This window comes from Curtobacterium pusillum, assembly GCF_007680845.1.
Taxonomy (GTDB): domain Bacteria; phylum Actinomycetota; class Actinomycetes; order Actinomycetales; family Microbacteriaceae; genus Curtobacterium; species Curtobacterium pusillum_B.
This window is the reverse complement of the sequence record NZ_VEIY01000005.1, coordinates 1-55,594: the sequence shown is the minus strand read 5'-3', so window position 1 is coordinate 55,594 and position 55,594 is coordinate 1. Positions and strand designations below refer to the sequence as shown.

Here is a 55,594-nt window from a genome sequence, read left to right as displayed (position 1 = left end):
ACTCGCCGTCCGGGTCGTAGAAGCGCTCCCGGAACGTGCCGACGTCGGCCGTCGCGGGCAGGAGCCCCAGGGGGACACGGTCCCGGGGCGAACCGCGGTCCATCCAGGCCGCGAGCCCGCGGTTGATCGAGCGGAGGACGGCGTCGAGCTCGCGGTCGTGTACGACGTCGTGCGCCACGATCTGGTCGCGGAGCGTCGCCGTGAGCTGCCGCCGCTGGGCGAGGACGTCCTCGATGCCCTGGCGGAGGATGACGACGGTGTTCCGGAACGTCCGGCGTTCACCGGCGCCGAGGGACTCCGCGAACGGGTGGGCGAGGATCGTCTGGATGTCGTCCCGGAGCCGGAGGAGCAGGGCGTCGTCACGGAGGAGCTCGAACGCCCCCTCGAAGGCGCGCCCCTCGGGGGTGGCCTCCATGAGGGCGTCGGTGCGGGCGAGGTAGTCGTCGAGGATCTCGCCGATCGGGCGGACCTCCTGCCGGAAGTCCTCGACGATCGAGCGGTGCATCGTGGCCACCGCTTCCTCGACCCGCTTGAAGTCGCTCGGGAGCTGGCGGATGAGGTCGGAGATGTTCGTGTAGCCGTCGCGCATCCGGGCGTCGTCCACCGTGGCCAGCTCGCCGTGCTCGAGGCGCTCCCGCTCGGCCTGCAGCTCGGCGATCTGCGCGTCGATGCGGCGGATCTGCACGTCGGGGTCCGGTTCGGCGCGAGCCGCCCACCGGTGCACGGCGTCGACGATCATCGCGAGCCGGCTCTCGCTGATCAGTGCCCGGTCGGAGGAGAGGGCGTCGACGAGGGACAGCGCTTCGAGGGCGTGGCTCGTCAGCGAGTACTGCTCGTCGCCGTCGGCGGAGTTCGAACGGACGAGCCACTGGGCGGCGACCCACTCGCGGCAGAGGGCACGCCCGTTCGGGCGGGCGTCCTGGTCCGGTTGGTCGACCCCGATCTGCTCGCTCGCGGGGACCCGGGCGCCGGTGGCCTGCAGCCGGGTGACGTGCTCCTCGACCTGGAGGTGCATCCGGTCCGCGGGGACGTACTGGACATCGCGGTCGAAGACCGTCCGGAACACCGCGAGCACGGTGGCGCTCGTCGGGCGGGACATGAGGCGCAGGGTCGGACGGTCGAGCACCGCCCGGACGCGGGCGAACTCGAGGTCGACGTCGGTCATGTGCCCCTTCGTCCTCGCTGGCTCGTACTCCGTCAGATGACAAGAGCCCGACGCTGTTGCGTCGGGCTCTTGTGCGGGTGGGCGATACCAGACTCGAACTGATGACCTCTTCGGTGTGAACGAAGCGCGCTACCAACTGCGCCAATCGCCCGCTGCACTGTGCGTGCCAGTCGATAGTAGCGGAAGTCTCGGGGTCCGCCGAACGCGGGCGGCAGCCCGGGTGTGGCGGGGCGGCCTGATGTGCCCCGATCCGCATGAACACGGGGGACACGCCCGGTGAACGAGGATGATTTTGGTGGAAGCGCCCGGGTTCGTATAGAGTTTACGTCGTCGCCGCGACAGCGGGCAGACGAATGCGGATGTGGCGCAGTGGTAGCGCATCACCTTGCCAAGGTGAGGGTCGCGAGTTCGAATCTCGTCATCCGCTCGAGTGTGGGTCTCCTCGGAGCCCCATGACTCACCAGAGGGTATCCCACCGTTCGGGACTCACGTCAGACGTGGACCTCGATGGTGGGGTGGCCGAGAGGCTAGGCAGCGGCCTGCAAAGCCGTCCACGCGGGTTCGAATCCCGTCCCCACCTCAAGTTCCTGCGCGAGCAGGCACTCTCTGGGCGATTGGCGCAGCGGTAGCGCGCTTCCCTGACACGGAAGAGGTCACTGGTTCGATCCCAGTATCGCCCACAAGGCGAAAGCCCCCGAATTTTCGGGGGTTTTCGTGTTTCATCAGGTCGTGTTTCGGAGTCAGATCAGACCACGTGGCACGGTCTTGGCACGATGCTCGCACGGCCCGCGCGCTGTCGCCGACGCCAACCTGGTCGCCTCCTCGGTGAAGGTCGTGATCGTCGCGTCCGAACTGATCAGGCTGAGCCGTGCACGAGCGACCGTCAGGGTGTGCCCGCGATGCGAGGTTGGCGCGTGCAGTGATCGAGTCGACGCATGCGTCGGAAGAGCACGACCGCCGACGTCGGTGCTCGAATCGTCGTGTCCAACGCGCGAGTCGTTCTCGCGTGCTCCGCTCCGATACTCCTCGGCCGAATGCAGTGCTGCTCGCGGCGCGAGTCTCGAATGAGCGTCGAACGCCGAAAGCCGACCTGTCGACGAATCGAACAGGCCGGCTTTGGGCGGGAAAGCGGGGATGGGGGTCAGAGTCGGTCCGCGATGCCCGATCCCGAGGCGAGGTCCTCGAGCTTCGCGACCAGCGGGTCGAAGTCAGCGGGGAAGAGCCCGGTGTAGACGTCGAGCGTGATGCTCGGCTTCGCGTGCCCGAGCATGCTCTGCACGAGTGGCACGGTCGCACCCGCGGACACCCCGAGGCTCGCGGCGGTGTGCCGCAAGTCGTGCGGGGTGAGCTTCGGGAAGTGCTGCACGACCGTCCCACGCGCGAAGTCGCTCGCGGGCCAGCTTGCGATCGCCCGCTGAACGGCTGGAGCGAAGACGCGACGCCGCCAGGTCGAGAGCCTGAGCATGCCGCCCTCCGGTGCGGTGAAGACGAGGTCGTGTGCGGTACGTCCTCCCGAGCGTCGTCGGAGCGGCTCCATGACCTGCGGCACGCCGGGAACCTGTCGCGCTTTGCCGTTCTTGGGCGGACCGAGCACGAGCTCGCCCCTGACTTCGGTCGCCGACCTCCGGACGTGCACGACGTTGTTCGCGAAGTCGAGGTCGGCATACGTGAGGGCAGCGGCTTCGCCGAACCGGAGGCCAGAGAACGCCAGGAAGGCGATGAGCATCCGGTCGCGCTCCTGCGCTTCGTCGAGGAGGTGTGCGACCTGCGGGGCGCTGAGGTAGCCGTGCTCGCGCGTAACCACGGTGGGCAGCTTGACTCCTCGCGCTGGGTTCCCGGTCAGCAGGCCCTGCTCGACACACTCCTCGAGGACGCCCCCGAGGATCTGGTGCGCCTTCTGGATCGTCTGCGCTCCGGCGCCGTCGGCGTGCATGGACTCCACCCAGGCGCGCACCGACTTCTTCGTGAGGGCCTCGAGCGACTTCTCGCTCCAGTAGGGCGTGATCCACTTGCCCGCGACGGCCGCGCGGTTCGCGACTGTGGTCGCGGCGAGCGTCGCGCGCCTCGCAAGGAACTCGTCGATGAACGGGCCGAGCTTCTGCGACAGGTCGGACTGCGTACGGTAGGTCGGCTTGCTCATCGCGACGATGTTCGCTGCGGACCAGGCGTTCGCGTCACGCTTGGTCCGGAACCCACGCTTCCGCGTCGTTCCCCCGTCCGGCTTCGTGTACCCGACCTCGAACCGCTTGCCCTTTGCCGTCTCGTACTCGCGGATCGTGGCCATCAGGCAGCCACTCCGTTGTGCGAAACGCGCGTCTGCTCGACGTAGTCGAGCAAGTCACCCAGACGGTAGGCCACGGAACGGCCGACCTTGATGTACGCGGGGCCGCGGCGGAGGTAACGCCACTGGGCGAGCGTGCCGACGGACGTGAGGAGGAACGATGCGGCTTCAGCCGGCTTGAGGAGAGCAGCGTACCTGGGGGTGAGCTCGGGAGTCTCCGTTTCCGCGCTCAGGCGGCTCAATGACTTGGACATGGTGTTTCGCTTTCGGTGCTGGACGTGGCGAGCTCGGTGAGCCCGTTGTCTCCCGGAACGGGCGACACACCGTCTATGCGCGACACACTCGATCAGCCGTGGTGAAACACGATCAGCCCAGGTCACGTCGGCGAGTCGAAGTCTGCTGAAGGCCCTGGCTCGGTTGGATCGGAGGAGCTTCGGAGCTGGTTCTGGCATCAGGCGAGGCTCGACTTCTGTGCGCATGGTGTTCTCTGGAGCGGCCGGACGCGGTCACGCCTTTGAGCTCCGGAACGCCGTCCTAGCCGAAGTTGCGACGGTCTTGCCCGATCTCCTCCTCCGTCACGGGCTTGTCTGCGCTGAATGGCGTCGCCCGGACGTCTTCGTGACCACAACGGGTGAGATGACAGCCACAGTGCCAGATGGTGTGCGGTCGGCCGGGCGGAGGATGTGGTGACCAGTCCGTATGGCGCGCCCTCTTTGAGGACGCCAGCGGACGGGCTTTCTGCGACAGGGCACAACGCTCGAGCTGTCCGGAATCAGCCGACCTCCACCGGGGGAGTGGCCCACCGGATGGCGCCGGGGCGCCTGCCCCGGCGGAGGTAAAGCAGCGGAGCAGTTCGCGCCGCCGACTGAATGATCAGCGCATTGAGACATCATCGACGTATCGGGGGCTCGAGGCCGACTCTCGTCCGACTTCGTGAAGTGAATCGGGTCTTTGGTAGTGCGTTGCCTGGGGGAGCCAGCCAAATCATGCGCCAGCGGTACCGACTGTTCCTTGCGGGGTTGCATCCACGGGCCGTTCGACATCCTCGCTCTTCGCGCAACGACAAGGGTGGATCCGGATGACGATCGTGTATTGGAAATGGTCAGTGGTGGTTGGGGACCCGGCGTGCCGGAGGCGGTCAGGGGAGAGTCAGCTCCGCCGACATCTGCTGTCCGGTGTCTGCTTCGAACCAGCTCACCGCGATCCGGCGAAGTGACAGCGTCAGTCGCGGTGACGTGTGAAAGACGCCGGCCTGGCCGGCGTCGAGGTTGCCGAGGCTACCTCCGACGAGGAGGGCTGCATGCTCGGAGGGAACTGCGCTGATCTGCACGTCCTCAGCGTTATCGTTTCCGGCGTTTCGCAGCCGGTACGAGTGCGCGTCTGTGCGTTCCTCGATTGCCCACTCCACCTTCGCGTTCAGGGCATCTTCGTACACGCGGACGAGGTCGACGTCTGGCTCAGAAGCGACCGCAGCCATCTTCTCGACGGCCTCCGCAATCCGCTCACCCGAATCTGCGCTGCGCGAGAGGGCTGCTGCTGCGTCCGCTCGAGCGTCGTTGGCAACACTCTCTGACTCGTCCGCCTTCTTGCGTGCCGCGAGAGCGACGAAGAAGCCGATTACGCCTCCGGCCAGCCCGAGGGCCGCCAAGATGTCTGAAAGTGCCATGGCCCGATCCTTGCAGCTCGCGCCGTCCGGTAGCGGATCGGCTATCGAGACGCAACCAGCCGTTGCATGATCTATAATCTGCGTGTGCACGTAGATAAGCAACCATGCGGCCTCAGTCCGGAGTCCGAGTACGTCGAGCTCGCGGTGGAGGTGTTCGCGATGCTCGCAGACGCCACGCGGGTGAAGATCATCCTCGCGCTGCGGAGCGCGGAGGAGATGTCGGTGAACCACCTCGCCGACGTCGTGGACAAGAGCCCGGCAGCAGTGTCGCAGCACCTAGCGAAGCTGCGGCTGGCGCGGATGGTGTCGACCAGGCGCGAGGGTACGACGGTGTTCTACCGGCTGACGGACGAGCACGCCTCGGAGCTGGTCATCGACGCCGTGAAGCAGGCTGAACACGTCGTCGGTGCTGCACCGCACCACCGCGGGGAGCGGGAAAGCGCATGACCGGTCACGACCACGCGCCGGGCCTCGCTGACCACGACCACGACCACGACCACGACCACGACCACGGTGAGCATGGGCATTCGCATCCGCACGGCGGGGTGAAGGGCTTCCTGTACGACCTGTTCGTGCCGCACACGCACGACTCAGCGGACTCGATCGACGACGCGATGGAGGCCAGCACCGCCGGTGTCCGCGCGTTGAAGATCAGCCTGTTCATTCTGCTGGCCACGACGGTGTTGCAGGCGGTAATCGTCGCGTTCACCGGGTCGATCGCGCTACTCGCGGACACGATCCACAACTTCGCAGACGCCTTGACTGCGGTGCCGCTGTGGATCGCGTTCGTCCTCGGCCGCAGGGTCGCAAACCGCCGATACACCTACGGGTACGGCCGAGCCGAGGACCTCGCGGGCATGTTCATCGTGTTCGTCGTCGCCCTCTCCGCCGTTGTCGCCGGCTGGCAGGCCATCGACCGGTTCATCAATCCGCGGCCGATCGAGAACCCGTGGCTGCTGGTGCTGGCAGGCCTGATCGGCTTCGCCGGCAACGAGGCGGTGGCGATCTACCGCATCCGTGTTGGGCAGAAGATCGGCTCCGCCGCGCTCGTGGCGGACGGCGTGCACGCCCGCCTCGACGGGTTCACGTCCCTGTCGGTCGTCCTCGGCGCGATCGGCGTCTTGCTCGGGTTCCCGATCGCGGACCCGATCATCGGACTGCTCATCTCGGTCTCAATCATGGTCCTGCTCTGGGGGACGGTGAAGTCCATCGGCGCGCGCCTCATGGACGCCATCGACCCCGCCCTCCTGGGCAAGGCCGAGCACGCCCTCGAACACACCGCCGGCGTCGAGACTGTCCGGGACCTCCGGCTCCGCTGGGTCGGCCACCGCCTCACCGGGTCCGCCACGGTCGAGGTCACCGCAGCGTCCCTGCATGACGCCGAGCACATCGCCGAGCACGCCGCCGAGCACGTGCACGAGGCGATGGGCAACGTCGACGATTTCACCGTCACCCCCGCCGCCCGCGCACACCAGCACTGACCACCATCGAGAGGAACACCATGTCCGTCGTGAAGATCAACGCCATCACCGTCCCCGAGGGCAAGGGCGCCGACCTCGAAGCACGCTTCGTCGGCCGGAACCACGACGTCGAGCAGCAGCCCGGCTTCGAGAGCTTCCAGCTCCTCCGTCCCACCGCAGGCGGCACCCGCTACTTCGTCGTCTCCACCTGGGCCGACGAGGACTCCTACCAGGCGTGGCGCGGCGGCCAGGCCGGCGCACACCACGGCAGCAGCAACCCCGTCGCCACCGGCGCGGAACTCCTCGAGTTCGAGACCGTCACCCTTTAAGCCTCGAGCGATAGCGCCCGCGGAGCACGGGCCTCGGCGGGCGCGGCTGAGGCTCTATGGCCCACCGGCTACTGAGACGGGTCGTCGCCAGGCTCAGCGAGGCCGCTCTCTCGTATCGTTGAGGGGTGTTCATGACGCCGTTGATGCTGCTTGCCGCCGGGGTTGTTCATGCGACGACGTCACCAGCTCCGGTCTCAGGTGCCCAGGCGACCGCGACCCTTGTCGCAGCGATCATCGCTGGCGTGGGTGCCCTCATCGCAGCCGGTGTCGGTCTGATCAACGCGTCTCGGAGCCTCGCCCAAGTTCGCCGTGAGCAGTGGTGGCAACAGTTCCAGTGGGGTATCGAGAAGGCGCTCAGCCATGACAGCGACGAGTCGGACGTGGGGTTCGCAGTCCTGAACAAACTCGTTCAGCGGAAAGAGGCGCGCGAGGAAGACAATGAGATCCCGCTGGTAGTCGCGGACCTGGTCACAGACCGCACCAGCCGACAACATCGATGGAGGAGGAAGCCTGAGCGACCCATCGGACAACTCCGCCCAGCTCGCCGACCAGCTGCGTGAGACCGCCCTGAAGAATCTTGGCAGGTCGAGCAAGCAGTACCGCTCTGCAATCTCGGGACGATTCGTCACTCCAAGCGCGGCTGCCAGTCACCCGCGCACGTCCGTCACCGAAGCACCCAGTAGTGGCAGCACGTCGACATCGCGCAGCTCCATCTCGGGCCGATTCCTCGGGAGGAAGCGGAAGGGCTGACCTCCCGAGCTGCTCTGAGCCGTTGCGAGCACCGGCGAGGGCCGGATGTCCGAACCCTCGCCGGTGAGTCACCGCATGGCGGCGCTTGCTACTTGCTCTTCTTGTGAGAGGTCTGCGTCGTGTTCGGGTGCGACTTCGCGTAGCTGTGCTTCACGAACTTCCCCGTGATCGAGCTCCGCGACTGGCCGTTTCCCTTGCTGCCCTTCGTCAAGATCTCCGCGCTCCTTTCTGGCTCCCACAGCGCGACCCGTTCACACTGACGTCCTCATCCAGGATCACTCGCGGAACCACATGTAGTGGTCCGACACGCCAGCAGCCACTATATGTTGCTGTCGCCATAGGTTTTCGTCCAGACCGGGACGGAACGGTGTGCGGACTAGCTCCGCTCAGTTGGCGGGCTGTGTGCTCGCGAGTTGTGCGTACACGTCGTCGGTCACTGGCTCCAGCCACTCGTTGCGCACATCTGTGCCGGGTGTGATGAACGCGAGGTGGGAAAACCAGGAGTCGGCCGTCGCGCCGTGCCAGTGCTTGGTGCCCGCGGGGACGCGGATGGTGGTCCCGGGTGTCATGTTGATGGGGTCGGCGCCTTCGGCCTGGTACCAGCCGGAGCCGGCGGTGCAGAGCAGGATCTGGTCGCCGCCGCCATCTGAGCCGTGGTGGATGTGCCAGTTGTTCCGGCAGGCGGGCTCGAAGGTGACGTTGCTGACGGTGACGGTGCCGCCGTCGATGAGGGGTGCGAGGTAGCTCTGCCCGGTGAAGTACTGCGCGAACGCGTCGTTCTTCTCACCGAGGGGGAAGGGCTGGTCGAAGCTGGTGTCGGTCATGCGGTGAGCTCCTTCGTGGTGTCTGCGGGGGCGGCGTCGTTGACGACGGTGAGGCCGTTGAGGGTCCGGGGATATCCGATGAACGGGACGAGGACGGTGAGGACGTCGAGGAGGTCCTTGCGGGTATTGCCGACGGTGAGGTTGCCGGCGACGTGGCCCCGGACCTGCGCGTCGGCGCCGCCGAGGGCGACGAGCATCGCGAAGGTCAGGAGTTCGCGGGTTCGGAGGCCGAGCCCGTCGCGGGCGACGGTGTCGCCGAAGCAGTTGCCGGAGAGGAACCGTTGGAAGTGGGCGGTGTCGGCGGGCGCGTTGTCGTTCATGCTGTTGACCCGGTCAGCGCCGACGATCTGCCCCTGCACGTCGCGGCCGTGCTCCATCCGCGTCGCCGGCGACGTGGTGCTCTGCTCGGGCAGGGGCAGCGCGACACCGCGCTCGAGGAGCACGCCGTTGGTGATGGTGAGGAAGTCGATGGTACGGGCGACGCCGACGTAGGCGACGGCCTGGTAGACGACCTCCTTGACCTCGACGGGGGTGACGTCGTTGTCGAGCGCTGCGCCGAGGAGGACCCGGAACTCGGTCGTCGCGCCAACCGCGATCGTCGCGCCGAGCTGGACGAGGAGCCGGTCCTGCCGGGTGATTGCGACGTCGCGGAGGGTCTCGTCGAAGGCGAAGTCGTCGAAGTACGCGACGAACCCGGGGTCGGTCTGCGCGAAGGTCGACGTGTGGTTCGGGAAGAGCTGGTCGTGCTCACGCTGAGCGGCTGAGTTCGCTGGCATGGCTTCGACGGTACGAGCGGGCCGGGTGCGGTGACAGGGGATGTTCTTACCTCCTCCGCTGGCACGTCCGTCCGTAGCGTGAAGAGCATCGACCGCCGTGTGGCGGTCGCGGAGAGGAAAGCATGGAGTACCGCCAGCTCGGACGCACCGGCGTCCAGGTCAGCCCCCTCGCGCTCGGCACGATGATGTTCGGACCGTGGGGCAACGAAGACGTCGACGACTCGATCCGGATCATCCACCGGGCGCTCGACGCCGGCATCAACTTCGTCGACACCGCCGACGTGTACTCGTCGGGTGCGTCCGAGGAGATCGTCGGCAAGGCGCTCCAGGGCCGCCGCGACGACGTCGTCCTCGCCACGAAGTTCATCATGCCGATGGACGACGCACCGAACCACTCGGGTGGGTCGCGGAAGTGGATCATGCAGGAGGTGGAGAACTCCCTCCGCCGTCTCGGGACGGACTACATCGACCTGTACCAGGTGCACCGTCCCTCGCCGACGATGGACGTCGAGGAGACCCTCAGCGCGCTGACCGATCTCGTCCGTCAGGGCAAGGTCCGCACCATCGGGTCGTCGTCGTACTCAGGCAGCGAGATCGTCGAGGCGCAGGTCGTGTCCGAGCGGCGCGGCTACGAGCGGTTCCGCACCGAGCAGCCGCCGTACTCGATCCTCGTCCGCGGCATCGAGGAGGACGTCCTTCCCACCGTGCAGCGCTACGGGATGGGCACCCTGGTCTACAGCCCGCTCGCCGGCGGCTGGCTGACCGGACGGTGGCGGAAGGATCAGCCGGGCAAGCCGACCTCCGCGGCGCGTCCGTCGGCACGGTTCGACATGTCGACGCCGGCGAACCAGCGCAAGCTCGACGTCGTCGAGGATCTCGCGCAGCTCGCCGAGGCGAACGACCTGACCCTGATCGACATGTCGATCGCGTGGGCGATCAACCACCCGGGCGTCACGTCCGCGATCATCGGACCGCGCACCATGGAGCAGCTCGAGTCGCAGATCACCGCCGCGGACGTGACCTTGTCGGCGGAGATCCTCGACGCCATCGACGCGATCGTCGCCCCGGGCGTCACCATCAACCCGGACGACAACAGCTACGGGCAGCACACCCTCACCGCGACGGCGCGCCGCCGATGAGCGAGCAGCTAAGCGTCCTCGTTGTCGGCGCCACCGGGAGCGTCGGCCGTCACGTCGTCGCCGAAGCCGTCCGCCAGGGGCACACGGTGCGGGCGCTGGTACGGAACCAGGCCCGCGCGGGCCGGCTCGACCCGGCCGCGGAACTCGTCGTCGGTGACCTCACCCGCGCCGAAACGCTCGTCGAAGCCGTCGTCGGGATCGACGCGGTCGTCTTCACGCAGGGCGCCGCGTACGGCAGCAGCGACGCAGAAGCGGTCGACTACGGTGCCGTTCGGAACATCCTGCAGGTCCTCGACGGACGGCCGGTGCGGATCGCGCTGATGACCAGCATCGGTGTCACCGTCCGCGGGACCACGCACGACTGGAAGCGCCGCAGCGAACGGCTCGTCCGTGCCAGCGGCAACCGGTACACGATCGTCCGGCCGGGCTGGTTCGACTACAACGACGCCGACCAGCTGCAGATCACGTTCCTGCAGGGCGACACCCGGCACGCCGGCAGCCCCGCCGACGGCGTCATCGCCCGCCACCAGATCGCCCGCGTCCTCGTCGACGCGTTGACCATCCCGTCCGCGGACCACAAGACCCTCGAGCTCGTCGCCGAGCGTGGCCCCGAACAGGCCGACCTCGGCCCGGTGTTCGCCGCGCTCGACGCAGACAACGGACTGGACGGTGTCCGCGACCAGGACAACCAGCCGGTCGACCGGGAACCCCGGCACGTCCAGCGCGAGCTCGACGCGGTCTGAGGGCACGTGAGCACCCCGACGACCGCCGCCGCCGTGTGGGATGTGATCCGCGCCGCGATGGTCTCCGCTGACACGGACGCGCTGAGCGACGTCCTGTCGGAGTCGTTCACGTTGACGCACATGACCGGCTTCGTGCAGTCCCGCGCGGACTGGCTCGCCGCGATCGACACCGCCGACATGCAGTACCACAGCATCGTCGACGTCGATCTCGTTGCCAGCCCGGACGGTGACGCTGTGACGGTCCGCACCCGGACCGACGCCACGATCTGGGGCGGGCGCGGGCAGTGGCCGCTGCAACTGTGCATCGACGTCGACGTCCGGCGGCAGGTGGTGACGCGGATGATCGCAACGACCTGGTGAAGGTGCACGTGAACGAGAGGAGGGCCGGTGCGCTGCACCGGCCCTCCTGTCGTTGTCTACGCGTCCTGCCGCTCGGCGGCTTCCGTGGTGGCCGCGAGGCTCGCGAGCAGTTGCAGCCGTTCCTCGGACGGGGAGCCCGGTTCGGCGCCGTACACGATGAGTGTGAGGCCGACGTCGGTGGAGAGTTCCATCGCCTCGTAGGTGAGGTCGAGTTCACCGACCTCGGGGTGGTGCATCCTTTTGGCGCCGTTGAGGTGCCGCATCACGCTGTGCGCAGCCCACAGCTGTCGGAACACGTCGCTGCGGGTGGAGAGCTCACCGATCAGGTCGGTCAGGCCCTTGTCGTACGGGCTGCGGGCGGCCTCGGCGCGGAGGACGGCGACCATGTCCGCGGCGACGCTGTCCCAGTCGACCCAGAAGTCCTTACCGCGCGGGTCGAGGAACGCGAACCGGGCCGTGTTCGGCGTCCCCGCGGGCTCGAGGAACAGCGGCGCGTACAGAGCACGGGCGAGGGTGTTGCCGGCGAGGAAGTCGGAGCGGCCGTTCCGGACCCATGCGGGCACGGTCATGCTGTCGAGCATCCGCTGCACGTTGGGTCGGACCCGTGAGGTCGGCGTCTTCCGCCGCGTCGTCGCGGAGGCGTTCTGTGCCCGGGCGAGGTCGAACAGGTGCGCGTGCTCGGCGTCATCCAGTCGGAGCGCGCGAGACAGCGACTCCAGAACGCTCTCGGAGACGCCGGTGAGGTTCCCGCGCTCGAGGCGGATGTAGTAGTCGACGCTCATCCCGCTGATCAACGCCAGCTCCTCACGCCGCAGGCCCTTCACCCGGCGGGAACCGCCGAAGTCCGGCAGGCCGGCCTGCTGCGGCGTGATGCGTTCGCGGCGGGTCCGGAGGAAGTCGCGGACCTCGGATGTGCTGTCCATGGGACCACGCTACGACGCAGCACTGGGCTGGAGCAGGGGTTGCTAGTACCCGGAAGAGCAGCACCTCCCGCGCCCGCGCGTGAGGACGTTGGCTGGGAGCATCCACGAAAGGAGCTCCACGTGCGAGCCACACTGATGTACGGCGCGGGCGACGTCCGCGTCGAGACCGTCCCGAACCCCACCATCACCGAACCCACCGACGCGATCGTCAAGATCGTCGCCGGCTGCATCTGCGGCTCCGACCTCTGGCCCTACGGGTCGATGGAGCAGTCCGACGAGGGCGCCCGGATGGGCCACGAGTTCGTCGGCACCGTCACCGAGGTCGGCGCGGACGTCACCGACGTCAAGGTCGGCGACTTCGTCATCGCACCGTTCGTCGCTTCCGACGGCACGTGCGAGTTCTGCCAGGAGGGCCTGCAGACCTCCTGCCGGCACGGCGCCCACTGGGGCTCCGACGGTGTCGACGGCGGCCAGGGTGAGCAGGTTCGCGTCCCGCAGGCCGACGGCACCCTCGTCGTCGTCCCCGCCGGGTTCGACGACGCCCTCATCCCGTCGCTGCTGAGCCTGTCCGACGTCATGTCGACCGGCTACCACGCCGCGAAGGCCGGCGGCGTCGCGCCGGGTAAGACCGTCACCGTCATCGGTGATGGCGCTGTGGGCCTGTCCGCGGTGCTGTCGGCGAAGATCCTCGGCGCCGACCGGATCATCCTGATGGGCCGCCACCAGTCCCGCACCGACCTCGGCCGCGAGTTCGGTGCCACCGACGTCGTCGCCGAACGCGGCGACGAGGGCGTTGCGAAGGTCAAGGAGCTCACCGGCGGCGACGGCACGCACGTCGTCCTCGAAGCCGTCGGCCTCAAGCCGGCGCTCGAGACCGCATTTGCTGTCGTCCGCGACGGCGGCGTCATCAGCCGCGTCGGCGCCCCGCAGTTCGAGGACGTCCCGTTCGGCTTCGGCGAGTTCATGCGCAACGTCACCCTCGCCGGCGGCGTCGCACCGGCCCGGGCGTACATCCCCGAGCTGCTGCCGCAGGTCCTCGACGGCTCGATCGAGCCCGGCAAGGTCTTCGACCGCACCGTCGACCTCGACGGTGTGCCCGCCGGCTACCAGGCAATGGCCGACCGTAAGGCCCTCAAGGTCCTCGTCCGCCCGTAGACCGCCACGATCGGCCTCGGTGCCGACGGATTCGCCGTCGGCGCCGAGGGCGTCTCATGGGGAGGACAAGCATGCATCCGCCACTGAGTCGCCCGGCGCTGACGCGTCGAGCGCTGGTCCGCGCGGCGTCCCTCACCGCAGCCTCAGCAACGCTGACCATGCTCGCTGCCTGCAGCAGCGCGAACACGGAAGACGACACGATGCCCACAGCCAACCCGAGTCCTGACGGGAGGACACTGCTGGTGTTCTTCTCCCGAGCGGGGGAGTACTACTGGAACGGCGGCCGTCGGGTGCTCGACACCGGCAACACGCACCGCCTCGCACGCATCATCGGAGACCGCACCGCCGTCGACACGTTCCGATTCGAAGCGGCGGAGGCATACCCCAACGCATACGACCCGACCGTGAGCCGAAACAGTGACGAGCAGGAACGTGACGCACGCCCGGCGATCGCTGGCGAGCTACCGGATCTGTCCGGCTACGGGACGGTGTTGCTCGGTAGCCCCATCTGGAACGTCCGGCCGCCGATGATCATGTCGACGTTCCTGGAATCAGTGGACCTCACCGGCGTGCGGGTACTGCCCTTCGTCACGTACGCCGTCAGCAGTGCCGGAGACACCGCCGGCGTGTATCGGCCGCTGACCCGGTCAGCGTCGTCAGTGTCGGCACCGTTCGCGGTCCGAGGAGAGGACGTCGACGGCGCCGCAGCGGAGGTCGACCGGTGGCTGCGACGCCACCGCCTCGTGGCGTGATCCCGCTGCTCGAATGAGAAGGGCCCAGGTGCTGACCAGCGCCTGGGCCCTTCGTCAATGACAGCGTGGGTCAGTCTTCGGGGATGGTGCGCTCACGGAAGCGGGAAGAGTCCCCATCGGGGTCAGGCCCGTTCCGGACGCCCCGGTCCAATCCGTCCAGGGTCGAGAGCTCGTCGTCGGAGAGGTCGAAGTCGAAGACGTCGAAGTTCTCGGCAATGCGGGTCGGGTTGGTCGACTTCGGGATCGCGGAGCGGCCCTGCTGGAGGTGCCAGCGCAGCATCACTTGCGCGGGCGTCTTGCCGTGCGCCTCGGCGATGGTCTTGATGGCGTCGTCGTCCATGACGCTGACGCGCTGGTCACCCCAGCCCGGGTAGAACGTGATGCCACCGATCGGTGACCACGCTTGGGTGAGGATCCCGTGCTGGGCGTCGGCGCGCTGGACGTCGGGCTGGGTGAAGTACGGGTGCAGTTCCACCTGGTTCAGCGCCGGGATGATGTCGGTCTGCTCGAGGAGCGACGCCAGGTGGTGCGGCATGAAGTTGCTGACCCCGATCGCGCGGACGCGGCCGTCGGCGTACAGCTGCTCGAGCGCCTTGTACGCCTGCACGGTCGTGTCGAACTGATCCGGAGTGGGCTGGTGCAGGATGAAGATGTCGATCGTGTCGAACCCGAGCTTGCGGGTCGACTTCTCGAACGCATGCAGGGTCTCGTCGTAGCCGTAGTCAGACGGGAACACCTTCGTCTCGAGGACGATCTCGTCCCGATCGATACCGGAAGCGCGCATACCCTCGCCGACCTGGCGTTCATTGCCGTACGCGGCGGCGGTGTCGACATGGCGGTAGCCGACGTCGAGGGCGGAGCGGACCGCGTCGACGGTGTCCTCGGGGGAGCTTTGGAAGACGCCGAACCCGATCGGGGGAAGCTGGACGCCGTTGTTGAGCGTGATGTTGTCCATGCGCCCGACGGTAGGGCGGCGATGACTGCTGTGGCGGGGGCTGTCAGTACCTCCTAGCCGCGCCCGTGCAGTGATCGCAGCGATCGGGAGGCAGTAGTACTGGAACAGGGGATGACAGCCCCTGTCAGAGGGGACCGTCCCGCGCTTCCATCGACATGTGAGCACCGACACCCTGCAGCCGAGCACCGGCACGAACCGGACCGCCGTCCACAAGACCGCGATCCTCGCGATCATCCTGGTCAGCTACTTCATGCTGATCCTCGACAACTCGATCATCTTCACCGGGTTGCCCACGATCCAGCGGAGCATGCACTTCACCCAGACCGGGCTGACGTGGGTGCAGGACGCCTACACACTCACCTTCGGCGGGGCGCTCCTGCTCGGCGCCCGCGCCGGCGACATCATCGGCCGGCGCCGCATGTTCATCATCGGCCTGGTGCTCTTCACGCTCGCCTCCGGCCTGGTTGGTGCGTCTCCCGCCGGCTGGTGGATGATCGCCGCGCGTGCCCTGCAGGGCATCGGCTCCGCGATCGTCGCGCCCACCGCGCTGTCGCTGATCACGAGCACCTTCGAAGCCGGCCGGGAGCGTGCCCGCGCCGTGGCGCTGTACTCGGCCGTCGCGGGCATCGGTGCAAGCCTCGGCATGGTCGTCGGTGGGGTCCTCGCCGACCTCGTGTCCTGGCGTGCCGGCTTCTACCTCAACCTCCCAATCGGTGTGCTCATGCTGATCCTCGGCAGCCGCTACCTGGTGGAGACCAAGCGCGCGCCCGGCCGGTTCGACATCGTCGGCGCCGTGACCGCGACCGCCGGCATGGGGGCGCTGATCTTCGGCGTCATCGAGTCCTCCACCCGCGGGTGGGGCTCCCCGGTGACCATCACCGCGATCGCGCTCGGCGTGGTCCTGCTGGCCGTCCTCGTCATGAACGAGTGGAAGGCGGAGCAGCCGATCATGCCGCTGCGGCTGTTCCGCAGCCGCACCCGGTCCAGCGCGTACGCGATCCGGTTCCTTTACCTCGGCGCGATGATGGGGTTCTTCTTCTTCACCACCCAGTTCCTGCAGGAAGTGTTCGGCTGGTCGCCGCTGCAGGCGGGACTGGGATTCCTGCCGATGAGTGTCGTCAACTTCGCCGTCGCGATCGCGGTGCCGCGCCTGCTGCGCCGGGTGCCGGCCGCGTGGGTGCTCCTCGCCGGCGTCGTCCTCACCGGAATCGGCATGTGGTGGCTGGCTCAAGTGCAGGCCGAGTCCACCTACCTCGCCAGCGTGGCCCTGCCGATGATCATCATCGGTGCCGGGCAGGGCTTGGCGTTCGCTCCGCTGACCAGCTTCGGCATCCACGGCGCAACCAGCACCGACGCCGGCGCCGCGTCTGGGCTGGTGAACACGGCGCACCAGCTCGGCAGCTCCCTCGGCCTGGCGGTCCTCGTCGCGATCAGCACCGCCACCGCAGCCGGCACCGGGGCCGCAGCCGTCGTCGCACGGACCGGTTCAGCGCTCACCGCAGCGACCTGCCTCCTCGTTCTCGGCGCCATCAGCAGCGCCCTGCTCACCATCCGACAGTCCGCAACCGACGAGCGCTGACCGCCGCTGCCCCCATCCGCGCCGCGGGTACGGGGCACGGCGATCACCATCGCGAGAGGAACTCCATGCACGGCCTCGAGGTCACAGTGCTCATCGGCGTAGCCGTGTTGACCGGCATCCTGCTCGCCCCCCCCCCCCCGGCTCCGCACTCAAGCGCCGCTCGTTCTGCTCGTCATCGGTCTCGCGCTCGGGTTCGTCCCGCAGCTGCGCCAGATCGAGCTGCCCCCTGAGACGGTCCTGCTGCTCTTCCTCCCTGCGATGCTGTTCTGGGAGAGCCTGACGACGTCCCTCCGAGCCATCCGCCGAGATCTGCGCGGCATCGTGATCCTCAGCACCCTGCTGGTGGTCGCGTCCGCGTTCGCCGTCGCCGCGGTGGCCCGCCTCTTCGGGCTGCCGTGGCCTGCTAGTCTGATCCTCGGCGCGGCACTCGCTCCGCCGGACGCCACCGCTGTTGCTGCGCTCGGCCGGGCCCTGCCTCGCCGCAACTTCATGCTGCTGAAAGCCGAAAGCCTCACCAACGACGGCACCGCACTCGTCGTCTCCGCGATCGCGATTGGCCTCGCCACCGGCGAAGCGTCCTACACACCGCTCTCGATCACCGGCGCTGTGCTGCTGTCCTACCTCGGCGGCGGCGCAGCCGGCATCGCCGTCGCCGCCCTCACGATTCTCGTGCTGCGCCGCGTGCGGGACGCACTGACGATCAACATCGCGCTCCTCGTCGCACCCTTCACGGCGTACCTGTGCGCCGAGCTCATCGGAGCGTCCGGCGTCACCGCGGGACTCGTGCTCGCGTACTGGTCGCCCACGATCACCACCGCCGCATCGCGTCGCCAAACCGAATCAGCATGGCCGCTCGGCTCAGCGCTCCTCAACGGGGCGCTGTTCGTCCTGATCGGACTGCAGGTGCAATCCGTCGCACGCTGCGTGAACGTCGGAGAGATCCCCGCGCTGCTGGCGACGATCGTCACTGTCTGGCTGGCGCTCCTGCTCGTCCGGTTCGTCTTTCAAGTAACCAGCGTCACCGTGATCCGACTCCTCGACCGTCGGCCAGGGCAGCAAGCACGCCGGATGAGTCACCGAGCTCGCGTCGTCAGCGCCGTCGCCGGCTTCCGAGGAGCCGTCTCCCTCGCAATCGCGCTCTCTGTCCCGGTCACGACAGCCAGCGGTGCCCCGCTTCCCGGACGTGACACCGTCATCGTCGTCACCGCCGGGGTCATCGTCCTCACGCTGCTCGTGCAGGGGCCCCTGCTGCCTGTCGTCGTTCGGTGGGCACGACTCCCGGACGGCACTGCCCCGAACGCCGAGTTTGCCCTCGCAGAGCGGACGATCACGGAGGATGCGATCGAGCAGCTACCCACCATTGCTGCGTCCACGAATGCTGCCCCCGACGTCGTGGATCGGCTGACTCGCGAGTACCGGAAGAGCCTCGCGAGGACGGGTGCTGCGTCGGCTTCGCAAGCGGATGACGAGTCGGGGAGCGCCGCCATCGATGCGGAGGATCAGCTCCGACTCGCGGTCCTCGCGCGCAAACGAGACGTGCTCCTTCAGCTGCGCCGTGACGGCACCATCGACGATCCCGTCGCCCGCCAACTCCAGACACGACTCGACGTCGAAGAACTCCCACTCACCGGCATCGACGACATCGACGGGTGAGCCGCCTGATGCCTTCGGCCGGCACTGTCCGCTAGCCGATCGGCCATCGAGACGGTCGGCGTCGACCAGAGTCACTTGTGAACAGCGGTGCTCGGGTTGCGTCCACCGTCGCAATGGATATCGTGGTCGCGCTCCTCATGTGGTCGGCCGTCGTTCGCGTGGGCATTCCCGACAGATCTCCTAAGCGACGCCTCGTCGCAAGGGGTGTCCCGTCAGGGCATCCCGCCGTTGCGCGGAGACAGCGAGCATCAGACTGTGACTACCTCGACGACCGCCACGGTCCACCCTGCACGTCCCGACTCGCCACGAGCACCTCGGGTGGCGCTGCTCCTGGGTTCGCTCGGTTTCTTCTTGATCACCCTCGACATCCTGATCGTCAACGTCGCACTCACGACGATCGGCCGTGAGCTCGGTGGCAGCACATCAGGCCTGCAGTGGGTCATCGACGCGTACACGCTGCTGTTCGCTTCCCTGCTGCTGTTTGCCGGCAACCTGTCGGACCGCATCGGCGCGAAGCGCGCCATCGGGTGGGGCATCGCCGGGTTCCTCATCGCCTCGGTCGCCTGCGCGCTCGCACCGACAGTCGGTGCCCTGATCGCCGCGCGCGCCCTCCAGGGTGCGGCGGCGGCGGTCATGCTGCCGGCGTCGATGGCGCTCATCCGCGAGGCGTTCCCCGACGCCCGCGAACGCGCCCACGCGCTCGGCATCTGGGCGGTCGGCGGTGCGGTCGCCGGAGCCGTCGGACCACTTCTCGGCGGCGCGCTGACGACGATCGACTGGCGGCTCGTGTTCGCGATCAACCTCCCCGTGTGCGCCGTCATGCTGAGCCTGCTGGTGAAGGTGGCACCCTCACCACGACGTCCCAGCCGGTTCGACCCCGCCGGTCAGCTGCTAGCGCTGCTCACCCTCGCGGGGCTCGTGTTCGGCCTCATCGAAGGCGGGGCGAACGGCTTCACCACCTGGTACGTCGTCACCGCACTCGTGATCGCCGCGGCATCGCTCGTCGGGTTCGTCGCCGTCCAGGCGCGCGGTCGGCACCCGATGATGCCGCTCGACTTGTTCCGGTCGAGCGGGATGCGGATTGCGCTCGGCGTCGGCTTCGCGTTCATGGTCGGCAACTTCGGCAGCGTCTTCGTGCTGAGTCTGTACCTGCAACAACACCTCGGACTGTCGCCGTTGCTCGCCGGCTTGATGTTCCTTCCGTCGGCCGCGTTCAGCATCGTCGGCAACATCGTCAGCGGCACCCTCGCCAACCGTTTCGGTGCCCGCGTCCCGGTCGTCGCAGGCCTGACGACGATGGTCCTGGGCCTGGTGGTGATGATCGTGCTCGCACCGCTCGACTCGTGGATCGCCGTCGCGGTCTGCACCATCCTGACCGGCGCGGGCGGTTCCGTGGCGATGCCGCCCGCGACGTCCGTGGTGCTCGCAAGCGTCCCAGCGGAACGCTCCGGCACCGCAAGCGCGGTGTTCAACACGTTCCGTCAAGTCGGCGGTGCGGTCGCGATCGCCGTGTTCGGAGCGCTCCTGGCCGACCGAGCGCAATTCGTCGTCGGCACCCAGGTCAGCTTCGTCGTCGCCAGCGCCGTCATCCTGATGGCCGCGGTCGCGGCCACCCGCATTCGGACCGCATGAAGGACGGGAGGCCTGGTGCCGGCTGGCACCAGGCCTCCCGTGCGATCCGCGACCGTGACCGTCGTCAGAGATTGGTCTGCGCCTCGAGGAAGTCCGGGTACCGGCCGCCGACGATCTCGACGGAGTCGGAGAGCGCCGTGAGGCGGTCGACGTCGGCGTCGGACAGGTCAACGGCAGCAGCCCTGAGGTTCTCGGCGAGCCGGTGCGGCTTCGTCGTGCCGGGGATCGGGACGATCCACGGCTTGCGGGCCAGAAGCCACGCCAGCGCGACCTGTCCCGGCGTTGAGCCGAGTCCCGCGGCGATCTCCCGCACTCCGTCGACCAGCGCGACGTTCGAGGTGAGCGCGTCGCCCTCGAACCGCGGGATGCTGGCGCGCAGGTCGTTGTCGCCGAACGTCACCGAGGCGTCGATCGTTCCGGTCAGGAAGCCCTTGCCGAGCGGGCTGTACGGCACGAAGCCGATGCCGAGCTCGTCGCATGTCGAGAGCACCCCGGTCTCGGGGCGGCGCCACCACAGCGAGTACTCGCTCTGGATCGCGGTCACCGGCTGCACGGCGTGCGCGCGGCGGATGGTCGTCTCGGCGGCCTCGGACATGCCGTAGCGGAGCACCTTGCCATCGGTGATCAGCTCGTGGACGGCGCCGGCGAACTCCTCGATCGGGTGCTCGGGGTTGACGCGGTGCTGGTAGTAGAGGTCGATGTGGTCCGTCCGGAGGCGGCGGAGTGACCCCTCGGCGGCGGCGCGGACCTCGTCGGGGCGCAGCAGCCGTCCGAGCGGTCGGTGCGTGTCGGGGTCGATCGCGTTGGCGAACTTCGTGGCGATCGTCACCTGGTCGCGGACGGGGGCGAGGGCCTCGCCGAGGAGTTCCTCGTTGCGGTGGGGGCCGTACGTCTCGGCGGTGTCGAACAGGGTGACGCCCTGGTCGACGGCACCGTGGAGCAGGGCGATCATCGCGGCCCAGTCGGGGTCGGCGCCGTAGCCGCCGGTCATCGTCATGCAGCCGAGCCCGATCTCGGCGACCTCGAGGTCGGTTCCGAGTGTCCGTGTCTTCACGGGCGTCCTCCTGATCGGTCGGGGTCGGCCGCGGCGCGCACTGCGTCGCGGCGGTCGGTGGCGTCGATCGATCCGAGCAGCCGGAGGGCGTCGGCGGTCGGTGAGCCGGGCTCGGCGGTGTAAAGCAGGAAGCTCAACGCAGGGTCGCTCATCAGGCGCGAGCCCTCGAAGTACAGGTCGAGCGCGCCGACCACCGGGTGGGTGAAGTGCTTCTCCCCGGTCGCGTGCCGGCCTACATCGTGGACACCCCACTTCGCGCGGAACTCCGGACTGCGCGTGGAGAGCTCACCGATCAGGTCCTGCAGGTCCCGGTCGTACGGGTCGTGTCCGGCGGCGGCGCGGAGGATCGCGACGCTCTGGTCGGCGGCGAGGTCCCAGTCCGGGTAGAACGCGTCGGACCACTCTCGGTCGAGGAACGCCGCCCGGGCGAGGTTCGGGCGGTCCGCCTTCCGGAACAGGTCGGCGTAGAGGGCTCGTCCGAGGGCGTTCGCGCCGAGGATGTCGAGGTGGTCGTTGCGGATGAACGCCGGACCGCCGGTGAACGCGTCGAGGGTGTACTGCAGTGCCACGCGGAGCGTCTTCGGTGTCGAGGAGCGGCGGCCGGCGCGCACCGGGGAGGCGTTCGCGGCGCGGGCCAGGTCGAACAGGTGATCGCGTTCGGCGTCGTCGAGCAGCAGCGCCCGGGCCACCGCCTCGAGCACACCGTCGGACACGCCCGCGAGGCTGCCGCGCTCGAGTCGGGAGTAGTACTCCACGCTGACGTCGGCGAGCATCGCGACCTCGCCGCGGCGGAGACCCTCGACCCGTCGGTTCGGGCCCGCCGGGAGGCCGACCTGTTCGGGGCGGACCCGCGCGCGCCGGCTGGCGAGGAAGTCCTTCACGTCATCGCGGTTCGAGCTCATGCAGCGACTCTATGAGTGAGCACGTCCAGGAGGGACGTACTACCAGGGAACCCCTCACGGCAGCGTCCGCGACGACCATCGACCCCGACAGCACGAGAAGGGAACACCATGCAGCACCGCACACTCGGTCGCTCGGGCACCGTCGTTTCGTCGATGGCACTCGGCACGATGGACTTCGGGACGATGACCCCGGAACAGGACGCATTCGCCGTCCTCGACGCCTACGTCGACGCGGGCGGCAACTTCATCGACACCGCCAACGTCTACGGCGGCGGGAAGTCCGAGGAGACCCTCGGCAAATGGTTCGCCGCCCGCCCGGCAGAAGTCACCGACACCATCGTGATCGCGACGAAGGCTCGGTCGCCGCTCGGTCCGGGCATCAACGACCAGGGCAACTCCCGCCGGCACCTCGACCGCCAGCTCAACCAGTCGTTGCGGCGCCTCGGACGCGACAACGTCGACCTCTACCAGCTGCACGCCTGGGACCCGATCACCCCGGTCGAGGAGACGTTCTCGTTCCTGCGGGACGCGATCAGTGCCGGCAAGATCCACCAGGTCGGCATCTCCAACTTCACCGGCTGGCAGCTGCAGCTCATGGTCTCCACCGCGAAGGCGATGGGTGTTGACGCACCCGTCACCATCCAGCAGCAGTACAGCCTGCTGTCCCGAGAAAGCGAGTCCGACGTGTTCGGCGGCGCCGCGTACAACGGCCTCGGCATCCTCGCGTGGTCACCGCTCGCCGACGGCTTCCTGACGGGCAAGTACCGCCGGGACAGCAACCCGAGCTCGGGCACCCGAGCGAGCTCCGACAACCCGGTGTACGAGTACACGGCGTCCTACCGCGCCGCAGATCCGCAGACGTGGGACGTCGTGGACGCGCTCGTCGCCGCAGCCGACGAGACCGGCCAGAGCCCCGCACGCGTCGCGCTGAGCTGGCTCCACGACCGCCCCGGCATGACCGCCCCCATCATCGGAGCTCGGAACACGGACCAGCTCCGCGACAACCTCGCGGCCGCTGACCTGCACCTCGACGACGCGATCCGCGACCGCCTCGACGCCGTCAGCGCACCGAAGGTCGGCCAGTACCCGTACGGCCCGTTCGGCGCCGCCCAGCGCGCCCGGAGCGTCGACGGCGGTGTGCCGCTGATGGACACCATCCAGGCCGCGCAGTGACGCCGACCCGATGACGGACGGGAGGCGCGGTGCCAGCTGGCGCCGCGCCTCCCGTCTCTCAGTAGGGTGCCTCAGTCAGCGCCCCGCGTGCGCAGCGCCAGGAGCGTGAGCGGGACCAGCCCGAGGACCACGAGCCCGACGCCGATCGTCTCCGGGGCGGTGACACCGAGCGGGCCGTCAAGCGCCGCGCTCTCCACGCCGGAGGCGACCGCGATACCGAGGTTGAACGCCGCGACCGCGACCGCTGCAGCAAGAGTCGGCGCGGACGCGGCAAACCTCACCGCGAGGCCGGTCGCGACGGGCGGGACGGCCATCCCGGTGATGCCCAGAGCGACGACGAGCACCAGGGTCGGAACGGCGAACGCCGACAACGGCAGCAGGAGCGCCAGGACGACCCCGACGCCGACCGCAGCGCCGATGAACGTGCTCATCGGTCTCGTGTCGGCGCGTCGACCGGCGACGTTCGTCCCGACGAGCGCTCCGATCCCGAAGCAGACCAGGACGATCGGTACCGCCCACAGCGGCAGGCCGGTGCGGTCCGTGAGCAGCGGGGAGATGTACGCGAAGGCGCCCATATACGAGCCGGTGATCAGGATCGTCGCGATCACCAGCAGCAGGATCCGCCCGGTGAGGAGTGCCCGGATCTCCGCCATCGCGGACTGCTGCGCACGGGGTCCGTCGGCCGGTGCGTACCGGCGGATCACGACCGCGGCGACGGCAGCGAGGACGGCGAGAGCCCAGAACGATCCTCGCCAGCCGATGACCTGGCCGGCGAGGGAGCCGAGCGGGACGCCGGCCACCGTTGCGAGGCCGACGCCGCTCATCATCACGCCGAGCGCGCGGGAGCTCCTGGCGGGGCCGGCGGCGGTCGTGGCGACGACCGAGGCGACGGACCAGAACGCGCCGGTCGCGACCGCTGTGATCACCCGGGCGATGACCACGACGGTGAAGCTGTCGCTGAGGGCGGCGACGACGTGGCCGAGCGCGAACACCACGAGTGCGGCGATGAGCGTGCCCCGGCGCGGCAGCCGGAGAGTGGCGACGGCCATTACGGGGGCGCCGACGATCATCCCGACCGCGAACGCGGTGACGAGCAGACCGACCTGCGCGACCGGGACGTGCAGGTCGGCGGATATCTCCTGCAGGAGCCCGGCGACGATGTTCTCGCTCGTGCTCATCAGGAACGTGCCCACGGCGAGCAGCGGAACCACGAACGGCAGCCGGCCCCCCGTCGTGGAGGCCGTGCCGGTCGCCGGCGTGCTGTCGGTGGGCGTGGTGTCGGTGCTCACGAACGCGGGCTGATCCGGACGGTTGCCGAGGTCGGGCCGTCCTGCAGCATCGGCGGCAGGTACTGGCTGCCTGCGTACTTCGTCTCGTAGGCGGCGTCGATGCGGCTGTTCAGATCCGGGCCGACCGCCTCGAAGGTGACGTCGTGCTCCGTGCCGGCGGCGCTGATCCGTCCGGCGCCCTGTTCGATCGCGGACCGGTACCAGCGGGAGTTCCGCCCGTTGTAGGCGCGGACGTAGAGGTCGCCGTCGACGACGACGGACCAGACCCAGGTCGGCGTGCCGTAGGTCACGCCGTCGGCCCGAAAGGGGCTGACGTGGAGGTCATCGCTGCTGGCGATCGCGGCGATGGTGTCGGGGTTCCAGGTGGGCATGGTGCTCCTGTTCGTGAGGTGGGCCTCCGGCGGCGAGGGGGGACGCCGCCGGAGGCCCGGCTGATGGGACGGACGCCGTCAGAGGCGGACGAGCGCCTTGATCGCGCGCCGCTCGTCCATGGCCTGGTAGCCCTCGGCGATGTCGTCGAGGGACACCTCGAGGTCGAACACGCGGCCGGGGTCGATCGCGTCGGTCCAGATGAGGTCGATGAGCTCCGGCAGGTACTCCCGGACCGGGGCCGGGCCGCCGAGCAGGTGCACGTGGGAGAAGAACAGCTCCTCGCCGGGTAGCTCGACGTCGTGGGAGACACCGACGTAGCCGACGTGCCCGCCGTTCCGGGTCGACCGGATCGCCTGCATCATCGACTCCTGCGTGCCGACCGCCTCGATGACGGAGTGTGCGCCGAGCCCGCCGGTGAGCTCTTTGATCTTCGCGACGCCCTCGTCGCCGCGTTCGGTGACGATGTCGGTGGCGCCAAACTCCCGAGCGAGGGCCTGCCGGGACTCGTGACGAGACATGGCGATGATGCGGTCCGCGCCGAGCTGCTTTGCGGCGAGGACCGCGAGGAGGCCCACGGCGCCGTCGCCGACCACGACGACGATCTTGCCGGGGCCGACCTGGGCGGCCTTCGCGCCGAACCAGCCGGTGCCGAGGACGTCGGACGCTGCGAGCAGGGACGGGATCTTGTCGTCGGCGGGCATCTCCGGCGTCGCGACGAGGGTACCGTCGGCGAGCGGGACGCGCAGGTACTCGGCCTGCGCGCCGCCCGCGCCGACGAACTCAACGTGGACGCAGCCGGACTGGAAGCCGGCCTGGCAGATCTCGCACGTGTTGTCCGAGGCCATGAACGAGCCGATGACGAACTGGCCGACCTCGATGTTCCGGACGTCGTCGCCGACCTCCTCGACGACACCGACGTACTCGTGGCCCATCGGCGTGGGCTGCTCGGTGGGCTCGACACCGCGCCAGGGCCACATGTCGGACCCGCACACGCAGGTGGCGACGACCCTGATGACGGCGTCGGTGGGCTTGACGATGGTGGGCTTGTCGCGCTCGTCGACGCGGACGTCGCCCGGGGCGTACATCACTGCTCCTCGCATGGCGGGAGTCCTTTCGTGAGAGGTGGTGGCGCACACGACGACGGCCGGACCGATGTGGTCCGGCCGCGACGGTGCGGGATGTCGGCGAGGGTGCCGTGCGGCTCAGTGGCCGGCGAGGTCCTCGTCGGTGACGTGCTCGAGCCAGGTCGTGGTGGTCGAGGGGTCATCGGCGTTCTCGAGCATCGCGAAGTGCTCCATGAACGTGCCCTCCGCGGAGGCGTGGAAGTGCTCCTCGCCGGCGGAGACGTACACGGTGTCGCCCGGATGTGCTGTGATCAGCGCGCCGTCGCGGGTTCCGAAGTGCGCGACGCCCTGGGTGACGCGGAGGAACTGGCCGCGGGCGTGGGAGTGCCAGGCGGTGCGGGCTCCGGGGGCGAACTTCACCAGCGCGAGCGTGGCGCGCTGGTCACCATCCTGCGGAGCGACAATCGGGTCGACCCAGACGTCGCCGGCGAACTGCTCCGGCGGGTTCTTGATGGTCGGTTGCTTCGGCAGGATCTCCTGGGACATCGGTTGCTCCTTCATGACGGGCGATGGCAGCTGGTCGACGGACCGATCGGCTGCGTCATGTCCGACGTTATGGCGTTGCGCATATGTGAGGGATGCCCTGACAGGGAAACCCTCATGGCGTCGTCAGCTGTCGGCAGGTGCGGCGGCGTCGACCTGCGCGAGCCCGTTGAGGGTGCGTGGGTAGCCGATTTGGGGCAGGAGCACGGTGAGGACGTCGAGCAGCTGCGCCCGGGTGTTGCCGACGGTGATGTTGGCGACGACGTGCCCCTTGACCTGGCTGTCCGCTCCGCCGAGGGCAACAAGCAGTGCGAAGGTGATGAGTTCGCGCTGTTGCACGTCGAAGCCGGTCCGCGTGTAGTGGTCTCCGAAGCAGTTTGCGGAGAGGAATCGCTGGAACCGCTGAGCGTCCGCAGGCGCGTTCGCGTACATCGAGTCGACGTTGTCGGCGCCGATGATCTCCTTCTGCTTCGCTGTTCCCACCGCCATACGGGTGTCTGGCGTCGTCGTGGACTGCCCTGGGAGCGGGAGCGCGACGCCCCGTTCGGTGAGGGCGTCGTTGGTGATCGCGATGAAGTCGATGACCCGGGCAACACCGACGTAGGCGACGGCCTGGTACGCCAGCTCCTTCACCTGCACCGGCGTGACACCGTTCTCGAGCGCTGCACCGAGCAGCCCACGGAACTCGCTCAGCGCGCCGATCGCGACCGTGGCTGCCAGCTGGTAGATCAGCCGGTCTTCGCGGTCGAGGTCGCAGTTGGCGAGCACCTCGCCGTACGCAAAGTCGGAGTACGCCGCCCAGTACTCCGGATCGGTTTCGGCGAGTCCGATCGTGGCGTCGGGGAACAGCATCGAGAGCTCGTGTTGTGCGTCGTCGTGAAGGGTCACTGGTGGCTCCTGTCGTCGCTCCGCGGCCGGCAACCCGACCATGACACCGACGCTACGAGCTGCGCGCCCTCGGAGGGATGCCCGATCAGGGAACCCCTCAGCCGGTGTCAACTGACGAAGAACGTGCGCCCGATCGGCACGTCGCTGCACTTCCTACCGCCGTCGTGTCCGGCCTCGCTGCCGAAAAACCTGTCCCGTTCCGGCTCTGGGCGCGATACCCGAAAGGGGATCCGGAGGCGGACGTAGGACTTGAAGCACCAGCCTCGACGCGGAACGTCACTCGATGGGTGGTGCCGTGTTGCGGCCGAGATTGGCTTCGGACGCCGCAGATCGGTCGGTCCCGACGGCGTCCGATAGCCGATCGCCTATCGAGACGGCAGTGACCTCTTCGAGGAGTCACCGGTCGCTGTATAGTCAGTATGTGCTGACTCTTGCTTCTCGGTTGGACGTGATGAACCGACTCGGCAGCGCGCTGGCTGATCCGACGCGCGCGCGCATCCTGCTCCGTCTGCTCGACAAGCCCGGGTATCCGGCACGGTTGGCGGAGGAGCTGGACCTGACGCGCACGAACGTGTCGAACCATCTCGCGTGCCTGCGGGGGTGTGGAATCGTCGTCGCTGTCCCGGAGGGGCGTAGCACCCGGTACGAGATTGCGGACCCGCATCTGACCCGCGCGCTGGACGCGCTGGTCGACGTCGTGCTCGCCGTCGACGACGGTGCCGAGTGCGCGGATGAGAACTGCGACGTGCCTCTGTGCTGCGGAGCCGGCGCATGAGCGCCGCCGTGCAGCTCACCGCCCCACTGTCGGCCGCACGTCGAAGCGTGTTGCAGCGGCGCGTACGGTGGATCGTCGCTGCGACGATTACCTACAACGTGATCGAAGCCGTGATCGCGATCGCTGCTGGCACGGTGGCGTCCTCGACAGCGCTGGTCGGGTTTGGGCTCGATTCGATCGTGGAAGTGCTCTCCGCCGCGGCGGTGGCATGGCAGTTCGCCGGACGTGATCCGGAGGCGCGAGAGCGCACCGCGTTGAAGGTGATCGCGGTGTCGCTCTTCGGACTCGCGCTGTACGTCACCGTTGACGCCGTCCTCACCTTCGCGGGGCTCCGCGAGCCGGAGCACAGCACCGTCGGGATCGTCCTCGCTGCGGTCAGCCTCGCGGTCATGCCGTTCCTCAGTCTGCTGGAACGGCGCACCGGGAAAGAACTCGGCTCCGCGTCCGCGATCGCGGACTCGAAGCAGACCCTGGTGTGCAGCTACCTGTCGGCAGCCGTCCTCATCGGCCTGCTACTGAACACCCTGTTCGGCTGGTCTTGGGCTGACCCGGTGGCGGGACTGGTCGTGGTCGTCTTCGCTGTCCGCGAGGGTCTTGAAGCTTGGCGCGGTGATGCCTGCAAGCAGCCTGTGTCGGCGCTGACTGGCGAGCGTGAAGTCAACGCCTGCGACTGCTGCTGACTGCCGTCGAGCCGTTCTGGTACGCCATCGTCAACCGGCCACTCGGGCGCTTGGACGCAACCCGCGGCGGCCTGCGCCGATGAACTCTCTGTGACTGTTCGCGCTGTCTCGCGTGTTCTTGTCCACGCTGTTTTGCTGAGGGGGCGCCGGCGCAGCGGGTCGTGTCGCGATCAAACAACGCCGTTCGGTTCGCCGTTGAACTTCCAAGGGTCGTTCTGGATGTGCATGTTCACGAGACGGGGTTCCGGTAGATCGTCCGGGACGCGATGCTCATCGTCAGGGTGACAGTAGAGCCATTGGCTCGAGTGTCCGATCGTGTGCTCGTTGAAAAAGCGTTCGTACGCGGTGGTCCCGACGGGGATAAGGGTGTCCCACAGCCCCTGGTGCACCTCTTCGACTGGCACCTGACCGTGGAATGGCGTCGGGTCTCCCATGATTAGCCCTAGCTTCCGCGTCAGGGGCATCATGATGCCCCAAGCGGTCATGTACCCGACCCTTCCCGCTCGTTGGCATCAGGTTGTGCGACCAAGCTCACAGGGGAGTCTGAGGTGATGAGCGACCGGCGGTCGAACCGGACCAGCGTCCAAGGCCGTCCGATCAGGTACTTCAGAAGTCCGTCGGCCGTCTTCAACATCTGTTCGGCGAACTCGCCATGGCTGACTTGTACGGGAGGTCCCTCGGGACGCATGGCTTCATCCCACAGCTGCTGCACCCTCTCATCGGGCACGGTCCGACCGTCGCGCTCTAGTCGAGCCTTGAACCGTTCTCGGCCACGAGGTGATCATCGAGGGATGAGCCGCGAACCGCGGGGGACCTGACCCGAGCTCGTCCTCCGCGGCCGCTCCTGACGCGGCGAGGTCAGAACATCGTGTTGGTGTTCGCTGCTTCCTCCGGGACCTCCTGGATGACGTCCCAGTGCTCGACGATCCGGCCGCCGTCGAGCCGCCAGAAGTCCGCCACCGCCATGCCGCGGTCGCCCGGCGCCAGGTGCAGGTTGCTGTGGGTGACGACGAGGTCGCCCTCGGCTATTGTCCGCTTGATGTCCAGGTGCAGTTCGGGGACCTGTCCGCGCAGCCAGTGGACGTACCCGACGAACGCGTCCGGGCCGTCGCCGGTCTGCGGGTTGACTCCGCGGGCGCTGCCGCGTCTCGACGAACCTGCCTTGTCTGGTACTTCGGCAGCAACGCTCCGGCTTGTGCGAAGAATCCTTGGCTATTGAGAGGGCCTCTCACGGTCACCTCGGTGCTGTCGCGCCGCCGCCAAGCGCGCCAGCGGGGGCGGTGTGGCGGGCGAGGTCACGAGCGGACCTCTCGTCGACGGACGAGCACGAGCGCCACTGCGCCGAGCACCGAGGCGACGACCAGCAGCCACCAGGCTCCCGACCAGACGACGTGTTCCGCCGGGACGCCGGGCGTGTGGGTGAACGGGCTCACCTGCCGCGCCCAGTTCGGCACCCGGAGCAGGCCTCCGAATTGCCCGAGGAGCAGTGCAGCACCGAGGGTGCCCCAGCCCGCCCAGGACACCGCGCGCGGCAGTACTGCTCCGATCACCGCGACGACGGCCACGAGCACGAGCGCAGCCGGCAGCTGGACCAGTGCAGCGGCCACGGTGGACCAGAACCGACTGGGATCGGATCCGGTGATTAGGAAGGCCAGCCCGCCGACCAGACCCGTGGCGAACGCGACGACGAGCGCTCCGACTGCCCCCACCGCAAGCCACTCGGCGAGGTGTCGGACCCGTCCGACCCGTGTTGCCAGCAGCAGCTCGGCGCGTCCCGTGCGGTCGTCCTCGGCGGCGCGGAGGACGCTGCCGATGCCCGCGGCTGCGGCGAGGACTGATGAGATGCCCACGACTGCGGCGACGAACTCGTCGAGCAGCGCACCGCGACCGCCTGGCACGAGGGTCCCGAGCAGCCGGACGACCGACGGGTCCCCGCGTACCGCGTCGATCGCCGTGGTGCCGAGGGCGCCAGCGAGCAGCCCCGTCAGCGCACCCCCGACCGCCCACGCCGCGATCGTGCCGCGGTGGAGACGGAACGCCAAGCCGAGCGACGAGTGCAGTCGCCCGGTCGCTCGGCCAGGCCGCTCCGGCAGCAGGGCCGCGCCGAGGTCGCGCCGCGCGTTCGACCCCATCGCGACGACCAGACCCGTGACCGCCACGACGAGGCAGAGGAGGAGCGGGCGTGGGTCCTGCCGCGTGTAGGGGAACACGTGCTGTGCCCAACCGATCGGGCTGAGCCAGCTCGGCCACGCGCTCGTCACGGTGAGGCCGTCGGTGCTCCTGCTGCCCAGGGCGTCACCGACCACGCGGAGCAGGTACGTCCCGGCAACGACCGAGATGCCGAGGGTGTTCGCACCGCGGGCGGTCGGTGCGACCTGCGCGGTCACCAGCGCCACCCCGGCGTACGACAGGCCCACCGCGGCCGTCGCGGCGCCGGTCAGGGCAGAGCCTCCTGCGTCCAGCCCGCCAGCGGTCAGGGCGGCGGCGACGAGCACGCTGACCGCGACGTTCGCGACGAGGGCGGCCGTGGCAGCGGCGACCACCGGCGACCAGCGAGGGACCGGGGTGGAGCGCACGAGCTCCGCGCGCCCGGTCTCCTCGTCGGTTCGGGTGTGTCGGGTCACGAGGAACACGGACATCAGGCCTGTGGTGAGTCCGAGGTACGTGAAGACCTCGAAGAACGCGTAGGCGCCCTCGCCGGTGCCGTCGGGCACACCGCGGAGCGCGAGCAGGCTCGGAGACGCCGTGATGACCTCGACCAGGGACCGGCGCTCGGTGACCGTGCCGTACGCCTGCGGCACCGCCGCTGCCGTCGCGCCGGCGAGGAGCGCTGCGACGACCGCCCAGACCGGGATCCTGACCCGCTCGCGACGGAGCGCGGTCCCGATGACGCTCACCGTGCCTCCCGGCCGTAGTGGCGGAGGAACAGCTCCTCGAGGGACGGGGGCTCGATCGTGAGGGCGTCCACGCGGTGGCCGTCAAGCGCGGCGACGACCGCGGCGACCGCCGCGGGCTCGGCACCGAAGCGGAGCGTGTCGCCGTCGCGGACGAGGTCGTGCACGCCGTCGAGCGCGGCGATGCGGTCGGCTGGAGTGTGGGTCCGGACCGACACCGCGCTGCGCGTCAGGTGCCGCATCTCGGCGATCGTCCCCGTCTCGACGACGCGTCCGGCGCGCACGATCGTGACGCGGTCGCAGAGTGCCTCGACCTCGGCGAGCAGGTGGCTCGACAGCAGGACGGTCGCGCCGTCGGCTCGCACGCGGCGGACCTCGTCCCGGAACACCTCCTCCATCAACGGGTCGAGACCGCTGGTCGGTTCGTCGAGGACGTAGAGCCGCGCCGGTCGGGCGAACGCCGCGATGAGCGCGACCTTCTGCCGGTTGCCCTTCGAGTACGAGCGAGCGCGCTTCCGCGTGTCGAGGTCGAAATCCCGCACCAAGCGGTCCCGGAGTGCCCGGTCGGCGCCGCCCCGAAGGGCGGTGAGGAGGTCGATCGTCTCGCCACCCGAGAGCTCAGGCCAGAGGGCGACGTCGCCCGGTACCGATGCCAGGTCGGCGTGCACTGCCACCGCGTCCCGCCAGGGGTCACGCCCGAGGACGCGCACATCACCTCGCTGAGCGCGGATGAGGCCGAGGAGCACCCGCAGTGTGGTCGACTTGCCGGCGCCGTTCGGGCCGAGGAACCCGTGCACCTCGCCCTCGCTGACCCGCAGGTCGAGCCCGTCGAGGGCCCGGGTCCGGCCGAAGGTCTTCACGAGCGCCCTGACGACGACGATGTCATCCATGAGCGGACGATACGCCTGTTGATGAAGGCGCTGGACCGATGGACCACAGCGCAGGCCCGCTCACCAGAGATGCGGAGCGATCGACGAGGATCGGTTCGCCGTCCATGGTGCTCTCCTGCCCGTCGGGGCGCGTACTTGCCCGGTGCACGGTCACGTTAATCCGCGTTCGACCGGCCGTTGCGGGTCGAACGTCCCGCCGGACGAGACCGTCAGGGCGAAGGACCCTGGTGCAGTTGCGATGCGAACGCTGAGGTGGGGCGACGGGTCAGCATCAGGGCTGGCAACGCTGAGCGCTGGCTGTGTCGATGGCCCGCTCCCGGACGGAAGACGGAGCCAGCCATGGACAGGAACACCGCAGGGACTCTGACGGTGCCGGGTCACTTCGCCGGCCAGACCGTCATCGTCACCGGCGCAGGAGCCGGGATCGGTCGAGGGACGACCGAACGACTGATCGCTGAAGGCGCACTGGTCATCGGTGTCGACGTACTCCCGAAACGACTGGACCGGCTCGTCGTCGCGGCTCAGTCCGATCGGTTGATCACCGTCGCCGGGGACGTCGCTGATCGACGGGTGATCGACCAGGTCGTCGCTGCCGCAGAGGGCAGGATCGACGGGCTCGCCAACGTCGCTGGGATCACGGACGGGTTCGTCCCGACCGCTGAGCTCGAGGACGAGGTCTGGGAGCGTGTCATCGCTGTCAACTTGACCGCGGTGATGCGACTCACGCGGGCCGTCCTGCCGACGATGATCCGGGCAGGCAAGGGGACCATCGTGATGGTGTCGTCCGAAGCCGGCTTGCGGGGCTCTGCGGCCGGGACCGCGTACACGACGTCGAAGCACGCGGTGAACGGCTTCATGCGGAGCACGGCGTTCTTCTACGCACCCGCGGGTGTCCGGTGCAATGCCGTCGCACCGGGAGCCGTCGCGACGAGCATCGAGGCACCGTTCCGGTCGCTGTACGCCGGAGAGCGGCTCGGCCCGTACCTGCACGCGAACGTGCCTCCCATCGCCACGGCCGGACAGCTCGCTGCTGCGATCACGTGGTTGTTGAGCGACGACTCGGCGAACGTCACCGGAGCGGTGCTGCCGTCGGACGGCGGCTGGTGCACGATCTGACCAGGACGGAGCGGTGTGCGGTGGCATCGACAGCGAGGCGAGGATCCTGTTCGGCTCGTGCCTCGAATTCGGGGTCGCGATCAGCCAAGGAATGAGTGATCGTCGAGCAATGACGTCGGAGCAACCTCGAGGCGAGCAGGTCGGGACGGCCCGTCAGATCGCCGTAGGGCTGAACGGCACTCGGACCATGATTGACCGTCAGGTGTTCGAGGACCTCTTCGAGAACTCTGTCGTCAGTGGCCGCGCCCCTTACCGGCAAGCGCTCGATCGTGCCGAGATCACGTTCGGTGACCTCGTCGAGCTGTCGCGGAAGGCAGACATCCCGTACCCGCTGTTCTTCGCTCCCCACGACCACGTCCGTGCGCAGATCGCGACCAAGACGGCCAAGCTCCTCCAGGGTGTGAGCAAGGAGACGTTCGCGCTCAACTCTCGGACGACGATCGATGTGAAGGACGTCGAGCTCATCATCAAGGACCTGATCCGGAAGCAGATGCTGCTCCGGAAGCACGACCCTGGGCTCGAAGACAACCGGATCGTGGGCCTGCTCAAGAGCCCGCGAGGGACGGCGGCGGAAGACGCTCGAGTGCTGCTCGACGCTCTCGGGCTCGAACGCGACATCCTCGCCCAGGCGCGGACGAAGAAGCGCGCGCTCGAGATCATGACCGAGCGACTGGAAGCGCGGCAAGTCCTCGTCTCGCTCAGCGTTCGCGGGTTCATGCCGCAGCTCATCGAGGTGAAGTTCAGCGGGCTGACCGTGAAGGACAAGAAGGTCCCGTACATCTTCCTCGCACGCGGGGACCACGGGGACGACCAGGAGCCCGAGGGGCGGCAGCTCTTCACATTGACGTTGCTCGCCGTTCTCGTCGCACGGGGCATCTTCGCCCCTGTGACGTACGACGGCCGGAGTCCCGCCGTCGGGCCCGGCCGGGAGTACGACATCGTCGGCGAGATCCTCATGCCGGAGGCTGCCGTCCGCGCACTCGACCTGCAGACGCTCGAGGACGTGAAGATTGGGTCGGATCGATTCAAGGTGACCCCGAGCGCCCTGGTCGTCCGAGCACAGCGATTGCGTCTCATGACCCCGGCGACTGCCAGTGCCCACCTCAATGCCCTCGGTCGAGAATTTGCCGCCCGGCCGCCCAGTCGGGCACAGCAGCCCAAACCAGTGAACGGTATCCGTACCTACAACGGCAGGGAGTTCTCGGCCCGTATGGTCAGGGCGCTGGACGCCGGGCGGGTCTCGCCGGGCGATTTCTGCCGGACCGTGTGCGCGAACAAGATCAAGCCACACCAGATTCGCGACTTCCGAGAATCCCTCGGATGATGGGGCACCGGTACCTTCTCGACAACAACGTCCTCTCGCGTCTCACGGCGGAAGAGCGGTCAAGGTCGTTCATCCGCGAGAACTGTCGTATCCCCTCGGAGGTGTTGCACGAAGCTCGGTTCCTCCAGGACGCAGCGGCCCTCGCTGCGCTCGAGTACGGAACGACCGCACGGGTGTTGCGTCAGCTCCAGCGGGTCATGGAACGTGTTCCTGTCGACGATGTCCGTCTGGTCAACCTGTACAGCGGCAAGGGCAACGCAGATCCGATGCTCGTGGCGTGCGCTCTGGACGCCGTCCAAGGAGAGAACGAGGGCCTGTTCGGCGACGAATGGGCGATCGTCTCGAACGACGACGCAGTTCTCGCGATGGCGCGCCTCTTCGGTATCACCGTGCTCACGAGCGGCGAACTCGACCTGCTTCTCCGCGACCGCCGGCACGCGACTCGTTGCGACTGACGGCGCTTCGGCGCAACCGAAGGTTCCCGCGCCCCCTTCAGTCAAGAACTGTTCGGCGGGCCGCGCGTTGCGTCCTGAATCGTCCGCGCGTCGCGCCGATACCCTCGGCGTCAGTCGACGCGACGGACAACAGTTCGCGCTGGACGGCATGCAATGCCTGCACCACCGGGTCGGCCTCATCCGCATCGTGCAGGAGCGGCGCGAGTTCCACCGCCAGCCGCCGCGCGTCTTCGTGCATCTGCAGGAAAGGCGAGGGCAGTTGCGCGGTCGCCTCAGGGTCGAGGCTCACGACCACTGCGATGAAAGACTCGATGGAAGCGACTCCCGATTGCGCGCCGGCTCGGAGAAGCACCAGGGCTCGTTCCAGCGTCAGCTGGGCTGCGGTCATGGCCGGACGAGACTCCGCCTCTGTGGCGATACGTTCGACGCGACGTGAGCGGCGGATCGCTTCGAGCGCGAGTTCCTCGTGGCCGCCGTTCTCCGAGAGCAGCAGCAGCACGAGTCGTTCGACAGCACGGCAGGCTTGCTTCAGGATGACCCGTCGACGAGCGGCTTCTTCTGCGTGCACGGTTCGGAGTATGCGCGGAATGCGCTGCGGCCCGTGCTGGCGTGCCTTAGGCAAGCCTTCTGCGGCTGGTCGCAGAGCGGACTGGGTATCCCGCATCGGTGGCGGAGCGCGATCGGAGCGTGACCGTTCCGCAAGCCCGCACACGGCAGCAGTTGACGCCCGAAATGCGGAAGTAGCAGCGCAGGAACTTCTCGTGGAAAAGGTGACGCAACTGATCGTTCGGGCAGTTCTACGTCGGCCCAGAATCGCCCACCAGGACACGTCAGGGGCGCGCACCCCGTCCCTCGCATCCGCGGCAGCACAGCACCTCGCCGGACTCGCTCATATGCCCACACGACCGGTCTCGCGCCGGCTGAGTCGTCGGATGAGTGCCATTTTCTTGCTCGCGATGCTGTCCGTGTCCGTGTCCGTGTCCGTGTCCCGCGTGCCGTGTCCCGCATCCAATGTCCCGTGTCTGCTGCCTCGAGTCCCAAGACAACCTGGCCGGCTCGAGCCAGTCACTTGACTGTTGTCCCGTCCCGCCAGTCGCGCCGACGGAGGCGCGATCCGTCAGCTCGCTGGCGATCAGGGTCGCGACACTGTCAGTGCCCGGCAGCTCCGAAACTCCCTCGGCGACAGGACACGCTGCCCAGCACGTCCGGCCGTTCGCGCGGCGCGCATGTGCCTCGTTCTCCTGCGGCCGTCACGCGTGGCGGCGCTGCCAGTCAGGCGTGTGCGGGCTGTCGTCTTCGATGACGATGCACCGCGACCGCGGGCTCGATCCAAGAGCTCTGTCCCCCCTCACGGCGTGCAAGCCGTTCGCCCGGCGACGTCACGAGGCGTCGGACGCGAGTGCGACCAAGCCGACGATCGAGCCGCGTACGCAGAGCCGCCGTCGCGCTGCCAGCGAGAGGGCGACGGCGGTTGCCGTGCGCAGAACGACCGGCACGGTCCTCGTAGGTGCGGTGGACGCAGAGGGGGCGGAGCGGAGTCCCGCCGCGGTTGACGTGCTCGCGGCGCCCGATCGGAACGTTCGATCTCCCGTAGGAACACCTCTGAGGAAAGCTGGTTGCCTGGGCTCATGACCACACCTGAGCCCCATCCCGGCGAAGCCCACACCGGTGACCTCGCCGCGCGGTTGAACTGGTTGCGCGCCGGCGTACTGGGCGCGAACGACGGCATCATCTCGACGGCTTCGATCGTCGTCGGCGTCGCCGGCGCCTCCACCTCGGTCCCCGCGATCGCGACCGCCGGTGTCGCCGCGCTGGTCGGCGGCGCCATCTCGATGGCGCTGGGGGAGTACGTATCAGTCAGCAGTCAGAAGGACAGCCAGCGCTCGCTCATCGAGAAGGAGCGCCGCGAGCTCGAGGACGACCCCGTCGCCGAACTCGAGGAACTCACGCAGCTGTGGGAGGCACGTGGTCTGCAGCGCGCCACTGCCGAGGCGGTCGCCGGTGAGTTGACGGAGCGCGACGCTCTCGCGGCGCACCTGACGACGGAACTCGGGATCGACGAGGACGAAGTGGTCAGCCCCCGGCACGCGGCGTTCGCCTCGGCGGCGGCATTCTCGATCGGCGCGGTCCTGCCCCTGGTGGCGATCCTCGTGCCGCCCGGATCGGTCAGGGTGCCGGTCACGTTCGTCGTCGTGCTCCTCGCGCTCGCGCTGACCGGTGCGCTCGGTGCGAGGATCGGCGGCGGGTCCGTGCTACGGGCCACGTTCCGAGTGGTCGTCGGCGGTGCGATCGCCCTGGCGGCGACGTTCGTCATCGGGTCCATCCTCGGTACGAGCGGCGTGGTGTGAGCCGGCGAGCATGCGACCGTGACCGGGGTGACGTCCCACCGTGACGGTGGATCGAGGCGAACACGAACGGTGCGACGACGAGCGCGGCGAGCATCGGCAGCCAGTACTCGACGGCGCGCCATCCGAGGACGCCGAGCAGCGCGACGGACGTCGGGACCCCCGCGACGTGGAGCGTGGTCACCGCGGTTCCCTCGACCAGCCCGAGCGCTCCGGGTGTGATCGGAACGGTGGCGAGGACGTTCGCAAGGCCGTAGGCCAGGACGATGACCGGCCACGGGGCTCGGGCGCCCGCTGCGACCAGCATGAGCCCGAACGCGACGAGATCGGCGGCCCAGTTGCAACCCACCCAGGCGAGCAGAGCCGTGAGCGTCCGCACCGATCGGAGACGCCCCATCCCCATGGCCAGTCCGTCGACGTAGCCGACAATGGTGGCTTCGGTTGGGTGCCCGACGGATCGCCGGACTGGGGCCGTCAACCGCACGGCACACTCTCTGACGCGATCAGGCCGGCGTGCAATTGCTGTGCCGCCGAGTCCTGCGGTGACGGCGAGCAACAGGACCACGCCGACCAGGACTGCGACTCCCGGCGAGGGACCGCCGCGCCAGGCGGTCGTCGCCACCCCGCTGAGGAACACCGCGCCGAGCATGATGTTGGACACGACCACTCCGGTCGTGGCCGCTGAGGCGGCGACCGGGACCGGGACGTCGAACCGTCGCAGGAGCGAGATGCGCAGCCCCGCGGAGGTTGCCGCTCCACCGGGCAGAACACTGCGGACCCCCTGCGCGACGAGGTCGACCTCAAGGACATGCCGGAAGGTCGGCGCGCCGGGGCCCAGGGTTGCTCGAGTGGCACGAGACGCGGCCGTCAGGGACACCGCCTCAGCCAGGACTGCCACACCAGCGAAGATCGAGGCGCTCGGCGGTAGGTCGCGGAGGACGAGCCGTGCCTCCTCGGCGTGCGGGGCAGCGATGACCACCGCCGCGGCGACCAGGAAAGGCGTGCTGAACGCGAGGATCCAGCGCAGTCGTGACGGACGGGAGGCGCGGTGCGGACCCGCTCCGCGCCTCCCGTCGACCCGCCCGTCGCGACCGTGAAGGCTTGTCATGGTGCGGCTTGGTCGAAGAGCCGGCCGGTGACGCTGGTCGGCTCGAGCACGACGGTCGCGTGCTTCGGCGTGGCGAGCATCGAGCGGATCCGTTGCGCTGTGACGTGTCGGGTGTCGGGGATGTGCGCGGTCCCTTTCGCGACGACGCTCCAGGCGGTCCAGCCGTCGTGTTCGTCCACTTCCATGAGGATCTCGCGACCGTGGCGGACGGCGTCGAGGATGACGTTGCTCGACGTCGCGAAGACCAACTGTCGTGTCTCGGCGACGTAGTTCACCGGGATGACCTCCAGCGACTCCTCGGTGCGGAAGGCGACGCGAGCGATCCGCGTGCGGTGCAGTCGTTCCCAACACTGGTCGGCGTCGAGCCGGACGACGAGTTCGTCCAGAGGGCTCGCGTCGGGTCGCTTCGTTCCCTGAGCCTGCGGATCCTTCGCCTCGTCCGATTGTTCGGTGGCCGCTGCGTCCATGGCTTTGCCTCCTGGTGTGCGGGACAGGAGCGAACGTGATCGCTCCGATTTCTACCCGGTCAGACCAGCATGCGTCGCACCGTTGCTCGTGCGCAGGGCCGGAAGTCCCACGGCGCGCGTGGGTTCATCGAGTCCGACCGAACCGGGCTGCGAACCGGCGGACGTGGTGCGTGGCGCGGTGTGCACCGGGATCATTCCGGAACACGTAGCGGAACGCGAACGCCTTGAGACCTTCGACGAGGAGCAGATAGATGACGGCGATCGCGGCGACGATCGCGAGCAGGGACCCGGGCACCGGTGCGAAGTCAACGAGCGTGCCGACCGGGCTCAGCGGCAGCGCGACTCCGAGGGCTGCCGAACCGAGGGCCCCGAGGGTGAGCCACCGGCCTGGCCTACTGCGCCAGGACGGCACCCGGTTCGTCCGCACGACGAACACGACCAACGACTGGGTCAGGAGTGACTCAACGAACCAGACCGTCCGGAACTCCGTCGGGCCGGCGTGCACCACGCCGAGGAGGACTGCGAACGTGACGAAGTCGAACAGTGAGCTCACGGGTCCGAAGACGAGCATGAATCGGCGGACCGCCCCGACGTCCCAACGCGCGGGAGCCGTGAGTCGTTCGGGATCCACTCGGTCAGACGGGATTGCCAGCTGCCCGAGGTCGTAGATCAGGTTGTTCAGGAGGACCTGCGCGGGCAGCAGCGGGAGGAACGGCAGGAAGCTCGCGGCGACGGCTGCGCTCAACATGTTGCCGATGTTCGACGAGGTGCCCATCATCACGTATTTGAGGGTGTTGGCGAACACGCGGCGGCCGGTGCGGACGGCGGTCGCGACCGCGTCGAGGCGTTTGTCGAGCAGGACGACGTCGGCCGCGTCCCGGGCGACGTCGGTCGCCGACAGCACAGAGATCCCGACGTCCGCAGCGTGCAGCGCGAGCGCGTCGTTCACACCGTCACCGAGGAAGGCGACCGTCTTCCCGGCGTCGCGGAGAGCGCGGACGATCACCGCTTTGTCCGCCGGGCGGACCCGGGCGACGACACCGGCCTCGAGAACCCGGGCAGCGAGTGCCCCAGGGGACTCGGGCCCGGCAGCACCAAGCTGGCTCCCGAGCAGCGGGGCACCCACGGGGATGCCGACGTCCCGTGCGAGACCGGCCGCGACCACGGGGTCGTCGCCGGTGACGACGACGACCTGCACGCCGAGTTCGTGCAGTGCGCCGATGGCGTCCGCGACACCCGGGCGAGGTGGGTCCTCGAAGACGAGGAAGCCCTCGAGCGCGAACGGGGCACCGATCCGGAGCGGGTCCGCGGTCGTCGTGGACCCCGGGACGGTCGCAGTGGCGACGGCGAGCACGCGGCGCCCGGCGGTGAGCAACCGGTGCAGGGTGTCGTGACTGGCGGGGTCGACGTCGGTGCACTGCGTCAACACGACGTCCGGAGCCCCCTTGACGACCAGACGACGGCGATGGTCGGGTCCCTGGACCAGCGCCGACGATGTCATCCGCTCGTGGTCGAACGGACGGGTCGCGAGCACGACCGGTGTCTCACCGGGGGGAGCGATCGCCGCCGACGCGTCGAGGATCTCGCGGTCGAGGGCGTCGGCGACGGAACCAGCCGTACCTCCCTCCGGGGCGTCCACCGGGACGGTGGCCCGGGCCGTGCCGAGGAGGGTTGGGGACGGTCGGCCGGAGGGATCCAACGCCTCGTGGAAGCGGAGCCCTCCGGATGTGAGCGTGCCGGTCTTGTCGGTGACGAGGACGTCGACGCCGCCCAGGTCCTCGACGCAGACCAGACGCTTCACGAGGACGTCCGACCGTTTGAGGAGACGGGCCCCCGCAGCGAGTGCCGTACTCACGACCGCGGGGAGCAGCTGGGGCGTCACACCGACGGCGATTGCGAGTGCGAACAGGACGGTGGTGAGCAGCGGCCGGGAGAACGCGATCCCGGTCACGACGATGAGGGCCATCAGCGTGACCGCCACCCAGACGAGCAGCAGCGAGAACCGCGCGAGGCCTGCCTGAAACGCCGTCTCCGGCTCGTGCGACCGCAGACCGGCGGCGATGCCGCCGAACTCGGTCGCCGCACCGGTAGCGGTCACCCGGGCGTCACCGGAGCCGGAGACGACGACCGCGCCCTGCAACACCGGGTCGCCGGTGCTCCGGTCCACCGGTCGTGACTCACCCGTGAGGACGCTCTCGTCGAGCTGCAGGTCCTGCGCGCGGGCCAGGACGGCGTCAGCGGGCACGACGCTGCCGACCCCCAGCCGGACCACGTCGCCGACCACGACGTCCCGCACGTCGATCGTCGTCCAGTGGCCGTCGCGGAGCGTGCGCGCGGTGTGTCGCAGTCGGTCGGCCATCGCCGATGACACCACGGCGGAGCGGTACTCGTTGACCGCGCCGAGTCCGACACTGGTGAGCAGGATCACGGCAATCACGACAGCGTCCTGTACCTGCCCGAGCACCGCCGACACGACCGCGGTGCCGAGCAGGAGGAGGAGCACGACGTTGCGGAACTGCCCGCCGATCGTGCGGACGAGGCTTGGCGCCGACGTGCCCACGGTGTTCGGCCCGTCTTGGGCGAGTCGCGCGCTCGCCTCGGCGGTCGTCAGGCCGTCGCCGGCGGCTGTGGTCGGTGCCACCGCGACCGAGGCCGTCATGCTCGGCTCGGGTCAGGCGAGCGCAGCGGTGCGATGCACACCGGCGTCGGTGACCGTGTGATGAGCTCGTGTGCGGCCGAGCCGAAGAAGCGGCCGCCCAGCATCGAGGTGTGGTGTCGTCCGAGCACGACGATCGAGGCGTTCTCGGCGTATCTGCGGAGGACGTCGGCCGGGTCTCCCTCCTCGACTACGGGGCGGTGCTGCAGTCCGGGGAACCGGGTGTGGAGGAGGCGTTCGGCGTCGTTCAGGATCTCCCGTGCGCGCGCTTCGACGAGTTCGGGGTCGTCGAGGATGCTCACCGTCGTGACGCGGGCCAGGTCGGCGACGTTCCACGCGCGCACCAGGCTGAGCCGTCGGTGCTCACGGACGGCCTGCGCGCCGGCGAAGCGGAGTGCGGTGTCGCCGTTGGCATCGTCGACTCCGAGGACGACGTCTCCGTGGGTCGGCCGCCAGTCCTCCGGGACGATGACGGTTGGACCGTTGGCGAGCGTGGGCACGCGCTCGGGCATCCACCCGTCGAGGGCCGTCCGGACACGGTGCTGGCGCCGGTTGCCGATGACGAGCAGGTCGGCGGTCGATGCAGCGTCCGCGAGCATCCGGTCCGGCGCCCCTGCCAGTCGGAACGTCGCGATGTCCACCCGCGGGTGCGCCGCGCTCAGGCGCTCTGCGGCGCGGGCGAGCCTCCGGTCGAGGGCGGGTCCGTCACCGCCCCACCCGTTGGCGACGGTGACGAGCTCCACCCGGCTCCCGGGTACGACCCGCCGAACGGCGACCCAGTCGACCGCCCGGTCGCTGGCCTCGTGCTCGTCGACACCGACAACGATCCGTTCGGTGCCGACGACGTTGCCGCCACGCATCACCGCACCTCGGCGTGCTGGTGGTCCGGACGGTGCTCGGACTCTCCGCCCGTGCCGCTGTGCACCGGTTCGGGCACGATGCAGACCGGCACGTGCCCGTCATGCATCAGTCGTTCTCCGACCGACCCTGTGAGGAACCCTCCGAGCGCAGTACGGTGCCGACGCCCGACCACGACCAGCGACGCGCCACGGGACGACCGGAGGATCACGTCGCGGGCCTGCCCTTCGACGGCTTCGCCGGTGACGTGCAGACCGGGATGCGCGGCGCCGACCGCCCGGAGCGCGGCCCGAAGTTCGATGTCGGCCTCCTGCGACCAGAGGTCACGGTCCTCCTGAAGGTAGACCGCAGCATAGGCATCGACCGCGCTCGGGACCGCCCAGGCGCGCACCAGGGAGAGCTCGCGACGGCCGCGAGCGGCCCGGTCAGCGGCCCAGGACAGTGCGGCGGACGCGGACCGTCCGTCGATACCGACGACGACCGGACCTTCGGAGCGCTCCCAGCGTTCCGGGACCACCACGACCGGGGTGACGGCATGCGCAACAACGCGTTCGGCGACGCGTCCTCTGACGGCAGCGACGAACGTGTGGACCTGGTTGCCACCGATCACGAGCACGTCACCGCGCGCGGCGTCGGACACGAGTCGGTCTGCGGTCGGGCCTCCGGTTACGTCGTGCGTGACAGAGAGTCCGACATGTGCCGAGCGCAAGCGCTGCTCGGCTGCCGAGAGCCGTTCCTCGGAGCGTGCCAGGGCTTCGCCGTAGAACTCGCTCACGGTGACCAGCCGCACGCTGTCCGTCGCAGGGTCGACGGCGTCCGCGATCCAGTCCACAGTCCTCCAAGCAGCAGTCGTGTCGTCGATGGCGACGGTGTAGGCGGTCATGATCACTCCCTTCGCAGTGGACGGCGATTGCGCCCACCAGCGGCTTCAGCCGCATCCGATCCCCGCACGCTAGGTGCGGACGGACGACGTCGGCAGGGCAGAAGGTCCCGCCGACTAGCGCTCCCTTCCAGCGCCGAGCAAGGACCTCCGACTCTGTCCTTCCGACGGACGGCCCGCGACACTGCCGCCATGATGACCAGACACCGCACCCAGCACCCCACCCGCCGCCATGTCCCGGGCTCAGCGCTCGCTCTCAGCATCGTCGTCGCCTTAACAGCCGTCACCGGAGGCGCTGCCGCGGCCGTCACGACGACCCAGGACGACCCGTCCAAGATCGGCGCGACGGAGCGCGTCACCGGCCCGCAATTCCTCGGCGGCACCGACGTCGAGGTCGCGGGAAACGTTGATGGGGACGTCTACGCTGCCGGTCAGAACGTGACCGTCAGCGGGCGGGTCACCGGGGACGTCATCGCGGCCGCACAGACCGTAACCGTCACCGGCGAGGTGGACGGAGACGTCCGGCTCGTAGCCCAGACGGCCGTCGTCACCGGAACGATCCGCCGAAGCGCCACCATTGCGGCGTCGGCCGTCAGCGTCGCGCAGTCAGGAACCGTCGGGAAGGACCTCGTCGCCGCGGCGAACACGATCTCGGTCGCGGGCGACCTCGGCCGCGACGCGCGACTCAGCGTGGACCGGCTGACGGTCGCCGGGACGATCGGCGGGGACGTCGTCTACGTCAGCGACCACACCGCGCACCTGCGTGCCGATCACGTCGACGGGTCGGTGCAGCACGTCCGTCCGAACCGGACCACGGATCGCCCCACCGCCGGCGAAGCGTTCGCGTCCTGGCTGATCAGCCTGCTGTACGCACTCATCGCCCTGGGCCTGGTCACGGTGGCCGCCGGGCTCCTCGTTCCCCGGCAGCTCGATCGGGTGACCGACCGGCTCCGAGCGGCACCCTGGAAGGCCGCATTGGTCGGCTTCGTCGCAGCAGTCGCCGCTCCGCCCGCCCTGCTCTTCCTGCTCGTGACGGTCATCGGCGCACCTCTGGCCCTGGCAGGGCTGTTGGTCCTGCTCGTCCTGACCCTCGCGGCGTTCCCGTACGGCGCGTTCATGATCGGACGCCTGATCCTCCGCGATCGACGCGGGCCGGTCGTCACGGCCCTCCTGGGCGGAGCGGTCCTCGTCGTGGCGCTGCACATCCCCGTGCTCGGGGTCCTCATCGCCACGGCGACGATCGTGCTCGGGCTCGGTGCCCAACTGCTCTACATCGCCGACGCCCGTCCGTGGGACCGAGCCGGACGGAGGACGGATGTGCTCCACGGCGAACCGACTGCAGTGACGCCCGGAGGCGCCGGCACCTCCTGACCCGGACGAGCAGAGGGGACCGGTGCTCCCGCACACAGGCGCCCTCTGCTCGTGTGACGGAGGGCCGCGGTTCGGGAGTCACGGCGTCGAACCGATGGCCGGACCGTTCGGTGCTGTGATCAGGGTGCAGGTCGCGGCCCCCGTCGCAGGCCACGGGGTCGCTGGACGCCCTGCGAGACCGTGGAACGTGCTGCATCGCAGGTCCTGGCCGATCCGCCCCTCGTCGGGTCGGCGGCTCGACGGAAAGGGGCGACGGCGAGCGGGCGGCGCACGGTCATCGCTGCCGTCGGGTGGTCAGCAGACCGAGTCCGATGAGGACGAGTCCGATCTCGCCGAGCCCGACGGCGAAGTACACCGCTTGGAGGGCGCTCCAGGGGATCATCACGGTCTCCACGAAGATCCAGACCAGCAGCGCGAGCGAGGCGAGCGTGAGGGCCAGCATCGTCCACCGTGACCGGATGACCGCGAGTGCTGCCGCCAGGATCTGCGTCCCGCCGACGACGACCGCGAGCAACGACCCGGGGATCACGAAGGAGCGGAACACCGTCCCGGCGAGGAGGTCGACCGGCGGCATGAACACCGCATCGGCAGGGCCGAAGACCATGAGCGCGCCGCCCGCGACGGCGGTCAGCCCGACGATGCCGGCGAGCGTGATGACGCCCCACCGGAACGTGGCGGAGCCCGGAAGCATCCCGGTCCGGCGCGTGCCGTCGAGCGTGTTGTGCGAGGCCATCATCGGTCGCTTCGGTTCGGTGCGGACGACGCGCTGCGCGAAGGCACACGCGCACCGGGACCGTCCCCGGGGTGAGGAGGCGCCGGTCGGTGGATGTCGGACGGGAGCGCCACGTGGGGGCCGACGACGGCGATCGGGACGTGCGCCCGGTGCATGAGGGCCTCGCCAATGCTGCCGGTGAGTAGCCCGCCGAGTGCGGTGCGGTGGCGTCGTCCGGTGACGATCATCGAGGCGGCGGTCGATTCGCGGAGCAGGACGCCTTCGACGGAACCCCGTCGGACGCGCCCCAGGGTGGGGAGGGCCGGGTACCTGGCTTCGACTGCATGGAGGGCGGCTTCGATCTCGAGGTTGGCCTTGCGCTCCCACGTCGGGAGGTCGTCCTCGTAGTAGGCGATGCCGTAGGGGGTGCGGACGAAGGGTGCCTGCCACGCTCGGGTGAGCACGAGGTCCAGGTGGCGACCGGATGCCACCGTGGCTGCGTACACGAGCGCGGTGCCGGCGCTTCGGGAGTCGACGCCGACGACGACCGCTCCGTCGTGGTGCGCCCGGGATTCGGGTACGACGACGACGGGTGTCAGGGCACGAGCGACGGCACGCTCGGCGACGCGTCCCTGGAGGCTCGCGACGAACCGGTGCCGCTGCCGTCCGCCGATCACGAGCACGTCACCGGCTGCCCCTTCGCTGACGAGTCCGTGCACGGTCCACCCACCGACGACCTCGGTGGTTATCTGTAGCCCGGGGCGCTGTTCCCGGAGGGTCGTCCTCGCTTCGAGCAGGCGGGCTTCAGCGAGGGAGGGAAGCTCGCCGAAGAGCTCGGCGACCGTGACGAGGCGGACGGAGTCGGAACGTGGGTCGGCGACTTCTCCGATCCACTGGACGGCTTCGCGCGCAGCGTCGGAGGCGTCGACGGCGACGGTGTACCGGGTCATGATGCGCTCCTCACGTCCGCTCGGCTGGCTCGCCGGCGTGCGGAAGAGCGTAGGCGGGCCCGCACACCCGTCGAAGGGTCCAAGGTCCCCCCGGACGGGAAGGGACTTTCTTCCCTTGCCGGTCCGAGACGCAGCACCGAGGGTCGTCGAGGCGGGCGAGTGCCGTCCGCGGAGCGTCGGAGGTTCCATGTCGTGGTCGTCAGAGGGCGCGTTCGTCCGGACGAGACTGGTCGTCGCTTCCGTCATCGGGGTCGCCGGCCTCGTCCTGACGCTGGGGGGTTCGGGATTCGTCGTGCCGTGGCTGTTCTCGTCGACGGCTGTGCTCGTCGCGGGCATCGAAGCCGTGTCGATGGTGCGGTCGATGGTGCGGGGGCGACTCGGTCTCGACCTGCTCGCGGTGACGGCGATCGTCGCGACCGTCGCGGTCGGTGAGTGGCTCGCGGCGTTCGTGATCGTGCTGATGCTCATCGGGGGTGAGGCGCTGGAGGACTTCGCTCGTCGGCGGGCGACCCGGCAGCTGTCGACGCTGTTGTCCGACGTCCCGCGGACCGCGCACCGCAGCCGCGGCAGCATCGTCGAGGACGTCGATGTCGACGAAGTGGCAGTCGGTGACGTCCTGGTCGTGCGACCGTCCGAGGTCGTACCCGTCGATGCGGCACTCGTGTCGGACCGCGCCACGTTCGACCTCTCCAGGATCACGGGCGAGAGCGTGCCCGTCGGCGTTGTGGCGACGGGGACGGTCTCGAGTGGCGCGGTGAACGGTCCCGCGGCGGTGATCATCAGGGCCCTGCGGCCCGCGGCGGCGAGCGAGTACCAGCGGATCGTCCAGCTGGTCGCCGGTGCCATGGAGTCGAGGCCGCAGACGGTGCGGCTCGCCGACCGCTACGCCCCGTGGTTCACGGTCTTGGCCATCGCGCTGGGCGGGCTGGGGTGGTGGGCCAGCGGGGACCCCCGTCGGTTCGCCGAAGTCCTGGTCCTCGCGACGCCGTGCCCGATGCTGATCGCGGCACCGGTGGCGTTCCTGGGCGGCATCGGTCGTGCTGCGAAGGCGGACGTCGTCCTGAAAGACGCATCGGTGATCGAACGGCTTTCGTCCGTCCGGACGGTCGTGTTCGACAAGACGGGGACGTTGACCCTCGGGCGCCCGACGCTCGAACGGGTCGTCACGGTCGCGGGCGGCCCGGGGCGGGAGGAGCTGCTCCGCCTGGCCGCGAGCGCGGAGCAGTACTCGTCTCACACCCTCGCTTCGTCCATCGTCGAGACGGCGAAGGCGGAGGGGATCTCGCTGGCGCGAGTAACGTCGGCGGTTGAGTCGGAAGCGGACGGGGTGACGGCTCAGGTCGAGGGGCGGGATGTGGCGGTGGGCACCCTGGGGTTCGCTCGTCGACGTGCTGCGCAGACCCAGCCTGCCGTCGTCCTGGGCGGCCGAGTGGTGTCGTACGTCGTCGTCGACGGCGCGTCTGCCGGTTGCCTCGTGCTTCGCGACCCGGTCCGCCCAGAGGCCCGGGAGACCATCGCGTCGCTGAGAGCGCTCGGGGTGCGGGACGTGTCGATACTCACCGGCGATGCGGCCACCACGGCTGGAGCGGTCGCGGACGAGGTCCGGGTCCCGGTCCTCCGGGCGGAGTGCCGACCCAGCGACAAGGTGGATGCGGTCCGAGCGATCGTGGAGCGTCCAGTCCTGATGGTCGGCGACGGCGTCAACGACGCTCCGGTCCTGGCCGTTGCGGACGTGGGCGTCGCGATGGGCGCGCGAGGAGCCACCGCGGCGAGCGAGACCGCTGACGCCGTCGTGCTCGTCGAGGACGTCGGACGGGTGGTCGACGCCGTCCGCATCGGTCGTGAGACCGTCCGGATCGCCCGACAGAGCCTCTGGGTCGGGATGGGCGCTTCGCTGGGCCTCATGCTCGTCGCGCTGACCGGTGTCGTCCCCGCCGTGGTCGGCGCCGTCTTGCAGGAACTCGTCGACGTCGTGACGATCGTCGCTGCGCTCCGGGCGGCGCAGCCCGGGGCACGCTCCGACGCGACCGTCCGTCGGGTCAGGCGGTCGGTTCCGGCACGGTGACGAGCGGGGTCTTCGACCGCTGCATCGTCTGGCGCCCGACGGACCCGAACAATTCCCCGCCGATCGTGGTCCGGTGCCGTCGGCCGATTACGATCAGCGACGCTTCGACGGCGGCCTTCGTGAGGGCCTCACCCGCATCGCCTTCCCAGAGCGCGGCGCGCGTCGGGACCGTCGGTTCGAGGTCGGCGGCGGCGCGTGACGCGGCGTCGAGCACGAGACGAGCGGACTCCGCGTCTGCTCCCGAGGGGTCCGCGAGGATCGCCAGCGGATGTGCGGCCACCGGGGCGGTCGCCTTCCACGCGTGCACGAGCTGCACGGAGCGGCCGGTGCGACGTGCTTCGTGCAGCCCGAACGCGAGGGCGCGGCCCCCGGTCGCAGCGTCGATACCGATGACGACGGGACCCGTGCCGAACGTCCAGTCGTCCGGGACGACGACGGTCGGTACCGTCGCCTTGGTGGCGATCCGCTCCGGGGTGGACCCGGTCGCAGCGGAACGGATTCGTCGGGTGCGGTGCGCACCGATGACCAGGAGGTCCTCCGATGCGGCTGCCCGCACGAGCGCGTCCGCCGCGGGGCCCCGATGGACCGCGGTGGTGACCGTCGCCCCGGGCGCGGTGGTGCGGACGAACCCTGCGGCCTCGGCGAGCCGCGCGCGGACAGCCGCGGCGTCGGCGTCAGTGGACTCCATCACGTGCACGATCTCGACGTTCGTGGCGCCGTCGGCGGCGCGGTTCGCCGCCCAACGGAGCGCGGTCCAGCTGGCCTGGGCGTCGTCGACGCCGACGACGATGTGCTCGACTGACATGACGTTCTCCTTCGTCCTGGTGTCGCGTCGGACCATCACGACGCGGTGCGTCCGGACGCTACCCGTGCGGAACGGCCAGCCGCAGTGTCGAAGGTCCCGGATCCTTCGGCCGGGTCGGAAGTCCCTGGTGCGTGCGGCGCGTCCGGACTGGGATGGCCTGAGCCGGGGCCACCGGCGATGAAACGACGGGAGTGGACATGGACGACGCGGCAACGACCTCGAGAGCGCGCTTCGACGGGCGGACGGTGATCGTGACCGGAGCGGGTGCCGGCATCGGCAGGGCGACGACGGAACGGCTCATCGCGGAAGGGAGCCGGGTCGTGGCGGTCGACCTCCTGGAGGATCGGCTCGCGGCACTCGTCGGCGACGTGGCTTCTGAACGTCTCGTCACCGTCGTCGGCGACCTCGCCGACCGTCGGACGATTGACCGCGTGCTCGCCGAGGCCGGCGAGCACATCGACGGCCTCGCGAACGTGGCGGGGATCATGGATGGCTTCCTCCCGACCGCCGAACTCGACGACGACGTCTGGGACCGCGTCCTCACCGTGAACCTCACCGCCGTGATGCGGCTCACGCGCGCGGTCCTCCCCAAGATGATCACGGCACGGACCGGCAGCATCGTGAACGTGTCATCCGAAGCCGGCCTCCGGGGCTCCGCGGCCGGAACCGCGTACACGACGTCGAAGCACGCCGTGAACGGGTTCACGCTCAGCACGGCGTTCTTCTACGCACCCGCCGGTGTCCGCTGCAACGCGGTCGCACCCGGGGCGGTCGCGACCAGTATCGAAGCACCCTTCCGGTCGCACTACGCGGGCGAGCGGCTCGGACCGTACATGCAGACGAACGTCCCACCGATCGCGACCGCCGGGCAGCTCGCCGCCGCGATCACCTGGCTCCTCAGCGACGACTCCGCGAACGTCACCGGAGTCGTCCTTCCCTCCGACGGCGGCTGGTCCGCCATCTGACCGGAATCTCGATCGCATGGCGGGACGGGAGGCGCGCTGCCAGCTGGCACCGCGTCTCCCGTTCCGTCACGTGGTCACTCGTCGACGACGATCCGGTCGTCGACCTCGGTGACGTGCGGCGAACGCCAGGCCGCGATCTCCGCCTGCCGTCGTTCCGCCCAGGTCCGGGCGTGGCCGGTGAGGGTGACGATCGTGCCGACGACCGCGACGTCGATGCGGTCGGCGTCGAGTTCGGCGTGACGGACGAACGCGTGACGGATCCGCTCTGCAGTGTCCGGCGCGCTCGGGCGCGGGGTCAACTCCACGCGGTCGAGGACGAACTGGACGGACGCGACCCGCTCGGCATCCCGGACGGCGGCGAGCCGTTGGAAGTGCCAGTGGGCCGAGCCGGTGAGGGTGACGATGCGATCCCGCACCTGCACGTCGATCGTGTCGGACGGAACAGACGCGTCGGCGTCGAGCGCGGCCCGGACGTCCGAGGCGATCTCGGCGTCGGTGCGGGCGCTCGGGCTTCGGACGTCGAGTTCCTCGGCGAGGCCGCGAACGCCCGCGACCCGCAGTGCCGCTTTGGCAGCCTGCACTCGCTCGGTGTGGTTGTCGACCTGGCCGGTGAGCGTCACGACGCCGTCCTCGACGGCGACGCCGATCGCGGCGACGTCGAGACCGGGGGTCCAGTCGAGTTCCTCTTCGACGTCGGCCTTCACGTCGGCGTCGGGACGGTGGTTCACGCTGTGTTCTGTCATGAACTCACCGTCCGGCCTTGGCCGGCCCTACGGGAGGGTCCAACGTCCCGTCGGTTCCCCGTCCGGCGCGCAGATCCAGCGGAAGACCTCGGCCCAGTTCAGCGGCGTTCGGACACTCGGAGGAGGCGCAGATGAACGTGCGTCACCACATCACGCCGTTTGTCGCGCTCTGTTCTGCCGCCTCGATCCCGCTCCGGAGCGCAGCTCAGTCGACCCGACGCGGTGGGAATCATCGGCCAGTTCGTCCCGGACCGTCGAGACGCCGGTCTGCGTCGTCCCGGACCGTTCGTCTTCGTTGGGAGGCACTTCGCGCCTGACGGATCCCATCGTGAGCGAGGAACGATGACACAGACGTACCACCGAACGGAAAACCCTGGCACAGGAGGACGGGCAGGCTGGGCGACCAGCACGGAGCGAGGCCCGGTGCAGCGTGCACCGAGCCTCGCCCTCGTCGCTCCAGATCGGCCCGCAAGTTCTCTGTCGGCTGCTCCTGCTCGGCGCCCGTCAGGTACGGACGGCGTCCGCCCGGCCTGCCCGGAGCGCGTCGGACGTGAACACGATCCCGCTGAGTTCCTGGACGTCGAAGCGCCAACGCTGCAGCGGTCCTCCGCGTCCAACCCGGACGACGAGCGGTTCGGCGTGGCCGACGACGATGACGCTCCAGCCACCCGTCGGATTTTGAGCACCCGTCTCGAACACGGCTCTCCCGCCCGAACCGAGCTCACCGAGAAGGGGCCCCTCGAGGACGAGGCACCCGCTTGCGGAGTCCACGACAACGGCCTCCGCCTGGGATACAGTGCCCCGGACGAGCCGGCCGCTCCGGACTCCTCCGATGAGCGACCAGCACTCGGACGCGCCGAGCGTCCGGTCGTCGTGGACCGCGAGGCCCGTGCTGATCACCGCGTTCCAGACGACGTGGACTCGTCCTCGGCGACGATCTGCTCTCGCTGGACGGGCGGCATGTCGAACACGATCCGGGCCGGTACCCGGCCGGCGAGGACGTCGGCCATCGCCTCGTTCACGTCGGCGAGGGGCCGGCGTACCGAGACGACACGGGTCCGCCCGGCGGCGTGCAGGGCGAAGACCTCGGCGAGGTCCTGCCGGGTCCCGACGATCGAGCCGATGATCGAGATGCCCTTGAGGACGGTGTCGAAGATCGGGATGCTCATCGTTCCGTCCGCCGGCAGCGCGACGCAGACGAGGCGCCCTCCCCGCTTCAGGGAGGCGAACGCCTGCTCGAACACGCTGGCGGACGCTGCGAGCACGACGGCGACGTCCGCGCCGCCGAGTTCCTGGATCTGAGCGGCCGCGTCGCCGGAGGACGCGTCGACGGCGCGGTCCGCGCCGAGGTCCCGGGCGAGCTGAAGCTTGGCCGGTTCGACGTCGACGCCGATGACCTGCGCACCGAACACCCGCGCGTACTGCACCGCGAGGTGCCCGAGACCGCCGACGCCGAAGACGGCGACGGTCTCGGACGGCGTGATCCCGGCGACCTTCAAGGCCTTGTACGTCGTGACGCCCGCGCACGTGAGGGGGGCTGCGTCCTCCGGGGTGACGCCAGCGGGCACCGGGACGACGTAGTCCGCGTCCGCGACGGCGAACTGCCCGAAGGCGCCGTCGATGGAGTAGCCGGTGTTCTGCTGCTGCTCGCAGAGGGTCTCGCGGCCTTCCACGCAGTAGCGGCAGTGGCCGCAGGCGTGTCCGAGCCAGGGGAGCGCGACGCGGTCCCCGATCCGTCGGTTCGTGACACCGTCACCGAGCTCCTCGATGATGCCGACGCCCTCGTGGCCGGGGACGAACGGTGGCGTCGGCTTGACCGGCCAGTCTCCGCGTGCGGCGTGGATGTCGGTGTGACAGAGGCCGGAGGCCTCGATCCGGACGAGGACCTGTCCGGCGCCGGGCGTGGGGAGCGGCCGGTCCTCGACGACGAGGGGCTGACCGAGCTGGTGGACGACTGCTGCCTTCATGGGATGACCTCTCCTCACGGGCGTGGCCGGGACCTGGTGTCCTGCGCCGATCGGCGCCCGTGGAGTCACCTTGTCGCGGGTGCTCGCCCCGAGGCAGGGTCAGAAGTCCCACGGACCGCGCTGCGTACGGCAGGACGCCCCGATGCGCCTGTGTGCAGCACCGGGGCGATCTGAAGCGAGGCGATCTGGTCGAGGATGTGCAGGTCGAACGGCGAGGACTCCGCGCAGCAGGACGGAGACAACCAGCTCACCCGGTCGTGCCCACCCGACACAAGCCGATCACCGAAGCGAACGCGGAGGACGTGCCCGGGCAGCAGTGCGGCCAGGGACCGAACGTAGGCCGCCGACGCTCGGTCCAAGCCGCCGACGAACCCCAGGGTCACCGTTTCCCCCACGATCAGCGCCGCGGCGACGGACACGACGGCGCGCTCGAGCGGGAACCCGGTGTCGACCACGACCTGCGCTGAGCGCAGTGCTCGTCGGCGAGGAACGGACGCCGTCCGGAGCAGGTCGGCCATCGCGATCAGGACGCGGTCGCAGCGAACGGCGGGGGAGTCGAGGACTGCCCCATCGGTCCGTTCGCACGGCGTTCGGCCGGCACCCCTGCCCGCCACCGCGAGGTGGCTGGTCTCGCTGAGGAGTCCCGCGCGTACGGCTGGTTCGAGCTCGCACCAGGCGCGGCGCGAGGCGGCCGCGGCTCCGGTCAGCGGTGGCTGAGTCGTCGCTCGAGCGTCCACGATCGCGCTCAGCGCTCGTGTGGGTGCAGTCGGTCGGCGGCGCGGAGCGTCGCACCGATGCTGAGCAACGTCTCGACGTCCAGTGGCTCCGTCGGACACAGCTCGATGGTCACGCTCGGAGGGTTCTCGGTCGGGTCCTCGACGGCGCGGTGACGGGGCGGTGTGGAAGCGGTCCGGTTCTTCATGACGACGACGGTTCCACAGCCCGCGAACGAGGGACAGGGACCAAGGTCCGTTCAGAACGGGGGTCACTCGCAGCGATCGTGGTGCGGTCATCGACGAAGTGCACTCCGCGGCTGCGTGCTGCGGCGGCGTGGACGCGTCGCCGTTCGTCGTCGTCGCCGAGTCGACCCGACAATCGGACGACGTGGTCCCTCGCGGAGATCGTCACGTCGGCGTGTGGCGCGGCGTCGCGGACAGCGCGCTCCACCCTGGTCTGGAGGACGGCGTCCGGGTCGGTCGGATCGCACTCGAGCGGCCGCACCACGATCCGGTTTCGCATCGGGAGCAATCCGGTGGCTTGTCCAGACGCTATCTCGTGGGCCGTCACCCGATCGGTGTACGACCCGACATCGCCGGTGAGGACGATCTGGTTGCCGCCGACGTCGACGGCCACATCGAGTGTCGACGCGTCCAAGGACCGCTCGGAGCGCCAGGAGCAGAGGATCCGGTCGCGGACTCCGAGGTCCATGACCGCGGGTTTTGTCGTGCTCGGGGGGATCGTTGTGCTCATGTGGAGAGGATCACGCCCTGACGCGACTGGCGGCAGGGCACAACGTCCTGCCACGCCCGCGTGGTGACCAGACCGGATGTGGCCGCGTCAGGCCGCCGACGGTTGCGCCGTCCGCCCCTCGATGTGTGCCCGCGAGACGCGCTTGCGGAAGATCCAGTAGGTCCAGGCCTGGTAGGCGAACACGAGCGGGACGAAGATCAGCGCCACCCAGCTCATCACCCCGAGCGTGTACGAGCCGCTGGACGCGTTGTACACGTTCAGGCTGTTCGCCGGGTCGTTCGTGGCGGGCATGACGTCCGGGAAAACCGCCGTGAACATCGCCAGGACGATCGCAGCGATCGTGGCGGCCATCAGCGTGAACGCCCGCCCCTCCTTGCCCCAGGCGTTGCAGAGCACCGCGAGGACGAGCGCGAGCGCGGCGACGACCGACAGGACGAGCGAGGTCGGGGTCGCCCGGACGAACGCCATCCACACCAGGAACGCGGCGCCGACGACGATCGTGAGGATGCCGGCGAGGGTGGCGAGCCGCTTGGCACGTTCGCGGATCTCGCCCTCGGTCTTCAGCGCGACGAACACCACCCCGTGCGTGAAGAACACCAGGAGGGTCGCGGCCCCGGCGAGCAGGGCGAACGGGTTGAGGAGGTCGAACAGCGTGCCCGTGTAGTTGTGCC

Annotated in this window: 57 protein-coding genes and 4 tRNA genes (1 of these 61 cut by a window edge); 25 read left to right on the top strand and 36 right to left on the bottom strand. The window is 69.3% G+C overall.

Annotated elements, in window-relative coordinates:
• Positions 1–1,165, bottom strand: the 5' portion of a protein-coding gene (locus FS825_RS12045; RefSeq protein WP_144713313.1) for a DUF3375 domain-containing protein. The gene continues 374 nt to the left of window position 1, outside the view; 1,165 of the gene's 1,539 nt are visible here — the first part of the coding sequence; it begins with the start codon at positions 1,163–1,165; its stop codon lies beyond the left edge, outside the window.
• A gap of 78 nt (positions 1,166–1,243) precedes the next feature.
• Positions 1,244–1,316, bottom strand: a tRNA-Val gene (locus FS825_RS12040).
• A gap of 204 nt (positions 1,317–1,520) precedes the next feature.
• On the opposite strand from FS825_RS12040, the gene FS825_RS12035 reads away from it, so the two are divergent.
• From FS825_RS12035 to FS825_RS12025, 3 genes are all read left to right on the top strand, one after another.
• Positions 1,521–1,592, top strand: a tRNA-Gly gene (locus FS825_RS12035).
• An 82-nt stretch (positions 1,593–1,674) separates the two neighbouring features.
• Positions 1,675–1,745 (top strand) — tRNA-Cys (locus tag FS825_RS12030).
• 28 nt (positions 1,746–1,773) lie between these two features.
• Positions 1,774–1,845: transfer RNA gene (locus FS825_RS12025), tRNA-Val, on the top strand.
• A gap of 461 nt (positions 1,846–2,306) precedes the next feature.
• Here the strand turns inward: FS825_RS12025 and FS825_RS12020 are convergent.
• The 3 genes from FS825_RS12020 to FS825_RS12010 form a co-directional block, all read right to left on the bottom strand.
• Positions 2,307–3,449: a site-specific integrase gene (locus tag FS825_RS12020; protein ID WP_144713311.1), complete on the bottom strand. Its 1,143-nt coding sequence runs from the start codon at positions 3,447–3,449 to the stop codon at positions 2,307–2,309.
• On the bottom strand, positions 3,449–3,700 hold the full coding sequence (locus FS825_RS12015; RefSeq protein WP_222126929.1) for a helix-turn-helix domain-containing protein: 252 nt from the start codon (positions 3,698–3,700) through the stop codon (positions 3,449–3,451). Before FS825_RS12015 ends, FS825_RS12020 begins: the two co-directional genes overlap by 1 nt.
• An 884-nt stretch (positions 3,701–4,584) precedes the next feature.
• The gene (locus tag FS825_RS12010; protein ID WP_144713309.1) at positions 4,585–5,112 is read right to left on the bottom strand and encodes a hypothetical protein; all 528 of its coding nucleotides are present in this window, start codon (positions 5,110–5,112) and stop codon (positions 4,585–4,587) included.
• A gap of 84 nt (positions 5,113–5,196) precedes the next feature.
• Here FS825_RS12010 and FS825_RS12005 point away from each other — a divergent pair, with 84 nt between their 5' ends.
• The 4 genes from FS825_RS12005 to FS825_RS11990 all read left to right on the top strand — a co-directional run bounded on the left by FS825_RS12005 (position 5,197) and on the right by FS825_RS11990 (position 7,461).
• Positions 5,197–5,559 (top strand): ArsR/SmtB family transcription factor, encoded by a 363-nt coding sequence (locus tag FS825_RS12005; protein ID WP_313960546.1) that lies wholly within the window; start codon positions 5,197–5,199, stop codon positions 5,557–5,559.
• Positions 5,556–6,593 (top strand): cation diffusion facilitator family transporter, encoded by a 1,038-nt coding sequence (locus tag FS825_RS12000; RefSeq protein WP_144713305.1) that lies wholly within the window; start codon positions 5,556–5,558, stop codon positions 6,591–6,593. The genes FS825_RS12005 and FS825_RS12000 overlap by 4 nt, the downstream gene beginning before the upstream one ends.
• A gap of 20 nt (positions 6,594–6,613) precedes the next feature.
• A complete protein-coding gene (locus FS825_RS11995; RefSeq protein WP_144713303.1) occupies positions 6,614–6,901 on the top strand; it encodes an antibiotic biosynthesis monooxygenase family protein in 288 nt (95 codons plus the stop codon).
• 125 nt (positions 6,902–7,026) lie between these two features.
• Complete coding sequence (locus tag FS825_RS11990; RefSeq protein ID WP_144713301.1) at positions 7,027–7,461, top strand: hypothetical protein; 435 nt, start codon at positions 7,027–7,029, stop codon at positions 7,459–7,461.
• Positions 7,462–7,739: 278 nt separating this feature from the next.
• On the opposite strand, the gene FS825_RS18980 is transcribed toward FS825_RS11990, so the two are convergent.
• The 3 genes from FS825_RS18980 to FS825_RS11975 form a co-directional block, all read right to left on the bottom strand.
• On the bottom strand, positions 7,740–7,862 hold the full coding sequence (locus FS825_RS18980) for a hypothetical protein (protein WP_260981149.1): 123 nt from the start codon (positions 7,860–7,862) through the stop codon (positions 7,740–7,742).
• A gap of 175 nt (positions 7,863–8,037) precedes the next feature.
• The gene (locus FS825_RS11980) at positions 8,038–8,475 is read right to left on the bottom strand and encodes a cupin domain-containing protein (protein WP_144713299.1); all 438 of its coding nucleotides are present in this window, start codon (positions 8,473–8,475) and stop codon (positions 8,038–8,040) included.
• On the bottom strand, positions 8,472–9,251 hold the full coding sequence (locus FS825_RS11975; RefSeq protein WP_144713297.1) for a carboxymuconolactone decarboxylase family protein: 780 nt from the start codon (positions 9,249–9,251) through the stop codon (positions 8,472–8,474). The genes FS825_RS11980 and FS825_RS11975 overlap by 4 nt, the downstream gene beginning before the upstream one ends.
• A 122-nt stretch (positions 9,252–9,373) precedes the next feature.
• Between FS825_RS11975 and FS825_RS11970 the strand changes: the two genes are divergently transcribed.
• Genes FS825_RS11970 through FS825_RS11960 form a run of 3 tightly spaced genes read left to right on the top strand, consistent with a single transcriptional unit; the run spans position 9,374 to position 11,493 of the window.
• On the top strand, positions 9,374–10,390 hold the full coding sequence (locus FS825_RS11970; RefSeq protein ID WP_144713295.1) for an aldo/keto reductase: 1,017 nt from the start codon (positions 9,374–9,376) through the stop codon (positions 10,388–10,390).
• Positions 10,387–11,133: an SDR family oxidoreductase gene (locus FS825_RS11965; RefSeq protein WP_144713293.1), complete on the top strand. Its 747-nt coding sequence runs from the start codon at positions 10,387–10,389 to the stop codon at positions 11,131–11,133. The genes FS825_RS11970 and FS825_RS11965 overlap by 4 nt, the downstream gene beginning before the upstream one ends.
• 6 nt (positions 11,134–11,139) lie before the next feature.
• Complete coding sequence (locus tag FS825_RS11960; protein ID WP_144713291.1) at positions 11,140–11,493, top strand: nuclear transport factor 2 family protein; 354 nt, start codon at positions 11,140–11,142, stop codon at positions 11,491–11,493.
• 56 nt (positions 11,494–11,549) lie between these two features.
• Here FS825_RS11960 and FS825_RS11955 read toward each other — a convergent pair whose 3' ends face one another.
• Positions 11,550–12,416, bottom strand: coding sequence for a helix-turn-helix transcriptional regulator (locus FS825_RS11955; protein ID WP_144713289.1), 867 nt, complete (start codon positions 12,414–12,416; stop codon positions 11,550–11,552).
• Positions 12,417–12,536: 120 nt separating this feature from the next.
• Between FS825_RS11955 and FS825_RS11950 the strand changes: the two genes are divergently transcribed.
• Entirely contained in the window at positions 12,537–13,571 is a 1,035-nt protein-coding gene (locus FS825_RS11950; protein ID WP_144713287.1) for a zinc-dependent alcohol dehydrogenase family protein, read from the top strand.
• Positions 13,572–13,729: 158 nt separating this feature from the next.
• On the top strand, positions 13,730–14,323 hold the full coding sequence (locus tag FS825_RS11945; RefSeq protein ID WP_144713286.1) for a flavodoxin: 594 nt from the start codon (positions 13,730–13,732) through the stop codon (positions 14,321–14,323).
• 70 nt (positions 14,324–14,393) lie between these two features.
• On the opposite strand, the gene FS825_RS11940 is transcribed toward FS825_RS11945, so the two are convergent.
• A complete protein-coding gene (locus FS825_RS11940) occupies positions 14,394–15,278 on the bottom strand; it encodes an aldo/keto reductase (protein WP_144713284.1) in 885 nt (294 codons plus the stop codon).
• 157 nt (positions 15,279–15,435) lie between these two features.
• Between FS825_RS11940 and FS825_RS11935 the strand changes: the two genes are divergently transcribed.
• From FS825_RS11935 to FS825_RS11925, 3 genes are all read left to right on the top strand, one after another.
• On the top strand, positions 15,436–16,857 hold the full coding sequence (locus FS825_RS11935) for an MFS transporter (RefSeq protein ID WP_260981148.1): 1,422 nt from the start codon (positions 15,436–15,438) through the stop codon (positions 16,855–16,857).
• Positions 16,858–17,022: 165 nt separating this feature from the next.
• Positions 17,023–18,510 (top strand): Na+/H+ antiporter, encoded by a 1,488-nt coding sequence (locus tag FS825_RS11930; protein ID WP_313960548.1) that lies wholly within the window; start codon positions 17,023–17,025, stop codon positions 18,508–18,510.
• A 318-nt stretch (positions 18,511–18,828) separates the two neighbouring features.
• Positions 18,829–20,142 (top strand): MFS transporter, encoded by a 1,314-nt coding sequence (locus tag FS825_RS11925; protein ID WP_222126928.1) that lies wholly within the window; start codon positions 18,829–18,831, stop codon positions 20,140–20,142.
• A 64-nt stretch (positions 20,143–20,206) separates the two neighbouring features.
• On the opposite strand, the gene FS825_RS11920 is transcribed toward FS825_RS11925, so the two are convergent.
• Both FS825_RS11920 and FS825_RS11915 read right to left on the bottom strand, forming a co-directional pair.
• The gene (locus FS825_RS11920; protein ID WP_144713283.1) at positions 20,207–21,196 is read right to left on the bottom strand and encodes an aldo/keto reductase; all 990 of its coding nucleotides are present in this window, start codon (positions 21,194–21,196) and stop codon (positions 20,207–20,209) included.
• A complete protein-coding gene (locus tag FS825_RS11915; RefSeq protein WP_144713282.1) occupies positions 21,193–22,098 on the bottom strand; it encodes a helix-turn-helix transcriptional regulator in 906 nt (301 codons plus the stop codon). The genes FS825_RS11920 and FS825_RS11915 overlap by 4 nt, the downstream gene beginning before the upstream one ends.
• Positions 22,099–22,206: 108 nt before the next feature.
• Between FS825_RS11915 and FS825_RS11910 the strand changes: the two genes are divergently transcribed.
• A complete protein-coding gene (locus FS825_RS11910; protein ID WP_144713280.1) occupies positions 22,207–23,271 on the top strand; it encodes an aldo/keto reductase in 1,065 nt (354 codons plus the stop codon).
• A gap of 71 nt (positions 23,272–23,342) precedes the next feature.
• Here FS825_RS11910 and FS825_RS11905 read toward each other — a convergent pair whose 3' ends face one another.
• From FS825_RS11905 to FS825_RS11885, 5 genes are all read right to left on the bottom strand, one after another.
• Positions 23,343–24,560: an MFS transporter gene (locus FS825_RS11905; protein WP_222126927.1), complete on the bottom strand. Its 1,218-nt coding sequence runs from the start codon at positions 24,558–24,560 to the stop codon at positions 23,343–23,345.
• Positions 24,557–24,931: a DUF2255 family protein gene (locus tag FS825_RS11900; protein WP_144713278.1), complete on the bottom strand. Its 375-nt coding sequence runs from the start codon at positions 24,929–24,931 to the stop codon at positions 24,557–24,559. The genes FS825_RS11905 and FS825_RS11900 overlap by 4 nt, the downstream gene beginning before the upstream one ends.
• Before the next feature lie 78 nt (positions 24,932–25,009).
• The gene (locus FS825_RS11895; RefSeq protein ID WP_144713276.1) at positions 25,010–26,032 is read right to left on the bottom strand and encodes a zinc-dependent alcohol dehydrogenase family protein; all 1,023 of its coding nucleotides are present in this window, start codon (positions 26,030–26,032) and stop codon (positions 25,010–25,012) included.
• 102 nt (positions 26,033–26,134) lie between these two features.
• Positions 26,135–26,542 carry a cupin domain-containing protein gene (locus FS825_RS11890; protein ID WP_144713274.1) on the bottom strand — a complete coding sequence of 136 codons (408 nt, stop codon included), beginning with the start codon at positions 26,540–26,542 and terminating at the stop codon, positions 26,135–26,137.
• A gap of 123 nt (positions 26,543–26,665) precedes the next feature.
• Entirely contained in the window at positions 26,666–27,427 is a 762-nt protein-coding gene (locus FS825_RS11885) for a carboxymuconolactone decarboxylase family protein (RefSeq protein WP_260981147.1), read from the bottom strand.
• Between the two features lie 421 nt (positions 27,428–27,848).
• Here FS825_RS11885 and cmtR point away from each other — a divergent pair, with 421 nt between their 5' ends.
• The gene (gene cmtR / locus FS825_RS11880; protein ID WP_313960545.1) at positions 27,849–28,202 is read left to right on the top strand and encodes a Cd(II)/Pb(II)-sensing metalloregulatory transcriptional regulator CmtR; all 354 of its coding nucleotides are present in this window, start codon (positions 27,849–27,851) and stop codon (positions 28,200–28,202) included.
• Positions 28,199–28,882 (top strand): cation diffusion facilitator family transporter, encoded by a 684-nt coding sequence (locus FS825_RS11875; protein ID WP_144713272.1) that lies wholly within the window; start codon positions 28,199–28,201, stop codon positions 28,880–28,882. The genes cmtR and FS825_RS11875 overlap by 4 nt, the downstream gene beginning before the upstream one ends.
• Positions 28,883–29,052: 170 nt before the next feature.
• Here FS825_RS11875 and FS825_RS11870 read toward each other — a convergent pair whose 3' ends face one another.
• From FS825_RS11870 to FS825_RS11855, 5 genes are all read right to left on the bottom strand, one after another.
• The gene (locus FS825_RS11870; protein WP_144713270.1) at positions 29,053–29,367 is read right to left on the bottom strand and encodes a hypothetical protein; all 315 of its coding nucleotides are present in this window, start codon (positions 29,365–29,367) and stop codon (positions 29,053–29,055) included.
• Positions 29,364–29,609 carry a DUF4238 domain-containing protein gene (locus tag FS825_RS18660; RefSeq protein ID WP_186377216.1) on the bottom strand — a complete coding sequence of 82 codons (246 nt, stop codon included), beginning with the start codon at positions 29,607–29,609 and terminating at the stop codon, positions 29,364–29,366. The genes FS825_RS11870 and FS825_RS18660 overlap by 4 nt, the downstream gene beginning before the upstream one ends.
• Before the next feature lie 131 nt (positions 29,610–29,740).
• On the bottom strand, positions 29,741–30,088 hold the full coding sequence (locus tag FS825_RS11865; RefSeq protein ID WP_144713268.1) for a nuclear transport factor 2 family protein: 348 nt from the start codon (positions 30,086–30,088) through the stop codon (positions 29,741–29,743).
• Between the two features lie 89 nt (positions 30,089–30,177).
• The gene (locus tag FS825_RS11860) at positions 30,178–31,779 is read right to left on the bottom strand and encodes an ABC transporter permease (protein ID WP_144713266.1); all 1,602 of its coding nucleotides are present in this window, start codon (positions 31,777–31,779) and stop codon (positions 30,178–30,180) included.
• On the bottom strand, positions 31,776–32,666 hold the full coding sequence (locus tag FS825_RS11855) for an ABC transporter ATP-binding protein (RefSeq protein ID WP_144713264.1): 891 nt from the start codon (positions 32,664–32,666) through the stop codon (positions 31,776–31,778). Before FS825_RS11855 ends, FS825_RS11860 begins: the two co-directional genes overlap by 4 nt.
• Before the next feature lie 339 nt (positions 32,667–33,005).
• Between FS825_RS11855 and FS825_RS11850 the strand changes: the two genes are divergently transcribed.
• From FS825_RS11850 to FS825_RS11840, 3 genes are read left to right on the top strand one after another with little or no spacing between them, the layout of a single operon-like run.
• Positions 33,006–33,782 (top strand): SDR family NAD(P)-dependent oxidoreductase, encoded by a 777-nt coding sequence (locus FS825_RS11850; RefSeq protein WP_144713262.1) that lies wholly within the window; start codon positions 33,006–33,008, stop codon positions 33,780–33,782.
• Between the two features lie 13 nt (positions 33,783–33,795).
• Positions 33,796–35,106 (top strand): hypothetical protein, encoded by a 1,311-nt coding sequence (locus FS825_RS11845; protein ID WP_186377215.1) that lies wholly within the window; start codon positions 33,796–33,798, stop codon positions 35,104–35,106.
• Positions 35,103–35,561: a hypothetical protein gene (locus tag FS825_RS11840; RefSeq protein ID WP_144713258.1), complete on the top strand. Its 459-nt coding sequence runs from the start codon at positions 35,103–35,105 to the stop codon at positions 35,559–35,561. The genes FS825_RS11845 and FS825_RS11840 overlap by 4 nt, the downstream gene beginning before the upstream one ends.
• Before the next feature lie 37 nt (positions 35,562–35,598).
• Here the strand turns inward: FS825_RS11840 and FS825_RS11835 are convergent, their stop codons facing one another.
• Positions 35,599–36,129, bottom strand: coding sequence for a hypothetical protein (locus tag FS825_RS11835; RefSeq protein ID WP_144713257.1), 531 nt, complete (start codon positions 36,127–36,129; stop codon positions 35,599–35,601).
• 1,060 nt (positions 36,130–37,189) lie between these two features.
• On the opposite strand from FS825_RS11835, the gene FS825_RS11830 reads away from it, so the two are divergent.
• Positions 37,190–37,909 carry a VIT1/CCC1 transporter family protein gene (locus FS825_RS11830; RefSeq protein WP_144713255.1) on the top strand — a complete coding sequence of 240 codons (720 nt, stop codon included), beginning with the start codon at positions 37,190–37,192 and terminating at the stop codon, positions 37,907–37,909.
• Here FS825_RS11830 and FS825_RS11825 read toward each other — a convergent pair.
• The 5 genes from FS825_RS11825 to FS825_RS11805 form a co-directional block, all read right to left on the bottom strand.
• Positions 37,872–39,014 carry a lysylphosphatidylglycerol synthase transmembrane domain-containing protein gene (locus FS825_RS11825; RefSeq protein ID WP_144713253.1) on the bottom strand — a complete coding sequence of 381 codons (1,143 nt, stop codon included), beginning with the start codon at positions 39,012–39,014 and terminating at the stop codon, positions 37,872–37,874. The two genes, FS825_RS11830 and FS825_RS11825, sit on opposite strands and share 38 nt — an antisense overlap.
• A complete protein-coding gene (locus FS825_RS11820) occupies positions 39,011–39,481 on the bottom strand; it encodes a pyridoxamine 5'-phosphate oxidase family protein (protein WP_144713251.1) in 471 nt (156 codons plus the stop codon). Before FS825_RS11820 ends, FS825_RS11825 begins: the two co-directional genes overlap by 4 nt.
• Positions 39,482–39,605: 124 nt before the next feature.
• Positions 39,606–42,140 (bottom strand): cation-translocating P-type ATPase, encoded by a 2,535-nt coding sequence (locus tag FS825_RS11815; protein ID WP_144713249.1) that lies wholly within the window; start codon positions 42,138–42,140, stop codon positions 39,606–39,608.
• Positions 42,137–42,997 (bottom strand): universal stress protein, encoded by an 861-nt coding sequence (locus FS825_RS11810; RefSeq protein WP_144713247.1) that lies wholly within the window; start codon positions 42,995–42,997, stop codon positions 42,137–42,139. The genes FS825_RS11815 and FS825_RS11810 overlap by 4 nt, the downstream gene beginning before the upstream one ends.
• The gene (locus FS825_RS11805) at positions 42,997–43,878 is read right to left on the bottom strand and encodes a universal stress protein (RefSeq protein WP_144713245.1); all 882 of its coding nucleotides are present in this window, start codon (positions 43,876–43,878) and stop codon (positions 42,997–42,999) included. Before FS825_RS11805 ends, FS825_RS11810 begins: the two co-directional genes overlap by 1 nt.
• Positions 43,879–44,067: 189 nt before the next feature.
• Here FS825_RS11805 and FS825_RS11800 point away from each other — a divergent pair, with 189 nt between their 5' ends.
• Positions 44,068–45,246, top strand: a complete 1,179-nt coding sequence (locus FS825_RS11800; protein ID WP_144713243.1) for a DUF8173 domain-containing protein — start codon at positions 44,068–44,070, stop codon at positions 45,244–45,246.
• A 274-nt stretch (positions 45,247–45,520) separates the two neighbouring features.
• Here the strand turns inward: FS825_RS11800 and FS825_RS11795 are convergent, their stop codons facing one another.
• Positions 45,521–45,979, bottom strand: coding sequence for a hypothetical protein (locus FS825_RS11795; protein ID WP_260981146.1), 459 nt, complete (start codon positions 45,977–45,979; stop codon positions 45,521–45,523).
• On the bottom strand, positions 45,979–46,908 hold the full coding sequence (locus tag FS825_RS11790; RefSeq protein WP_186377214.1) for a universal stress protein: 930 nt from the start codon (positions 46,906–46,908) through the stop codon (positions 45,979–45,981). The genes FS825_RS11795 and FS825_RS11790 overlap by 1 nt, the downstream gene beginning before the upstream one ends.
• Before the next feature lie 187 nt (positions 46,909–47,095).
• Between FS825_RS11790 and FS825_RS11785 the strand changes: the two genes are divergently transcribed.
• On the top strand, positions 47,096–48,973 hold the full coding sequence (locus FS825_RS11785) for a heavy metal translocating P-type ATPase (RefSeq protein WP_144713239.1): 1,878 nt from the start codon (positions 47,096–47,098) through the stop codon (positions 48,971–48,973).
• On the opposite strand, the gene FS825_RS11780 is transcribed toward FS825_RS11785, so the two are convergent.
• Positions 48,948–49,778, bottom strand: coding sequence for a universal stress protein (locus FS825_RS11780; protein ID WP_186377213.1), 831 nt, complete (start codon positions 49,776–49,778; stop codon positions 48,948–48,950). The two genes, FS825_RS11785 and FS825_RS11780, sit on opposite strands and share 26 nt — an antisense overlap.
• Positions 49,779–49,975: 197 nt before the next feature.
• Between FS825_RS11780 and FS825_RS11775 the strand changes: the two genes are divergently transcribed.
• Positions 49,976–50,743: an SDR family NAD(P)-dependent oxidoreductase gene (locus FS825_RS11775; RefSeq protein ID WP_144713235.1), complete on the top strand. Its 768-nt coding sequence runs from the start codon at positions 49,976–49,978 to the stop codon at positions 50,741–50,743.
• 74 nt (positions 50,744–50,817) lie between these two features.
• Here FS825_RS11775 and FS825_RS11770 read toward each other — a convergent pair whose 3' ends face one another.
• The 5 genes from FS825_RS11770 to FS825_RS11750 all read right to left on the bottom strand — a co-directional run.
• The gene (locus FS825_RS11770) at positions 50,818–51,486 is read right to left on the bottom strand and encodes a BON domain-containing protein (protein ID WP_144713233.1); all 669 of its coding nucleotides are present in this window, start codon (positions 51,484–51,486) and stop codon (positions 50,818–50,820) included.
• Between the two features lie 504 nt (positions 51,487–51,990).
• The gene (locus FS825_RS11765; protein WP_144713231.1) at positions 51,991–52,257 is read right to left on the bottom strand and encodes a hypothetical protein; all 267 of its coding nucleotides are present in this window, start codon (positions 52,255–52,257) and stop codon (positions 51,991–51,993) included.
• Between the two features lie 125 nt (positions 52,258–52,382).
• Positions 52,383–53,453: an alcohol dehydrogenase AdhP gene (adhP, locus tag FS825_RS11760; protein WP_144713229.1), complete on the bottom strand. Its 1,071-nt coding sequence runs from the start codon at positions 53,451–53,453 to the stop codon at positions 52,383–52,385.
• Between the two features lie 918 nt (positions 53,454–54,371).
• Entirely contained in the window at positions 54,372–54,923 is a 552-nt protein-coding gene (locus FS825_RS11755) for a BON domain-containing protein (RefSeq protein ID WP_144713227.1), read from the bottom strand.
• An 87-nt stretch (positions 54,924–55,010) separates the two neighbouring features.
• The coding region (locus FS825_RS11750) for a cytochrome d ubiquinol oxidase subunit II (protein ID WP_186377212.1) at positions 55,011–55,594 on the bottom strand (584 nt) is incomplete at its 5' end.

Bases quoted from the DNA above. Each gene is read 5' to 3' on its own strand.
- FS825_RS11970 (WP_144713295.1), top strand. From the start codon at position 9,374: ATGGAGTACCGCCAGCTCGGACGCACCGGCGTCCAGGTCAGCCCCCTC.
- FS825_RS11800 (WP_144713243.1), top strand. From the start codon at position 44,068: ATGATGACCAGACACCGCACCCAGCACCCCACCCGCCGCCATGTCCCG.
- FS825_RS11775 (WP_144713235.1), top strand. From the start codon at position 49,976: ATGGACGACGCGGCAACGACCTCGAGAGCGCGCTTCGACGGGCGGACG.
- FS825_RS11875 (WP_144713272.1), top strand. From the start codon at position 28,199: ATGAGCGCCGCCGTGCAGCTCACCGCCCCACTGTCGGCCGCACGTCGA.
- FS825_RS11840 (WP_144713258.1), top strand. From the start codon at position 35,103: ATGATGGGGCACCGGTACCTTCTCGACAACAACGTCCTCTCGCGTCTC.
- FS825_RS11755 (WP_144713227.1), bottom strand. From the start codon at position 54,923: ATGAGCACAACGATCCCCCCGAGCACGACAAAACCCGCGGTCATGGAC.
- FS825_RS11910 (WP_144713280.1), top strand. From the start codon at position 22,207: ATGCAGCACCGCACACTCGGTCGCTCGGGCACCGTCGTTTCGTCGATG.
- FS825_RS12000 (WP_144713305.1), top strand. From the start codon at position 5,556: ATGACCGGTCACGACCACGCGCCGGGCCTCGCTGACCACGACCACGAC.
- FS825_RS11790 (WP_186377214.1), bottom strand. From the start codon at position 46,908: ATGACCCGGTACACCGTCGCCGTCGACGCCTCCGACGCTGCGCGCGAA.
- FS825_RS11810 (WP_144713247.1), bottom strand. From the start codon at position 42,997: ATGCGTGGCGGCAACGTCGTCGGCACCGAACGGATCGTTGTCGGTGTC.
- adhP (WP_144713229.1), bottom strand. From the start codon at position 53,453: ATGAAGGCAGCAGTCGTCCACCAGCTCGGTCAGCCCCTCGTCGTCGAG.
- FS825_RS11965 (WP_144713293.1), top strand. From the start codon at position 10,387: ATGAGCGAGCAGCTAAGCGTCCTCGTTGTCGGCGCCACCGGGAGCGTC.
- FS825_RS11940 (WP_144713284.1), bottom strand. From the start codon at position 15,278: ATGGACAACATCACGCTCAACAACGGCGTCCAGCTTCCCCCGATCGGG.
- FS825_RS11795 (WP_260981146.1), bottom strand. From the start codon at position 45,979: ATGGCCTCGCACAACACGCTCGACGGCACGCGCCGGACCGGGATGCTT.
- FS825_RS11815 (WP_144713249.1), bottom strand. From the start codon at position 42,140: ATGACGGCCTCGGTCGCGGTGGCACCGACCACAGCCGCCGGCGACGGC.
- FS825_RS11980 (WP_144713299.1), bottom strand. From the start codon at position 8,475: ATGACCGACACCAGCTTCGACCAGCCCTTCCCCCTCGGTGAGAAGAAC.
- FS825_RS11890 (WP_144713274.1), bottom strand. From the start codon at position 26,542: ATGTCCCAGGAGATCCTGCCGAAGCAACCGACCATCAAGAACCCGCCG.
- FS825_RS11820 (WP_144713251.1), bottom strand. From the start codon at position 39,481: ATGGACGCAGCGGCCACCGAACAATCGGACGAGGCGAAGGATCCGCAG.
- FS825_RS11945 (WP_144713286.1), top strand. From the start codon at position 13,730: ATGCTCGCTGCCTGCAGCAGCGCGAACACGGAAGACGACACGATGCCC.
- FS825_RS11850 (WP_144713262.1), top strand. From the start codon at position 33,006: ATGGACAGGAACACCGCAGGGACTCTGACGGTGCCGGGTCACTTCGCC.
- FS825_RS11915 (WP_144713282.1), bottom strand. From the start codon at position 22,098: ATGAGCTCGAACCGCGATGACGTGAAGGACTTCCTCGCCAGCCGGCGC.
- FS825_RS12015 (WP_222126929.1), bottom strand. From the start codon at position 3,700: ATGTCCAAGTCATTGAGCCGCCTGAGCGCGGAAACGGAGACTCCCGAG.
- FS825_RS11805 (WP_144713245.1), bottom strand. From the start codon at position 43,878: ATGACCGCCTACACCGTCGCCATCGACGACACGACTGCTGCTTGGAGG.
- FS825_RS12020 (WP_144713311.1), bottom strand. From the start codon at position 3,449: ATGGCCACGATCCGCGAGTACGAGACGGCAAAGGGCAAGCGGTTCGAG.
- FS825_RS11900 (WP_144713278.1), bottom strand. From the start codon at position 24,931: ATGCCCACCTGGAACCCCGACACCATCGCCGCGATCGCCAGCAGCGAT.
- FS825_RS11825 (WP_144713253.1), bottom strand. From the start codon at position 39,014: ATGACAAGCCTTCACGGTCGCGACGGGCGGGTCGACGGGAGGCGCGGA.
- FS825_RS12010 (WP_144713309.1), bottom strand. From the start codon at position 5,112: ATGGCACTTTCAGACATCTTGGCGGCCCTCGGGCTGGCCGGAGGCGTA.
- FS825_RS11895 (WP_144713276.1), bottom strand. From the start codon at position 26,032: ATGCGAGGAGCAGTGATGTACGCCCCGGGCGACGTCCGCGTCGACGAG.
- FS825_RS11780 (WP_186377213.1), bottom strand. From the start codon at position 49,778: ATGTCAGTCGAGCACATCGTCGTCGGCGTCGACGACGCCCAGGCCAGC.
- FS825_RS11830 (WP_144713255.1), top strand. From the start codon at position 37,190: ATGACCACACCTGAGCCCCATCCCGGCGAAGCCCACACCGGTGACCTC.
- FS825_RS11955 (WP_144713289.1), bottom strand. From the start codon at position 12,416: ATGGACAGCACATCCGAGGTCCGCGACTTCCTCCGGACCCGCCGCGAA.
- FS825_RS11855 (WP_144713264.1), bottom strand. From the start codon at position 32,666: ATGGATGACATCGTCGTCGTCAGGGCGCTCGTGAAGACCTTCGGCCGG.
- FS825_RS11975 (WP_144713297.1), bottom strand. From the start codon at position 9,251: ATGCCAGCGAACTCAGCCGCTCAGCGTGAGCACGACCAGCTCTTCCCG.
- FS825_RS11785 (WP_144713239.1), top strand. From the start codon at position 47,096: ATGTCGTGGTCGTCAGAGGGCGCGTTCGTCCGGACGAGACTGGTCGTC.
- FS825_RS11870 (WP_144713270.1), bottom strand. From the start codon at position 29,367: ATGACCGCTTGGGGCATCATGATGCCCCTGACGCGGAAGCTAGGGCTA.
- FS825_RS11770 (WP_144713233.1), bottom strand. From the start codon at position 51,486: ATGACAGAACACAGCGTGAACCACCGTCCCGACGCCGACGTGAAGGCC.
- FS825_RS11995 (WP_144713303.1), top strand. From the start codon at position 6,614: ATGTCCGTCGTGAAGATCAACGCCATCACCGTCCCCGAGGGCAAGGGC.